Origin of the sequence: Vibrio sp. B172a, from assembly GCF_030248355.1 — a bacterium.
Lineage (GTDB): Bacteria > Pseudomonadota > Gammaproteobacteria > Enterobacterales > Vibrionaceae > Vibrio > Vibrio owensii.
The window spans coordinates 1-57671 of record NZ_JAHGAC010000013.1; the positions used below are offsets into that span (position 1 = coordinate 1).

Genomic DNA, 57671 nt, shown 5'->3' on the forward strand with positions numbered 1-57671 from the left:
TAACAGGGGCTTTTTATTATGCGAAAAAACCTCTAAGAGTTTAATCTTAATGCTGCGACGATGCTTTCTGCCGCCGATTGTACGGAGAAATCATTTTCAAGTAGCAAATATGCCGCACTTCCAATATCTCGCCTCAAATTTCTACTCTCATACAATGCAATCGCATTTCTAAGCAGTTTGTCATCATCACCATTAACAGAAATTAGCCCTGCTTTTGCATCATTGACTATATCCATTAGGTCATTTCCGGAATTTACACTTCCTAGAATTGGGATAGATTGAACCATATAACCTAATAACTTCCCGGGGAAATTATGAGCAGTATGTTGTGAAGATAGAGAGAAAAGACCTACATCGACTTCAGCAAGGAGCGCTTTAAACTCATCCTGATTAACAGAGGGGAGATAAGTAAAGTTTTCAAGTTGCCACTCTTGAGCTAGTTCATTGATTAAATCAACTTCATCACCAGAACCTACATATAAGAAGTGTGCATCTTTATACAAACTCATTTCTTTTGTTAAGCGCATCAAATTGGCCATGTCTTGCGCATGACCAATATTCCCACCATAAAAGAAAACAATCTTATCCTCTAAACCAAGTTGTTTCCTAAAACCTCCAGTCTTATCGTCTGCTTTGACATAAGGAGTTAGTTCCGCCCAGTTTCTTAAGATCTCTGTCGAGTATGCATCTGCAGTCATCTCATTGAACATGTCCCTATTTTTCTCAGACATCAAACCTATCATGTTTGCCTGTTGATATGATCGCTTTTCAAAATAACGAAAATACGTTTCTATCAACGAACCTTTCTTGATCATACCTGCATCTATTACCCATTGAGGGAAAATATCACGCAATACTAAATATGAGGGACAGTGACAACGCGTCTTAATTTTGGCAACTAACCCGCCAAAGAAGATAGAAGGCGAATAGTAAACAACCCCATCAAATGTGCTTTCTTTAACACATGAAGAAATTGCAGACCAAGCTCTCTTTGAGAGCAAAGATTCGTTTATCGCTCTTTTTATTTTTGGCGTGTCTTTAATTGCACCACTAGAAAAACGCCAAATATTTACACCATTGAGACTGGACTGAACTAACGATTCCTTTTGACCTTCAGATGGAGTTATGACCGTAACATCATGACCGTTTTCAACTAAGTACCTAGCCAGTTCATGATACATTTTGGCTGCCACACGCGTACTTTGAGGTAAATAGTCATCAATGATTAAAGCTAAGCGCATCAATATTCTTTCCAGACTACTCGACGAACATAGTCCGTGTATGAGTGAACAATACGAACAACCTTATCGGACACATTTGGCATGCTGTAATCTTCCACTCTTCTTAGTAAACGGCTCTCGCCACTTGGCTGACTTTCCAGTATCTGCAAGCCCTGCATGATGCGCTCAACTTCTAGACCCACCATCATCACCGCGGCTTCTTCCATTCCCTCTGGGCGCTCGTGCGCTTCTCGCAAGTTCAACGCCGGGAAATTCATAATCGATGACTCTTCATTGATTGTGCCACTGTCTGAAAGCACCGCTTTCGCGTTTTTCTGAAGATGGTTGTAGTCATGAAAACCTAACGGCTTCAGAAGCTGAATGTTGGCATGAAACTTAATACCTTGTGCTTCTATACGGTTTCGTGTGCGAGGGTGAGTCGATACGATAACTGGGTGTCCATACTTCGCCGCTACTGCATTCAAGCTCTCCGCCAATTTAGCAAGCTGCTTTGGTGAATCGACATTCTCTTCTCGGTGAGCACTCACCACAAAGAACTCACCTTTCACCAAGCCAAGACGCTCAAGAACGTCTGAGTTATCGATTTGAGGCATGTAGTGGTTCAGCACCTCAAACATTGGACTGCCCGTTTTAATAACGCGGTCAGCTGGAAGCCCTTCCGCTAACAAGTAATCACGAGCAATCGTGCTGTAAGTAAGGTTAATGTCTGCGGTATGATCGACAATACGGCGATTGGTCTCTTCAGGAACTCGTTGGTCGAAACAGCGATTGCCCGCCTCCATATGAAAGATAGGCACCTTACGACGTTTCGCTGGAATGGCAGAAATGCAAGAGTTGGTATCACCTAGGACCAGCATAGCTTCCGGCTTTATCTCTTCCAGCACTTCATCTACTTTGATGATGACCTGACCAATAGTCTCAGCCGCGTTCTTGCCTGCTGCATTAAGAAAGTAATCCGGCTTACGGACCCCTAAGTCGTTAAAGAAGACTTCGTTAAGCTCGAAGTCATAGTTCTGACCGGTGTGCACTAGAATATGCTCACAATGTTCATCCAATTTTGCCAACACACGGGACAGACGAATAATCTCAGGACGCGTGCCAACCACCGACATGACTTTTAATTTCTTCATTTTTGTTTTCTCTTCCAAGTTTACAGTGGGAACGCAAAGGTATCTGGCGCTTCTCGGTCAAAAATCTCATTTGCCCAAAGCATAACGACCATCTCTTCATCGCCAATATTCGTGATGTCATGTGACCAACCTGGCACAGTCTCGACGATTTGAGGAGCGCAGCCTTCTGTCTCCAGTTCATAGCACTCCCCCGTCCCAATGTGTTCAAACTTAAAGCGAGCTTTACCCTTTAAGACAAGGAACTTTTCATTCTTGCTATGATGATAGTGCCCACCTCGAGTTATCCCTGGATGCGCGGTAAAGAAAGAAAATTGGCCTGCTTGCTTTGTTTTTAGCATCTCGCTAAACACACCACGCTCATCACCATAACTAGGGATGCTATAGCTAAATTGCTCAGGTGACATATAGCTTAAGTAAGTCGAGTACAATGCACGAACCAATCCTGTACCCACATCTTCCGTAACTAAGTTATCTCGACTCTCTTTAAACGCTCGCAATAAATCCGCAACCTCACCAACTGTGGTTGGGTACTCCGGTGAAACGGCTTTGGCTCCACTCGGCTCAGTACCATCAAGTAAAGCAATTAAGCTACGACAAACGTCATCGATATAAACAAGCGTTACCGGAGCTTTAGGGTCGTTGATAGTAATATCTAGGTCATTGAGTGTGTTGTAACAGAAAGTGGCAACAAATGAGTTGTAGTTTGGGCGACACCATTTCCCAAACACGTTAGGAAAACGATAGATATAAAATGGCGCACCGCTTTCTTGCCCATATTGCTCAACACTCTGCTCGGCAGAGCGCTTGCTCTGTCCATATGCGTTGTCTTGAAGAGCTTGAGTGGAAGAACTCACCACAAGGGGAGTCTTTCGACCACTAGCTTTAAGCTGTTCGACAACGAAATCAGTAAAATCGGCGTTGCCCTCTTGGAATTCCGCTTCTGTTTGTGGACGATTAATTCCAGCTAAGTGATAAACAAAGTCAGCCTCAGCTAACGCATGAATCGTTTGCTCACTTGTGGTATCACGGTCAATTTCAACAAGGTCTTCATAGCCATGCTCACGAAGCATGACACAGAGGTTTTTTCCAATGAAACCTTTTGCTCCTGTTACAACAATCTTCATCTATACGCCCTCAGGTACAACCAAGCTTCCCGCTTCAATATCGACAATGAAATCAAGCTTACGTAATAGCTCAACCATACCCTCGACATCCAAACGCTCAGTATTATGAGAGTTGTAATCTTCGATAAGGGATAGGTCTTTCTCGCCTTCTTCATTGTATTTTGAGTAGTTAAGATCTCGATTGTCTGATGGGATGCGGTAGTAGTTGCCTTGGTCCTCTGCTACAAACATTTCTTCACGGCTACACAGTGCTTCATACAACTTCTCGCCGTGACGAGTACCAATAACGTTAACTTGGTGCTCATCCTTATGAGTAATGCGTAATAGTGCTTGAACTAATACATCAATAGTCGCTGCAGGCGCTTTTTGTACGAAGATATCGCCATTGGTTCCGTTAACAAAAGCATGCAACACAAGGTCAACCGCGTCGTTGAGGGTCATCATGAAACGAGTCATGTTCGGATCAGTGATAGTGATTGGCTGGCCGTTGATGATTTGACGTAAAAACAGTGGAATCACTGAGCCGCGAGAAGCCATCACGTTACCGTAACGAGTGGCACAAATAGTTGTGTTGGTGTGTTCTAGATTACGGCTCTTAGCAACAATGACTTTTTCCATCATCGCTTTTGAAATGCCCATCGCGTTGATAGGGTAAACCGCTTTATCGGTACTCAGGCAAACCACGCGTTCCACATTATTTGCAATCGCCGCTTCGAGTACGTTCTCAGTGCCCAATACGTTAGTTTTTACTGCTTCTAGAGGGTAAAACTCGCAAGAAGGTACTTGTTTTAACGCTGCCGCATGGTAAATGTAATCCACACCGCGAGTGGCATTAAGAACACTTTGATAGTCGCGCACATCACCAATATAAAACTTGAGTTTATCGTTGTTGTATTTCTTACGCATATCATCCTGTTTTTTCTCATCACGAGAAAAAATTCGGATTTCTTTGATATCAGTATCAAGGAATCGGTCTAGGACAGCATTACCGAACGAACCTGTACCACCGGTAATTAGGAGAATATTATCTTTAAACATTTCAGCCTTCTATTTTAGATAAGTATGTTTTAAGTAGATTAATGTAAGAATTTGTTCTGTCACGTGATGACGGGAGATCCTTTACTATCGCCTTGCCTATTTTCAACTTACGTTCTTTTTCAACATCATTATTAAAAGCTTCATATATTGACTTGGCAATTGAATCCGCAGATTGAGGATCAAAATAATATGCAGCATCCCCACAAATATCAGATACGAATTCGCGCCTTGAAGCTATAACTGGAACGTTCATGACCATAGATTCTACCGGAGATACAGAATAACATTCAAGTAGGCTTGGAAAGATAAATGCATCTAATTTTCTATAAAAATTAGGGCACTGTTCTAACTGGATAGAACCTACAGTATAAAAATTATCTAGAGTGTTAAAACCTAATGCTTCCATTTCTGATTTCGTGAGTGTAAATAAGAAGTTGCACCTAAATTCATATTTGATCGTTAATATCTCAGCAACTTCATGTAGTATAGCTAGGTTTTTATGTGGATATGCTCGACCTACAAAGCCAATAGTTGGGATATTTGATTGCATTTTAACATCTGGAACCTCCCGCCATAAACTAGGAATGCTATATATAGAAGAAATGCTGTTATTAATTATTGATATATCAGTTTCTTTAAAACCAATGCGACAAAGCGCTGATTTTACGTGAGGTAATTCCACAACCAAGTGGTCATACTTTTTAAAGTAATACTTTTGAATAAAAAACTTTATTCTAGCCTTAAATTGAGATGCCTTACTCAAGACTGAATATGCTTCGTTTTTAGGATAAGCAATCCAAGCTTGTGCGAAACCGCAGATATGATATTTAACAGGAATATCATGGTAGATTGGGCCAAAAATAGAAAAACAAACATCGTAATCGTTACGTATATTATCTATCTCTTCTGATGGTAATTGTCGAAAACCAAAAGAATCAATGATCTTAAAGCTTCCAAACTTAGTTACGTCTACAATGTTTTTCAAATTCTCATGAACGACTGTAGAACAAATAATATTCAAGTCGTGTGAAAAGTCCATTTTAGACAAATCGACAATAAAAGAAGTCGCGACCTGTACTCCACCGCCAACATGCAAATTTGATGCGTTAATCAGTAAACGTTTCATATCTTATCACTATATTTCAAATCTTGATTTATCTGGAAACTTATGCATTAATGATCGGTTAATCTCATTTCTTATAAGTTCAAAGTCATTCATCTTTCCATCATTTATTGCAATTATTTTACCTCTAGAACTAGAAATATAGTCTACAACATCAAGATAGTTTTTATCATCAACTTGAAAAAAGCATCCTAACCAGTTTAAATTTTGTGCATGAAATTTATTTTCTACCAATTGGAAGTAGCGAAATAAAAAATGATTTACATCACTAGCCAACCTAAAGCGAGAGCGACATGTTTGTAAAAGTTCTTTTTCGTGTAACTCCCAAACTCGATTAAAAGTGGACTTTAAATAAGCTTGCGGCAAGTGAGGCTCATAAAAACCAGTAAATCGTGGCCAAGGGGTTAGAAATATATTCCTAAATAAGCCACTGCGATACTTGATATTAAACCAACTGAAAAAGTTTTTTTTCATAACCTCCCTTTTATTAAAAGTAGAGTTTATCAACGTCAAGTTATTCATCAGAACATTTGATATTCCTTCACCAGAGTGTGCATTCATAATAGCATTATCACATGGTAAATCATTAACGAAAAAATCCTGTGGCTGTGTGGGTGATATTACAAAAAAGTCATCATTAAACAATATAAAATGCTCGGATAAACCGTCTATATTCTTCAAATTTAACTCAATAACTCTAGAGTTAAAAGTAGGAAGATACTCTTGTCGGATGTAATCACTATGTTTTACGAGGTTCAATTTAGGATGTTCTACATTCAGCCAATTAGGTATAGTTCCGTTAGTTACTAAATGTACCTTTCTAATCCAAGGCATATTTCTCTCGATACCTCTGAACCAATAATGAAAGTTATCCCAATCCCTAAATCTAGGCAGTGAACTATCACCATCATGGCTGCCGTCTTTGTATTTCTTAAAATCTTTCTGCCATTTTAAGCAACTAGAGTCCAACCAAGTAACTACTACATCAATATCCACAACATTACTCTCTATTACTTCCATCGGAGTTTCGATATTCCAATACACCTTGATAATTATAATCTAGTGAGCGTTCAAATACATTATCTGACATCGCCTCAGACATGATTATCGTAGGAATAAACCTATAATAATCGGCAAACCTGGGGAATGAAAGAAAAATTAAAACGCACACATACAGGGTTTTAATTGCAATGTGAAAGTTCGTTTTTTCACATTTTAAAATATAAAATAAAAAAGGAACAAACAATATCCAAAGATACATAACGCGAAATGAGAGAGCGCTAAACGGCAGAGTGATGAACATGATCATAGAGAGATTAATCATAGCTAGAAGGTACTTGTTTCTTAAGATACTTTTTAGCTTATAGGATGTATAAAAACTCAATATTACTTTGATAAAGTTCATTAAAAACAGTATATATTCATAAATTCTAATGTACTTTGACCACGGTCCAAATAGATATGAATAAACCTTACCTAATATAATGTCTAAAATTAGAACACCACTAACACCGCCACTAAAGTTTAAATAATAAAACGCTATTGCAACAATTAGAGCATAAACAACAAATATCAAAGAAACACTAGTAAAAAAGAGAGGCACTAGAAATGGAAAAACTGCAAATACTGTTGCCACGTGAAAAGTAGCAGAAAATATAAAGAGAAAAATTGCGCGTTTTATACGTCCTTCGAATATATAACTATATGCGAGTATGGATACTCCGAAAGCTACAAGGTTTTCGTAAGCTAGTATATCTACCGGGCTTAACATTGAAACAAGAATCGTAGCCCAATACCAAACTCCTCCAACTCCAAGCAAAATTGAAAACCTATACATTGCAAAAAGAAGGCTAAAGCTCAATAAAAATGTACAATAAAGACTATACCATTGAATTGGAATAGATAATGTAGAATATAAATATTGAAAAATAAGGCGTTGAAATTTCAATGAAAGGTATGACTCCTCTCCTCCCTCCAGAATAAATCTATAATAACTAGAAATATCAGCAGTTGGAAAGTCTTGCACGCTAATATATAGAGAAACAAAACCATATAGAATAGAAAAAATAAATATCCGACACAAAGGATGGACATTTAAATACATAGATAAAAGTAGAATTAAACAGAGAGAGAACACTGGATAATAAAAAAAAATGACGATGGCAGAGAGAAAAACAATGCTCTCTTTTACAGGGTTAATATTATATCTTCCCATTTTTTTCTAATAACCTTTGATGAGTGTCTTTGAGAAAGCCTTTTAGCCTGATAAGAATACGCTTGGTAATTTAAATCAACTTCTTTTATTGCTCTAGCAAACTCCTCTCCACTCCAAGCCTTGTCAAGAATAACGCCATTCCCTTTTATTATGTCAGGTACTGACGGAAATGTGTTACGTATGATAATAGGTACGCTAGCCTCCATAGCTTCTATACATGACATTGGATAACCTTCATAGTCACTAGAACAGACTAAGATTACGGGTTCGGAAAAAACACTTTTAACATCAGTTACCCAAGAGTGAAAAACCACATTTTTCAACCCTTTCGCTTTTTCTTTTAAATACTTCTCGTCTGGACCAGAACCATAGATATGTAACTCATAATTTTTAGCGAGCTTCATACCCTCAATAACCAAATCAATGCGCTTTACTTTATTATCTAATCGAGTAAGCATAACTAACTTTTTGTTGAAAATTGATTCTTTATTTTCAAATTCAACATCATCACCTGGATTTCGAATAACTGAAATTCGATTATCATCAATTTTCATTTTGGAAGTGATAATTTCTTTTTCGAAATCAGAAAGGCTAACTATCCAGCATTTATCTTTAACTATATTTAGTAATGTATTGTTTTTATCAAAAAACTTACTGCTTTCCCACCATCGCTTATACGTTGAGTGTTGAACTAGTACTATGTTTTTTATATTGTCAGGTAAATAATATATATCTTGAGGTGCATTTATTATTGCTATGTCAATCTTTTCATTCTTGAGTTTGTTTTTCATTATAAATTTAAAAAAATGCCCCAGACTTAACTTATTAATTACTTTGAAAATAATATTTTCTGAAATAGCATGATCACAAATTATCTTACCTGATGAAGGGAAAAGCGTATAATAACTAAGGTTGGGGATTACATTGTTCAACTTCTTAGCGAATGACTGAATGCCTCCACTACCATTTGGGTTTGTACCTATTACAGCTATGCGCTTCATCTTAACTTTCCATTTCTTTGATAAATACAGCCGGATTTCCTGCATAAATACCAGATTTGGTACAATCTTTGGTCACAATAGAACCTGCACCAATTACGATATTATCGCTAACAGTCACTCCTGGTAATATCGTAACTCTTGAACCAATCCAAACATTATTCCCAATAGTAACATCAGAATAGGTTGATCCTTGCTTTCTCATTAGCTCTTCTCTTGAAGTACCATGCCTCGCGGTGTGTATTATTAGTTCTTGACCAATCATAACATCATTTCCAATTGTAATACGCCCTTGGGCATGGAAAGAAGAGTTGATTCCGATGCCTGAATTATCCCCTATCTGAATATTCTTTAATGCCCCTCTAATTCTGACTCCACTTTGAATGTTACATTCGGTTCCAATGCGTTGAAAAATTTTTGAAGCAAATTTGACCCTCAACCTAACAACTTTAGAATCCGGCGTATTCTTTGATGGGATAAGTGAAAAGACATTGTAGAGAAATTTATAAATTGAATTCATTATTAAACCTAGCTTTGACTCTATTAAAAACTGGGAAATGTAATATAATGCAGAAAATAGCCACAATAAAATTGACAAAAACATTTAAAAACAGACTATCCAACTCAAAGAAACTTGATAGAGTGTAATAAAAAAGACAAAGATAAGTGGAAAAAGACAGTATATATAATATGTTAATCAACAAATTATTTATAGAACATAGAAACACATATCTATACATAATATAGTATGTCTGTATAGCATTTACATTGAATGCAATTACTATTGCATATGCGACATTTGTCAACTCACCAGATTTGACTGATACTATAATAGAAAATATAGTTACGAATGAAGACATTGCCGAAGAAATTAAGACGAACTTTGGTTTTTGAGCCGATATAATAAAAGGAGAGGATGAAGATAATACAACCTGAACAGGTATAGCCAAACATAATATTTTTATAATATCAGCCGCATCTCCCCACTGATCACCAAATAATATTAGAACAATTGAACTAGCATTAGCCCAAATAAAGAAGCTTGTTATAATAGCGATAAAAAATGTAATCGAAAAAAACTTTCTATGTAATACCTCGATTTCTTTTAAATCTAAATCAGACTTCTTTATTGCAGGCTGCAAGGCCGGCATTATAGAGAATGTTAATATTATGATTGGATACTTCATTAGTTGATATGCTTTATCATAAATACCAACAGAGTATGCACCAAAGCTTTTTGCGACCAAAAACGTATCTAAATTCCTAGACAAATAGTTAACAAACGTTGAAGCAAACTGATATTTCCCAAATTTAAAAAGATGCATTACATATGAAAGATTTCCTCCAACCTTTGGCATACCAAGATCAGTAAAATAACTAAATGTATATAATAATATGCATCTTAAGATTGCATAGGCTAAATATTTTAAAGCCAAACAGACTTCAGGATTAAAGTTTAACTTAAAATAACAAACCCAAACTAAAGCAAAGGATATTAATTCTGACAGAATTTCGCCTATATTTATTAGAGAGAATTTGCAATCTTTATTTAAGCTAGCTAATGGCACAACTGTTAGACTATAAAACAAAATTATCGGAGCCATCAATTGGACTATTTCCGATATTTCTTTGTTATCATAATAATTAGAAATGTCATCCGATAGAAAGGTCAAAATAACAAACAGAAGTAAACCTATGAGCGAACATGAAGTAAAAACGCCATCTCTTTCACGGCTACTAATTTTTTTCTGCTCAATAATTGCAACAGACATACCGCCTTCTAACACTAATTGAAAGAAGGATATAATGACCACAACGGATGTAATTAAGCCAAAGATCTCAGGGGAAAAAACCCTAGCGTACACACTCAATAAAAGAAATTGAATAATTAAGGCTAAGGTTCTCCAGATGAAACTTTTCTTAAGAAGTGAAAAAACTGTCATATATTAATATACTTTCTTACAAAGAGAGTCATATACTTATCTAGCTTGAGTATAATGTATGATATTAATGAAACAAGCATAAATACAAGCACAGGTACAATATAGTCTATAAATGAATAAGGAGAGAACTTTATAATCATTGATGTTATAGACACGGACAAATTTTCATGTATTAGATATAGTGGATAACTAATCATACCTACGAAAACTATCCATTTCATTTCCAATACCTTCTTAAGCAAAGTGTCGGAAAATGAAAACAAAAACAAAGCTATTGTTAATAGTGCAACGATCTTGTTACTATCGGTTATAGCCACGGTGATCACAGCTAAAACTATCAATAGAAAACTTTTTGAACATCCTTTGTAGCTTTCATAAAATAACATACCTATGAAAAACCACACATAGTAAATTAAGCCTAGTTTTCTAATAATAAATGCAATCTGATTGAAGTAACTAAAGTCCTGAAAAACATGTATGAACCCATAGCTCAGAAAAAATAGGGCTGCTATTACGAACTTTAAGACTTCTCGTCCAAAAGAAAAGTAAACTATTGCAGAAATAATATAATATACAACCTCAATATATAGAGTCCAAAACACTCCCTCAATAGACTTTAAGTTCGTGTTAAATATTATATTCAATATGTCATGATCAACAAAAATCATTCCAGGAATAATATCAAAGATTGTTACATCGCCGACAGGCCTATTCGTAAGCACTAATGAAGTAATATAGATAAATAGACTACCAATAAACATCGTTGGAAAAAGTCTAATCCATCTTTTCTTTAAAAAAATAGAGGCATTATCACTATAGTCTAAAGACATAAATATGACAAAACCAGAAATCATGAAAAATAGATTTACACCATAGTACCCAAACTCCATGATTGGAAAAGAATGGAATTTTGATGTGAAATATATATAATCAGGCCATCTTACATATAGATGAAAAATGAAAACACCTATAATCGCCAACCCTCTCAATCCATCTAAGTGTTTAATTCTTGGATTCACGCGTCTTTTTCTTCTCTAATCTTTGTAGACTCAATAAAGACATACAACAACCAAATAGAAAGCCTATCATTGTTCCAGCAATGCAAATTAAAGACCTTTTAGGTTCTGACTTTAATTCTGGGATGACTGCGGGGTCTACCACTTTAAATACAAACTCCTCTTGGACTTCAGCGAGCATTAAACGTTTAGTTTGCTCTTCTATTAGCTTATAAAATGTACTTTGCATATCAGCAACGGCAGTTTTACTGAGTTGAGTATTTAAGTAGGCTAAATTTTGAGAAGTTTCGGCAATTGTACGCTCACGCATCACTTTATTAATATCTTCGATAAGCCAATTAACCCATTGCTCTGCAAGATAAGGGGAGTAGTGCTTTGCTGATATTATATATAAACCTGTTTCTTTGTTTTTCTCTATTGTGAATACTTCTTTTATAAATACCTCAAACGCTTCTTGTTCACTAGGTTCGGCACCACGAAGCCCTTGTGGTTTACGAAGCCATTTATTCTCATCTTCATTATAAAGTTCTTCATTCAATATAAGTTTATTGTTGGCCAAGTCCCAATCTTTTGCCGCCATCAGAGGGACAAGTAGATTGTGTTTATTGACAAAAGAACTTATGAATTCACGAGACTTCATCACCTGTACTGCTAAGTCTGTTTGTGAAGATTCAGCCCCTCCAAAATTCACTCCCGCGAGCGCAGCTAAACCACCTAGTTGTCCCGCCATTTCTGTTAGGCCACCACCATTTGAACTTTCTGCAGGGGCCAACAAGGCATCAGCTCTGTAGATATTAGGAAGGCTTAATGAATAAAACACAGAGCTGATAGCAAATATAAATGTGGTAGCGATTATTATCCATTTCCCCCTCCATAACGCTTTAAAAAGTTGACTTAAGTTGATTTCATCGTCTGTGGATTGTGTTATACGAGGTAGGTAATTTGGATGTGGTTCTTTTTGTGGTTCCATGGAGATTCTAGGTCCTAAGATCCTAAGTTCTAGATTCTAGATCCGATATTGAATCTAGAGCTAGGGTTAGGATCATTGAATAGTTAATAGGTTTTGAGTACTAGGTATTAGCTCCTAGATTATTTATTCATATTTTGGCGAGAGTTCTGATACTGAACTTCTCCTCCGCCGCCGCATTAGCGCAACTAGCATCGTTGATATTTATTTGACTTAGTTGGTAAGTATGAGTGTTTTTCGATAATGCTTATCTCCATACCAATATAAAGTTCAGTAATTATTTCGGTACCAGAACCTTGCGCAACGTAAAAAGCTCACCCATTCGTGATTTTCGGCGACATTTATAAACAATTGAAAGTGCAGTTTTTTGACTCTAACTCCTAAATCCAAGTTTTTGCAATTACCCTACTCTTTGTAAACTTCGCGAAACATATGACAAATTGTTTTCCAAACATCTAATTTTGCAAACCCAATACCGTATGAATGATCTTTCTCAACTTTAAGCTCCTAAGAATTAGTTCCCTAGGAGCTTGTCACTTTCTTTTACTTCAGTGCATTGATCGCTACACCTGTTTGATAAAGTATCTGTGTAGCAGCAGTCCAAGTGCTTAAGGCATCACGGTAGTCTGTATCAATTGGTACGACGATCGTATCACCTGCTTTTAGCTCTTCATGGTTGTTTCCGAACCAGTAACCAGACGTTGGTTTATATACTGAACCGTCTGCGCGCACAACAAAGATACGGTCTTCATCCGCTTGCTTCTTCGCACCACCAGCTTTGTTTAAGTAGTCATTCACGTCTAGCTTATTATCTAGCAAGTACGTAATCGGCACCTGCACTTCGCCCATGATTGAAACTGTATTGCGGAAGGTCGGTACGAACAAAAAGTCTCCATCTTCTAACATAAAGTCCGCAGAACGCTCGTCTTTAATAATTCTATTAAGCTGTACAACCATTCGGCCTAGCGCTTTACTCTTGCTCGCTTCTTCAACAAATTTCAATGTTTTATCTGGGTCAGAAATCACTGAGCTCATATTACTGTCAGCACGGAAGGTTTTCTTCGCGGTTTCGGCGCGCATATCCGCGGCGTATTGGTTTAATAGCTTCTGCTCTTGTAGGCGAAGTGCTTCACGCGTGAAGATCGCACCTTGAGGATGAGCAAATTCTGTTAAGCCACCAGCACGTTCAAGTAACTCGCCTAAGGTCTCACCCTGACGAACTGTGTACGTACCTGGGAAGCGAACCTCACCCTGCAGTGTTACGGTACTTTGCAGTTTAACGTTCGGCTTTTCAAGGATGTTCAAACGATCACGGCCAACAAGGATTGCATCATCTGCTGTACCTCCTTGAATCGCTTTGCGTAAGTCAATGCGCTCTACATCGATAGATGCACGTTCGTCCTTGCTGTTAATCACAGTACGAGCCAACTCTGCATTAATGGTAAATGCATTGTAAGTTAGACCACCCGCCGCTTCGATTAGGGTAGATACCGACATGCGTGGTGTTAGAGGATAACGACCAGGATGTTTTACCTCACCGAATACTTCGGCGATTTGCGGCGCTAAACCTAAACGAGATTGTTGCTGGAGTTGCAAAAGAACCGGAGCAAGTAAAGTGCGACGGGTGTTTTGCTTTAACGCATCAAAATCTTCTTTAGTAATTTCTTTGCCACGGAATATGATTTTCGGCTGTTCTAATTCTTCAGCTGAAGATTGCCCCATCGACATATTGTCTGTTGCTGAAGAAATAGCAACAGAAGAGCTCATGACTTCTTGCTCTTTTTGTTGGTCTAGCTCGGCTTTAAATTGTGCTTGCTCAAGCGTTTTCGCTTTCGTCACCGTATCTTGATCCGCTAACGTATCCAGGTCCTCATTGTTGAAGCGGTTAAATACCAGTAATCGGTCACGTGAATTAAGCTTTAGGTTATCTTTGCTGTTCGGCGAAAGAATCGCATTGGCGAGGTTTACTTGATAAACTTCAATGTCACGTTGTGGGTTGATCTCACGAACAACAACAGCATAGTTAACATCTGCAGTGGAATTAAAAGACGTATCTACTGATTGGAATAAGTCAGCAACGCGCAAACCGCTCTTCCATTCGATAAAGCCCGGATGACGAACATCACCTTCAATTTGAACGTAACGTGTTAACTCTTCACTCTTTTTAAGTACATTAACGGCGTCGCCATCTTTGACTTTGATTTTTTGATCGTGTGACAGGCTGAAGTTAAGGGTTAACGCATCACGAGCTCCTTTCGCTGCGTAACGTTTGACTTCCACTTGATCGCTGTAAGCATTAGCAGTAAAACCACCAGCCATTTGGATAGCTTGTTTGTAGGTTTCACCTGATGTGACTTCATAAATGGCAGGACGGTTTACCTCGCCATCAATAGCAATGGTATTACCAACAGAGCCAATAAAAACCACATCGCCAGGTAACAGTCGAATATCGTTACGCGCATCGCCTTTTAGCAATAAGTCATACATATCAAGTTTGCGAATCAACTGACCATTACGCTTTAGCTGCACATTACGCAATGCACCACTCTCACCAAAACCACCACTGTAATAAATGGCTTGAGAAATTGTGGTTAGAGCACTGACAGTGTAAGCACCTGGCTTATAGGCATCACCCATTACAAATACTTGCATGGTGCGCATCTCACCTAGTGAGACGTCGCTACGCACACCAATCATTTGCTCTTTCACACGTTGGTTTAATGAATTACGAACATCAGAAAAGCTCATACCGGCTACTTGAACTGGGCCAAGTGAAGGAAAGTTGATAGTTCCTGCGCGATTTACTCGTAAACGGTGTGTCGTGTTCTCTTTACCAAATAGCTGGATAACAATTTCGTCACCAGCACCAACTGTGTAATCTGCAGGGACAGGTACATCGCCCACAGGGGCAAATGTTGTTGGCGAACCCGCAAATAGATCTAAACCGAAGCGCTTTAGCTCTTCACCTTCTTTTGTTAAATCAGCTTGGTTCGTTTGATTGGCGTTACTCACTTCTAGGCGAGGAGCTATCACTTGAGGGTTTTGATAGCTACTAGGCTGAGAAGAAGAGCCAGAAGGGAGTGTAATACCGTACTTACTTGCTAGCGCTTGTTGTTGGTCAGCAGGTAGGCTTTGGAACATTTGCATTTGTTCCGGGGTTGGAGTCTGCGCATAACTGAATGGCGCCAAAAGGCTTGCCAATACACAAGCAGCAATCGAGAAACATCCTTTAAACATGATAATTCGCTATTTAAATCGAGAGTTAAAAAATCCTAGTTGCTAAGACTAGGCACTAGGTCTTTTAATTAAAATCGGTGCTGAAAGCCGAGAGTTAGGGCATTCAGGCGAACTTGATCTTCTGATGTACTGTCAACAAACTCGAAAACAACCGCATTGTGCTTGTCTAAAGCGTAATGCATACCTAGGCCAAAACTAAAGCCTTGGTCTTTATCCGAACCGACGTTCTGTTGATCGATCTGAACACTGGAGTAACCTGCTAGTCCGTAAAGTGCGAAACGTTCAGAAACCGGCATGTTCAACTTAACAAATCCACTCGCCAAACTGTCTACCGCGAGTCCGCTCTCGCGCTGTACAGATGTACCGTAACGAGCCTCTAAAGCGATATAATCATTAAAGAAGTACCCCATCTGTGCTTGAAGAAGGAATGGATTACCTTCAGTTACGGAAGAAGTAGAAGAATGGTGGTATTCGGCATTAGAGTAGCTCACTAACGCACCTGCATAAAAATCCGCTGAGGCCGAAAATGAGCAAAAGCCTAAGCTGATTGCACTCAATACCCCTAGCCATGGTCGTTTGTTCATCACGTAAGTGTTCCTTGGGTGTTGACTTACCCTGCACATGAATGACATACGCAGTGAATGTCTGTTAACTGGTTGTCTGTTTTGCTTGTGCCGTTTTCACGCTACCGCCCTGCGGCATTGCGCGTTAGCCACTGTTCGCTAATTACCGATCTGCTCGGTTTATTGATATAAGTACTCTCTTTGAGTACTGCTTTTGTGACAAACAAATCGAAAAATAATACTTGAAAAGCACAGCATAAAAGCTGGCAAATTATGCATGGATTAGCTTGAAACGGCAAGGGGGCCTACTCTAAGGATTAAGAATGGACTTTCTTGTTTTTGAGAGTCACAACACACTAGGCGCTATTCATTTAAGTGTTACAAAGCGTAACGTTAACCTAATCTTGAATATCAACTCGCAACTTATGTCGATATTGAAGAGTTAATGTTATTTAACGCCAAGTTGTCCTTTGCTACGTCCATGATCTCTAAAGAAAGGGGCTAAAAACACCAGCAAATTAATTGTCTTTCCCATGAGACGCTTTCTTTAGAAGTTAGTAAAATTCCATAGGAAACTATTTACATGCTGATTGTTTTTTAACTAAAATGACAGATGGTATGTTCTAAACAGACCAAACATCGATGTTTTAAAATCTGAAATACAAGGATTAATAATGAAGAACACAGCTCTAGCTATTCTTATGGCTCTAAGCGCATCAACTGCATTTGCAGCTGAAGAAGCAGGTTCTGCTGGTGCAGCATCTGCATCAGCGACTGGTACAACAGCAGTTGCAGTAGGTGCAGCAGCAGCAGTAACTGTAGTAGCAGTTGCAGCGTCAGACAGCGATTCAACTTCAACGTCTACTTCTACTTCTACTTCTACTTCTACGAACTAATTCGTTTAAGTTGAACTAGATAAATCGCCCTGAACTGTTTCAGGGCGATTTTATTTGTACGAGGGAAAAATGAATACCTTTCTATCGCAAAAATGGATCCGCTTACTTGTTGTTTTACCTGTATTAAGCCTCACCTTTGGATGCACTCAGAAGTTCAATGATGTCTCGGCGACCGTTCAAGAAGCTTATGGCAACTACATCGATGTTGAATTGACACCAGAAGAAATTGAAGCAGTCCCTTATGCCAGTGCTTACCTGAAAATCGGCAATCAGAAGCAAGTCTTTGTTGTTCTTGCCTTTGCAGAGCCGAACCCGTTAACAGGCCAGACGCAGCTCAAATGGGTTAGTGCCGATAAAGCGATGGTGGTAACAGAGAATGGCCATATTGTTAAAACTATTGGCTTGCAAACCACTAACCTAGCTGGTGTCTATGGTGATGTGCCTGCTTACTCAAGCTCATCCATGCAATATAACCTTTCTTACGATTGGTCTGAGCAATACCGCTACGGTTTTCAAGCTCAGGTCGAACGCTCACACCAAGGCAAAGAGGCGGTAATCACTCCTGTATCATCGACAGAAACCGACGTTTACACCGAGCTCGTCACTTTTCCAAGCCTAGAAGAAAGCGTAGAGAACACCTATTGGGTAGACAATGATGGGCAAGTGGTGAGAACACGTCAGCACTTGGGCCCTAACATGGTGCCTGTTGAATTAACAATTTTGAAAGGGTACAGCAAATCATGAGTATGCGACTACTCTCGTTACTAAGCTTGGTGGGTATTGTCGGTATTACCGCCGTACCTGCTTTAGCCCAGAACCAAAGTTTGCCACCATTACAAGTTGAATTAGTGGGTACTGGAAAAGCCTTACAATTTGAACAGCCTTCTCGTTTAGACAACATTCTGAAACTCGCACAAGAGCAGAACCTTGTCTTGCAATATCCTCTTGCCATTAGTTTGTTTGATAATTCAAAACAGGCTCAACAAGAAAGTCTGGCGTTAAAAAACGCCGTGTTAAACCAAATGATTCAATACAACCTCGTTGGCCATCCATTTTACAAATTTATCCAACAAAGTCAGTTTGCGCCTCGCGTTCTTTCCGCCGTTGATGTTGATCAAATTCGCTTAGACAAATTTGATAACCCGCTTTTAGAAGGCCAGTTTGCCTTAAGTGCACCTCAGCGAGCAGAAAAAGTGTTGTATGTGGGCAATGTGGACAAGGTTTATGCAATCAAAAATCTAGCTGGTATCCCTCTGCATGAACAGGTCGATAGCCTAAAAAGCAGTGAGGTTGGTGAACTGACTCAGCCACCTATTTTAATCTATCCAAATGGTGAGGTGATTACCCCTCATCATGGCGGGTGGTTAACCAAGCAATATTATTTACCGCCCTTGACCATAGTTTACATTCCATTTGACGATTTTGGACAATCATCAATGGATCAAGACATCGTCAAACTGCTGTCACAACGTAAACCAACCTCATCGAAGAATTAAATATGAACCTGATAAGAACCAGTTTATCGCTTTCTTTAATGGGTCCAGCGTTGGTTTGGGCTCAAGATATGCCTTTTGAGGCTCCACCACTGCAACCTTCACAGATGGACTTTGGTGGCGTAGGCTTAATGCAAATGCCAACGGGCCGCATGGCACCTGAAGGCGAGTTTAACTTTGCGATCACTGGCAGCGATGAGTACCTATTTTACAATGTGACCTTGCAAGTGATGCCTTGGCTAGAAACAACGATTCGCTACACCATGGTGAACGATCTATTCTACAGTAGCGATCCGAGCTTCTCTGGTGATACCAAGTACACCGATAAAGGCATCGATTTTAAAGTTCGCTTACTAGAAGAATCCGAGTACTTGCCAGAACTTTCTGTTGGTATTCGTGACTTTGCGGGCACAGGCCTTTTTGATGGTGAGTTTGTTGCAGCTACAAAACGCTACTCTAACCCAAAGCTAGGGACTTTTGATTTTACTCTTGGTTTGGGATGGGGATACTTGGGTACCCGAGACAACATTTCCAACCCAGCCTGTAAAGTATCTGACAGATATTGTGAACGCCCGTCCGATTTTAAAAACAAAGGAGGTAGCGTAGAATTTGAGCGTTGGTTTAAAGGCCCAACAGCACTATTTGGCGGTGTGGAATATCAAACTCTACATGCTCCACTACGTTTTAAGCTTGAGTACGACAGTAATGATTACAGCGAAGATTTTCCTGTGGTGCGTGGTGGTGTTGATATGACACCTCACACCCCCTGGAACTTTGGGGTGCTTTACCGTTTAGGTCACATGGCAGATCTGCGTTTGAGTTATGAGCGCGGCGACACGTTGGTTGCTGGCGTGAGTCTGTACACTAACTTCAACGAGATGCCGTCTTTCTGGCGTGACACACCAACACCAGAAGTGGAAGATAAACAACCAGAGCAACTGTCTGACGTAGATTGGGAACGTGTCACTGAAGAGCTGGATAAAGTGGCAGGCTACCAAAACACGCAGCTTTATGTTGAGAACAATACCGTATCTATTGTTGGTGAACAGAAGAAGTACCGTGATCGCAACGAGGCTCACGAAAAAGCGGCGGCGGTTCTATACAACGAGATGCCTGAGAGCATTGATACTTTCACCATTAATGAACGCAGCCGTGGCTTGCTCGGCGATCAAACGGTGATCTCTAAAGATAAATATCGTGACTTTGCTGAAGTCAATTACATCGACCCGAACATTGAAGATGCGACAGCTACATCAAACAATAAGCCTCAGGGCAAACCTGCTTACGATGGGTTTGAGCGTTTTGATTGGGGGTTTGCACCAAAGCTTGCTCAAACCTTGGGTAATGCGGAAGATTTCTACCTGTTTAGTGTTGGATTAAGCGGTAGTGCATCTTACTGGTTAACTGACAATTTAGAAATCGGCGGTTCGTTGTACTGGGATTGGTACAATAACTACGACAAGTTTAACTATGTAACACCACCAGACGGCACAAGTGTTCCTCGTGTACGCACTATGTTCCGTGCTTATCAGAATGAACACACGGTTACCATGTCTAACCTGCAGTTAACTTGGTTCCAAGAGTACTCAGATACTATGGACCAACAATTCTACGCTGGCTATCTAGAAAGTATGTTTGCGGGTGTGGGTACCGAGTTCTTGTACCGACCGAAAGACGCAAACTGGGCGCTCGGTGCAGATGTTAACTTGATCTCTCAACGTGACCCGCAAAGCTACTTCGGTGTATATGATGAAGAATGGCAAAACGTTCCAGAGTACGGTCGTCCATTCCGAGTTATTGACAAAGGCTTTACTGGTTTTGTATCAGGTTATTACTACCCACAATGGGACTTCCTACAAAACTTGATGATTCAAGTTGATGTTGGCCAGTTCTTAGCTGGTGATGTTGGAACTCAAGTGAATGTATCTAAGCAGTTCAAGAGTGGCGTGATCGCTGGTGCGTTTGCATCGATTACTGACTTGTCTGCAGATGAGTTTGGCGAAGGTAGCTTTACGAAAGGTTTCTACATTTCGATTCCATTCGACATCATGACAGTGAAGCCAAGCAACAACCGTGCGAACTTTAGCTGGCAGCCATTGACTCGCGATGGGGGTCAGAAGCTAGGTCGTAAATACAGCTTGATTGAGCTGACGGATGAGCGTAATCCTTGGTATCAACGCCCAAATACATCTGACGAAAAGTAATCTAATCACTAATTGGATTACCTAACAAATACAAAGGAAGCTTCGGCTTCCTTTTTCTTTCTCTAACGCCAACACCTTCCCTCTAACACCTAAAGCCTTAACTCTGCTAAACTTCCTGAGAAAATTTTAATCTATGGTGGAAGTCTTATGATCATCGTAACTGGTGGTGCTGGCATGATCGGCAGCAACATTGTTAAAGCTCTGAACGAAGCAGGTATTAACGATATTCTGGTTGTCGACAACCTAAAAAATGGCAAGAAGTTTAAAAACTTAGTTGATCTTGATATCACAGATTACATGGATCGTGATGACTTCCTTACGCAAATCATGGCGGGTGATGACTTCGGCCCTATCGAAGCGATCTTCCATGAAGGTGCTTGTTCTGCAACAACTGAGTGGGACGGCAAGTACATGATGCTAAACAACTATGAGTACTCGAAAGAGTTGCTTCATTACTGTCTAGATCGTGAAATTCCGTTCTTGTACGCATCATCGGCAGCGACATACGGTGATACGGATACGTTCGTTGAAGAGCGTGAATACGAAGGCGCACTAAACGTATACGGTTATTCAAAACAGCAGTTTGATAACTATGTACGCCGTCTATGGCAAGACGCTGAAGAACATGGTGAACAGCTTTCTCAGATCACTGGCTTCCGTTATTTCAATGTATATGGCCCACGCGAAGACCATAAAGGCAGCATGGCTTCAGTAGCGTTTCATTTGAACAACCAGATCAACGCTGGCGAAAACCCTAAATTATTTGCTGGTAGTGAGTCTTTCAAGCGTGACTTTATCTACGTTGGTGACGTGAGCAAAGTGAACCTATGGTTCTTAGAAAGCGGTGTTTCAGGCATTTTTAACTGTGGCACCGGCAATGCAGAATCATTCGAAGAAGTGGCAAAAGCAGTGATCAAGCATCACAACAAAGGGGAAATCCAAACCATTCCATTCCCTGAACACCTAAAGGGCGCTTACCAAGAATTCACTCAAGCTGACCTTACTAAGCTTCGTGCTGCTGGCTGCGATGTAGAATTCAAGACGGTAGCTGAGGGTGTTGCTGAATACCTTGCGATTCAGAATCGTTAATACCTGTCAAAGGTGGTAGTGAAGCCTCTACCACCTTTACTCTGATACGTTTACGAGTATCATTTCTAAACATCTCCAGTTCTCTCTTCCGAAAATAGGTGCTTAAAACTTCATGACTGTTCAACGTGATGATTTCGATCCAAAAGCTTATAACCCTGAATTTGAGCGTCACTTTCTTGCGCCTAAATATTGGGGAACTTGGCTCGGCGCCCTACTATCGATGCCGTTGGCGCTTCTTCCGCTAGGAGTGCAAAAATGGCTAGCCAAAGCTATTGCCAAAAAATTGGCTAAATCACGCAAAGGCCCTGCCCACAGAGCTCGCGTTAACTTTGAGCTGTGTTTCCCAGACAAAACCTTTGAAGAGCGTGAAGCACTCATCGAACAAACACTTTACACTGCCGCTTTATTCTTTTTCCGCTTTAGCCTACTTACCTTACGTTCTCCAAAGTGGTTGCAGCAACGCTGCCAAATTCGCGGTTTAGATATTTTGCAGAAGCATATCGAAAATGATGAAAAAGTCATTTTGATGGTACCGCACTCATGGGCGATCGACATTCCAGCTATTTTGTTAGCCTCTATGGGAATGCCGGTTTCTGCAATGGCTAAAAAGCAGAAAAATGAAGTCGGCGATTGGTTGATGCACAAACAACGAGTTCAGTATGGCGGTCGAGTTTATGAACGCTCTGGTGGTATCAAGCCTTTCCTAAAGTCTATTCGAGATGGCTATATTGGTTACTACTTACCAGACCAAGACCACGGTCCAGAGCACAGTGTGTTCGTGGACTTTTTCGCCACCCGAAAAGCAACCCTTCCTGGTCTTGGAAAAATTGCAAAGCTATCACGCTCCAAAGTGCTCCCTATGTTTGCTTCTATGAATACAGAAGACGGGTCGTTCGATATCGAAATTTTGCCAGCCTTTGAGCTAGACAAAGGCGAAGAGCAAGACGCACGTACTTCGAATAAAGCGATTGAGTACTTTGTTTCCACTAAGCCTGAGCAATATATGTGGGTGTTACAGCTATTACACTCTCAAGAAGATGGCAATAACTATTACAATCTCTTCAAGCCGAGATATGACACTGACTGGCAAGTAGAAAAATGAAAAAAATCTTAATTATCGGCCCATCTTGGGTTGGCGATATGGTGATGTCACAATCACTGTATATCGTTTTGAAGCAGCAACACCCAGAGAGCCAAATCGATGTGATTGCTCCAGGCTGGTGTAAACCGATCCTCGAGCGTATGCCTGAAATCCACCAAGCAATTGAGATGCCTCTTGGCCATGGTGAGTTCAATCTCCTTGGCCGAAGAGAGATTGGTAAGTCACTGCGTGAAAAGCAATACGATCATGCTTACGTACTGCCAAACTCAGCTAAGTCTGCTTTGATACCTTGGTTTGCAAACATCCCACAGCGTACGGGCTGGAAAGGAGAAATGCGTTATGGGCTACTCAATGATCTTCGCCCTAACAAAAAGTCTTTTCAATACATGGTAGAGCGTTATGTCGCTTTAGCCTACCCTAAGGTTGAAATGTTGGATTCGTCCTCCTTGGGAGGCTTAGAAACACTTCCTAGACCTAGCTTGTCTATCGATAAAAAGACTCAGCAAGGGACGCTTAACAAATTCTCTCTCGACCAAACGCTCCCAGTAATAGGCCTGTGTCCAGGTGCCGAATTTGGCCCTGCTAAAAAGTGGCCAGAAACACATTATGCCGAGATCGCTACTCAAATGGCGACGATCGGCCATCAAGTATGGCTGTTTGGTTCTCAGAAGGACCTTGATACCTGTAATAACATTAAGCAGCTCGTGCCGGCTGAACTTCAACAGAGAATTCACGTTCTCGCTGGGCAAACCAGCTTGATTGAAGCAGTAGATCTGCTGGCCGCCTGCCAAACTGTCGTAGCCAATGACTCTGGTCTTATGCACGTAGCGGCAGCTGTTGGCTGCAATGTTGTTGCAGTCTACGGTTCAACCTCACCAAAATACACACCACCGCTTGCGGAAAAGGTAGAAATTGTTCACACCGATATTGACTGCCGCCCTTGCTTTAAACGTGAATGTCAATTTAAGCACCTCAAGTGTTTAACTGAACTATCCCCAAAGCAAGTGCTAGACAGTATTCAAAAACTTGAAGCAATCACTGTAAGCTCATGCTAATTCGTATTCTTTATACTTTATTACTCGCTCTTGTCTCTCCTTTCCTATTGTTTGGTTTGTATAAAAGCAAACCAAACAAGCCCAAGTTTGGTCAACGATGGAGAGAGCATTTTGGTATTACACCAAAGCTAGAGGCAACTGAGCGCCCCATTTGGATTCATGCGGTTTCAGTAGGCGAAAGCATCGCCGCTACCCCCCTAATTAAAGAATTGAAAAAGCAAAACCCAGCTCTACCTATTTTGGTCACCACCACAACCAGCACTGGTGCGGAACAAATTGCTAAGTTGGGCGAGTTAGTTGAACACCGCTATATGCCTATCGATTTCGGTTTTGCAGTAAAAGGCTTTCTAAAAGCAACACGCCCAAAGCAAATGTTAATAATCGAAACTGAGCTTTGGCCGAACACTCTTCGTGCTGTCCATGACTCTAAAATACCGATTACTGTTGTTAACGCTCGCCTTTCTGAAAAGTCATGTAAGAACTACGCAAAAGTGCAGCCTCTATTTAACCTATTAGCTCCTTGCTTGGATAAAGTACTTTGTCAGACGGAGTCTGATGCAGAACGCTTCGAGCGCTTAGGTGTAGAAAAAAACAAACTTTTTGTTACTGGCTCGATAAAGTTTGATATTCAGATATCCGAGGAAGTAAAAGAGAAAGGAAAAGCGCTACGGACTGAGCTTGGGATAAAGCGACCAATTTGGATAGCTGCCAGTACTCATAAAGGTGAAGATGAGCAAGTGTTAGAAGCTCATAAGAAAATCTTAGAATCTCACCCGAACGCACTTTTAGTCCTTGTTCCTCGCCATCCGGAGCGATTTGATAATGTATTTGAGCTGTGCCAAAAGCTAGGTTTTGAAGCCGCTCGACGCACAAGTCGAACAGAAGTACCGGAGTCGACCCAAGTTTACCTTGGAGACACCATGGGTGAGATGTTGGTCTTGATGGGCGCTGCGGATATCTGCTTTATGGGCGGTAGCTTAGTTGGCGATAAAGTTGGTGGGCACAATGTGTTAGAACCAGCGGCTTTGGGTGTTCCAACCATTACTGGTCCGAGCTACTTTAACTTTAAAGAAATCGTCGATTCATTTGTTAAAGAGTGTGGATTAATCATTGTCGAAGACAGTTCAACTCTCGCTAAAGCCATCATTCAGTTAATTGAGAGCCCTGAGAAACGTATTGCCTACCATACAGCAGGCAGTAAAATCGTTAATATGAATCAGGGCGCCCTAAAAAATACTATCTTAGAAGTGCTTAATTAAAAAAGCGGCCAAAGGCCGCTTTTTGCTAATGAGCTATAAACTTTGCAGCTTATTCATTGTTGCAAGCAAAATACGACTCTATTGCTCCAACAACTGCATCGACTTTGTGCTCTTCCATTCCATACCAAAGTGGTAATCGAATAATTTTTTCACTCTCTTGCGTCGTGAAATTGTCTTCTCCTGAGAAACGACTAAATCGCTCACCAGCAGGTGCACTGTGCAATGGAACATAATGGAACACACTAATAATCTCCTTTTGTTTCAGGAAATTAATAAGGTCTGTTCTTTCTTCAATGTCCGCTACTTTTATATAGAACATATGAGCGTTGTGTTGGCATCCCTCAGGCATACTTGGTAGTGCAATTTTGCCTTGTTGAGAAAGCTCAGAAAGCAGTTTGTAGTATCGATTCCAAGAGGCCAATCGGTTTTCATTGATTTTTTCAGCGACTTCCATCTGCCCCCATAAGTAAGCAGCTTGTAGTTCACTTGGTAGCAGGCTACTGCCGAGATCGATCCAAGTATACTTATCAACCATTCCACGCTTAAACTTACTACGGTCAGTCCCTTTTTCGCGTAAGATCTCAGAACGTTCAACAAATTTAGGATTATTAACGACGAGCAAGCCACCTTCCCCGCCACTTGTATAGTTTTTCGTATCGTGAAAACTGAATGCGCCAATATCACCAATCGTACCAAGAGGGCGCCCTTTGTAGCTGGACATAACGCCTTGAGCCGCATCTTCAATAACAAACAATTGATGCTTTTGCGCAATTGCCATGATCGTATCCATTTCACAAGCCACACCAGCATAATGCACAGGTACAATCGCAACCGTCTTGTCAGTAATTGCTTGCTCTATCAGCGTTTCATCGATATTCATTGTGTCTGGACGAATATCAACAAATACAATTTTTGCCCCTCTTAGAACAAATGCGTTTGCTGTACTCACGAAGGTATAGCTTGGCATGATGACTTCATCACCCGGCTTAACATCAATAAGCAAAGCGGCCAACTCTAGAGCATGTGTACAAGAAGGAGTCAAAAGACTGCGCTCACAACCTAGGTGATTCTGAAACCACTCATGGCACTTTTTCGTAAACTCTCCATCACCACAAATGGAGTGTTTTTGCATCACTTCTTGAATGTACTGGTCTTCGTTACCAGTGTATGGCTTGCGATTAAACTCAATCATTTAACTTTCTCTAATAAACACTCTAATGAATGCACAGTTGGCTTTTCAGACAAGAGACTGTAGTTTTCCTTGATCGTCTCTATCGGCCAGTTCCACCATTCAATGTTCAATAATAACTCAATTACTTCTTTGGAAAATCGATACTTAATGATTCTGGCCGGAGAACCAACGACAATAGCGTATGGTGGAACGTCCTTAGTCACAACAGCATTAGCTGCTACAACCGCCCCATGCCCAATCGTGACACCACGTGTAATCACTACGCCAGTAGCAATCCACACATCACTTCCCAGCACCACCTTTTTCTCAAAACGCTCATAAGGGCACACAACACCATTGGGTCTAATTCCATCATGCTCATTATATAAAAACGAATGCTGTGTCATCCTCGTGTAGTCATGCTCTGCACCACCTATAGAAACATTCCAAGAAACTGAACAGAATGCACCTACTTCAGCACACATGATTACTGTCCCCATCCCTGTGTAACTGTATCTGCCAAGCTTACTGGAGTATATCTGGTTATTTCTATCAACCCTGACAAAATCTCCTAATGCTGAATAATCAACTCGACTAAAATTGCCAACACTGCAGCGCTCACCAAGTTGAGACTCTTTTACTCTCGCGCCTTGGTATACAACACATGAATCTGGGATAGAGCTAATCTTTTGCTGTATTTTCATACATCAGCTTCTTCATAAAAGTTTGTATAAATATCGTGCGCAGCGTCTTGCAATGAAAACGTTGGCGACCAATTGAATTCACGATAAAACTTCTCAGATGACATTAAAGACAAGCTATTAATAACTCTTCGATTGCTATCAACCTGAAGTAGTTCATTATTATCAAATGCATTTACAATAACTTCGCCTATGGTTCTAACACTAGCTAGCTCTCCACTACCCAGATTAAACACGCCGGAAGTCTTATTGCTTTGAACAACTTGGTGTAACGCACTGATCACGTCTTTAATATATATATATTCTCTAGACAACCCTTTCACTGATACTGATAAGGGGTATCCCAATGAAGCGTTCTGGAAGAATGTACTCAGTAGCCCGCCTTCATATTCGTCGTGAGTGAACACTTGAGCTAAGCGAATTACTTTTATTTTTAAACCTGCTTTTTCATTGAAGAACTTAGCCATCATTTCCGATGCTGCTTTGGAAAGTGCGTATTCCGTATCTGGGATAACCTCATCAGACTCTAACCAAGGAGCATTCATTCGCCCATAAACGGAGCAAGAAGAGAGGTAAGTAATATTCTTTAACTGAGCTTCAGCGGCTGCCTTAAATATTGCTCGATCAAGAGTAACATTGTCTAAGTAGCAGTCTCCTTTAGCATAAGGTCTCATGGAAGCTAAATGTAATACCGCATCAGCATTTGAGAAGATATCGACTAATGAAACTACACTATAATCCGTAGACTGCCAGACAACTTCTCTTGACTCATCACTCGGCAAGCTCTTGCTCCTCGTTAGCGCAAGGATCTCGTACTTATCTGCATAAGCTTCCAAAAAGCGCTTACCTATAAGACCATTAGCTCCAGTAATTACAAGTTTCATCGACATACTACCTACCCTGTATTACTAAACTAGAGGAAAGATACAATAGCCGCACTTTTCCATTTTACCATTCATCCTTTTTACCGCGTCGCCGGCACCATAGTAGAGCTCTCGATAAACCTCTTTCCCTTTTATATCAGGCACTTCGAACTTCTCAGTGGGTGGTTGGCAGTAAAACTCTAGGCACATATTTTTCGTTTCATACGTTGTAGGGATGGTTACATCACCTTCTAGCAAATGCTCCAAAGCAATATTTAATAGGTTAACGCCGCAAGACTCATTTATCAGCCTCCACATATGGCAACCATCGAGTCGCGGTGTTACCTCAATCAAATAAGGCGTCTCTTCTTCCATTTTTATTTGAAAATAGACTGGACCATTGGTGATCTGAAGTGCTTGAACAGTATCTAAAACCAATGTTTTCACATTTTCATTAGCTAAAGTAGAGAGCGCTGACGGAAGTATATGCTTGTGAATAATACCGCCATCAAACATAGCCCAAGAAACACGTCCAGACGGCAAGAAGAATTTCAATTCACCGTCCACTACATAAGCGTTTACCGAGATTTCTTCCCCTTCAATTTTCTTTTCAGCAATGACTTTACCTGCTCTTGAGTATTGAATTGCATTATGAAATGACGCTTTTAATTCTTCTTCATTACGTGCAGTTGTCACTCCTCTCTGCCCCTGGCTATCAACAGGTTTCACGAATAGAGGAAATGAGAGATCGACGCTGGTACTCTCATTTTCCATGACAATAAAAGGAACTGACCCCACACAATGCTTCAACTTTTCTCGGAAGAGATCTTTGTTATTACAACTTAATGCTGTTTCGTAAGACACAAAATGAGGAAGTCCTAATTGCTCACTAACATAAGCAACGGTTGGCATTGCCACATCTGATCCGACAGAGTATACAATGTCAATGGCCTTATCCTGACAGTACTTCTTAACTTTCTCTTTATCAGTGATATCGACTAAAGCGAACTGATCTGCATACTTTAAGCCCCGCCCATCATCCGAGTAGCTCAGAGCATGCACCTCGTAGTTACCGCTGTCATGTAGCGATTTCAAGATATCAACTTGTGCATTGCCAATACCTAAGATCACAATTTTTTTCATTATCAATTCACCAAGTTAGCTAAAAATAACATTGAGATTATTTACAAGATTCTGTTTCGAGTAATACTCTTTAATCGCTGAAGCACTTTCAATACCGCTCGTTTCGTTCATCTCTAGGCTGAAATCATCAATGTTAGATACCCTCGCCCCTAGAGCTTCAAGAGTTTCAAACGATGAGGTTTCTTTTCTTAAATAAACCGTCTTACCCATACCAAGCAACACACGAGTGGTACTCATAGCTTGCTGGCGATTGTGGTTGAAAACTGCAATATCAATCGTAGTGAGTAGCGACATATATTCATCGTACTTGATGTAATCGAGGATAGGCTCAAATGAACTGCCAAACATCTTATTCCCAAGCTCCACCATGGCACTTGCATGCTTCTTAGAGCCGTAGTTCAAAGGGCAGATAACACGTACATTTTCATTTACAAATGGGGCAATTTTGGCAAACGCCTCTTCATGATTATTGGTTGGATCTGCGGAGTTACCAACAAGAATGTTGAGCTTGTTATCTTTTTTATCCGCGATAGGGATATCGTGATACAGGCTCGCAGGATACATAAAATAAGGTAAGTGAGGCGCTTTCGTCCCATACCATTTCACAACATTTTCATAATCACCTTTAATGCTGGTAATGATATATCCCATGTCTTTTATCACTTTTTTTCGGAAAAATTCTTTGTATCGACCGCGGCGAGTTAACAAGTTCTCATCTCGGCTGTACAAATCCCCTCCCCAAACCGCCCAGTAACATTTTGGTAGTAGAAATCTCAGCACCCATAAAATTTGGGTTATCTTGATTTTAAATAGACCATGAATGATGATCTTCTCTGCCTTGATACTATGCTGGATCAAGTTTTTTAGAAACGCCAAGTAGTCTAAGTAATTGTGCTTCTTTTTATCATAAGAAAAGATGTTACTCCTCTCTTTGATAGGGAATTTGTCATGAGTTTTAAACACGAAAAAGACCTGCTCGCTCATGTCCAAATTATCTTCAACAAAGTCTATATAGTCGGCTGTAAACTTATCGTCATTGATGATATTTACAAACTTCATTTAGCTCACCAACGCTTTTAAGTATTGGCCGTAAGAGTTTTTCTCTAACCCTCTTGCTAGGTCTAGTAGTTGTTCTCTAGTCAACCAACCATTATTGAAAGCGATCTCTTCTAAACAAGCTACTTTTAAGCCCTGAACATTTTCAATGGTTTCGACAAATGATGACGCTTCAAGCAAACTTGCATAAGTGCCAGTATCCAACCAAGCAAAGCCACGACCGAAGACCTTAACGTTTAAACGACCTCTATCGAGATACATCTGATTCAGAGTCGAAATTTCTAGTTCACCTCTTGCTGAAGGCTTAACCTGTTTGGCCAACTCGATCACATCGTTATCATAGAAATAAAGCCCCGTAACGGCATAATTGGATTTCGGCTGTTCTGGTTTCTCTTCAATTGACACAGCTCGCATCTGTTCATCAAACTCTACAACGCCAAAACGCTCTGGATCTTTTACTTTGTACCCGAAAACGGTTGCCCCTTCTCCAGCATCAACCGATTTTGCTGCCTTCTGAAGAATTGGTGTAAAACCTTGGCCGTAAAAGATGTTGTCACCCAAAACCAAGCAAACCGAATCATTTCCGATAAACTCTTCGCCGATGATAAATGCTTGTGCTAATCCCTCTGGTTTTTCTTGAACTGCATAGGTCAAAGCAATACCAAAATCAGATCCATCACCAAGTAAACGCATAAATCCTTCTTGGTCTTCAGGAGTCGTGATGATTAATATTTCTCTAATTCCCGATAACATTAAAACTGATAGCGGGTAATAAATCATTGGTTTGTCATAGACCGGAAGCAGTTGCTTTGAGACACCACGAGTAATGGGATATAGACGTGTCCCAGAGCCACCAGCAAGGATAATGCCTTTCATTTTCTTACCTTATTCTAAAATTATTGACCAAGACGCTCTAAGCTATAAGAACCGTCTAGAACACGTTGCCACCATTCTTTATTCGTCAAATACCATTCAACGGTCTTACGTAAGCCTGTCTCAAAGGTTTCTTCTGGTGTCCAGCCCAATTCACGTTCGATTTTAGAAGCATCAATAGCATATCGAACATCATGCCCTGGACGGTCTTTTACATAAGTAATTAAATCTTGGTAACGCGCAGCGCCCTCTGGTTTGTTTGGTACTAGTTCTTCTAGAATTTCACAAATTGACTTAACAACATCGATGTTTGCTTTTTCATTGTGACCACCAATATTGTACGTCTCCCCAATAACGCCCTCTGTCACAACTTTGTAGAGCGCTTTAGCGTGATCTTCTACAAATAACCAATCTCGGATCTGCATACCATCACCATATACTGGCAGTGGTGAACCTTTTAATGCATTTAAGATCATTAAAGGAATCAGTTTTTCAGGAAAGTGATATGGTCCATAATTATTGGAACAGTTAGTCACAATGGTCGGAAAACCATAAGTTCTTAGCCAAGCGCGAACAAGGTGATCGCTCGACGCTTTCGAGGCAGAGTATGGTGAAGATGGTGCATACGAGGTTTCCTCTGTAAACAAATCATCTGTTCCCTCTAAGTCGCCATATACCTCATCTGTTGAGATATGGTGGAAACGAAAGGCCAGTTTGTTAGTGTCATCAAGCTGATTCCAATATCCACGAGCTACTTCTAATAAGGTATAAGTACCGACAATGTTGGTCTCAATGAAAGCAGCAGGGCCATCAATAGAACGATCGACGTGAGATTCTGCCGCTAAATGCATAACTGCATCAGGCTGGTGTTCTGAAAACACACGTTCTAGTGCGGTACGATCACAAATATCCACTTGTTCAAAAGCATAGCGCGCGTGACTGGACACCTCGCTAAGAGATTCAAGGTTACCTGCGTAGGTTAGTTTGTCTAAGTTAATCACCGAGTCTTGCGTCTGATTAATAATATGGCGCACAACAGCAGAGCCAATAAACCCTGCACCACCTGTCACTAAGATTTTCATTTTAAATTTATATCCACATTTACGGGCTACTTGGCATCGGTACTAATTGCACGCGAGCACAGCAGAATATTTTAAGCCGAAGTAACATCTTCATTAAACTGAGTGACTACGACAAATTTACCTTAGCCCTTTTTGTTTCACTTAAGACTGATTGTAACCTAACATCAGAGATTCAAAGTCACCTTCAGACCAATGAATCTCACGTTTAGCGAGTTCTTTTCTAAATGAGCGAAGCAGACGATCTAAGTTTCGTTCTTTCCATTGATTCCCAGATTGCTGCTTACACTTGTCAAAATCGATAATCCAGACCTTGCCTTCACTATCAAGCAGGATGTTATGAATATTCAGATCGGTATGATTAACACCAACATCGTGCATTTTACGGACTTCTACACCAATTTTTTGGTAGTCATCACTGGATAAGCGCTCTACCTGTAATTTATCAACGAGATCGCTTGCTCCAGATATTTTCTCACTCAATAAATCTGCTCGATATAAGAAGCCGGTCTGCTCTACTTTAGCGGCAACAGGACGAGGAACATTAACGCCAGCGCTACGTAATTTTTGAAGCAGAGAGAACTCGGCGTAACTGCGAGTTCTCTCTAAGCTTAGGAACAAGTATTGGTCCCGGACGATCTTTCCGAACAAGCCACCTCGGTGGTAGTGTCGTAGCGCTGCAATCGTACTTTGAAGCTTGATAAACCACGTAGTGCCTCGCCCACTAGCACTGCCAACAATGGCATTACAACTGCGCCAGTAGTTGATATCAAACAAACTCTCAATGGGCTCAGTGATCAAGCTTTCGTCGTACCATACATGCGTATTGTTTTCTTGATAGTGCTTCATCACGCCCCTCAGAAAAAGAGAATATAAGACCATGTAAAGGCAGCAAATAGTAATGCTACAAAAACAGCAGCAGAACCAATATCTTTTGCTCGACCGCTTAATTCGTGTTTTTCCACACCAATCCTATCCACAACCGCCTCAATCGCAGAATTAATCAGTTCAACAATCAACACCAAAACAACAGTACCGAGCATCACGATACGTTGTATTTGCGAAACGTCTAACCAGCAGAGCAGCAACACAGCGGCCATCAGCAAAGCTAATTCTTGTCGAACCGCGGCTTCATGTTTCACTGCAGCCTTCAAACCTTGAAGTGAATAGACGCTGGCTTTTAAGATCCTTTGAATGCCCGTATTTCCAGGCTTTCCTGAAACGGTTTCTGTTTTCTTCTTGTCCTTATTCACTTGAATTTCTCGTGCTTACATCATAGCGCCATTTTACATTGTTCTATTGGGGGAACAATCCAGTAAGGAGCTTTTGCTGCTCTTCGTCGGTGCAAGACCTCGTCAACTGACTTCTTTCAGAAAATGAAGGCTTCAAGTAACATAACAACCAATACCAAACGAATTACTGGATTACTTATGAAGATTGCATTGGTCCATTTAAGACACGCATACTCTGGCGGAGTTGAGCTGTACCTCAATCAAATGGCGAGATACATGGCAGAGAAAGGGGAAGAAGTCACCATTATCTGCCGCTCTCATGCCGATACACCTCCTCACCCTGACGTTAAGTTTGTGAAGCTGCGCGGCTTTAGTATCGGTAAAAGCCATCGCCTTTGGAAATTTGCGAAAGCAGTAGAAAAGCACGTCAATGAATCTGACTATGATCTGGTGTACGGCTTAGCTCACGCGTGGACACACGATGTCTTAAGAATTGGAGCAGGTACAAGCCTTCATATGGCACGCTCCTTAAATAAGCCAATGCGAATTAAAGATAGAGTGACACATCTGATTGAGCAAAAAGCAATGGCCCCCGGAGCCTACTACCATGTCATTAGTAATTCACATAAGAGTGCTCAGGAGATCCAAGAAGCTCATCACGTGCCTAAAGAAAAAATCACGGTAATCCACAACTTTGTCGATACGAACCGCTTTGATGCACAGCGAATCGAAAAAGAGGCTTTAGAGCTTAAGCAACAAATGGAGCTTGATCCCAACAAGCCGATCTTCTTATTTTTAGGTACTGGCTACGAGAGGAAAGGGCTAAAGCAAACCCTCACTGCATTTTCCAAACTGAACATTGATGCTCAATTGGTGATAGTTGGTCGAGAGACTCACGAGGGCGAATACGTTAAATTTGCGGAAAACCTTGGGATACAAGACAAATGTAAGTTTATGGGAGAAGACAAACGACCAGAGCTCTACTTTACGCTAGCTGATTGCTACGTGCTACCAACTCTCTATGAACCTTTTGGCTTTACGGTGATCGAATCTCTCGCATGTGGCACACCGTCTATTACCACTGAAAACTGTGGTGCGAAGGAGGTCCTCAATCCAGAAGTGTCGAGCATCATTGGAGCCGACGTGAACCCAGATGAACTAGCAAAAGCTATGGCGTTCTGGGCTGATAAAAAACGTACGACCAATGTGAGTGAACAATGCAGAGCATTGGCCTTAACAATGGATGTCGACACTGTATTGGAGAAAAACTATCAACAGCTGTTGGCGGTATACAAAATGAAGCAGCAGTCAGCGAACACCTAATTTAGGGTTTAGCTGACGCACCTGTAAAATCGTATTACTCTCTTAGCCTATTATTGTTGGCTAAGAGAGATTCTCTAACATCTTATCGAGCTTTTCTTGCACCTGCTCAACGGTAATTGCAGCCATTAAGTTATCCCCTTTCGCACGCGTGCCCCACGTGAGTGAGTCTACGGACTGGCCTTTTTGTTCTTCAACGTGTTGTTGGTAAACACTTACGACGTTCTCTAAATCGTTATAAGGCCCAGTGCGTCTCGGATCACTATGCGCATATAAACCAATCACAGGTGTCATTTGAGTCGTTGCCAAGTGAGCAGGACCAGAATCAGGGCTAATGACAACCGTGGCTTCACGCAATACAGCTGTCAGTTGCTTTAAGCTTGTGTCTCCGACAATATTAGTGACCGGTTGCTCACATAGTGATTCAATCTTATGTGCTAATTGCTTTTCTCTTTCCGCAGGTGAGCCACATAGGATCACATGAAGTCCCAAAGACGATGCGTAATCGGCGATGGCCGCATATCGCTCCACTAGCCAGTTACGAGAGTCCTTGCTCGCTGCAGCAGAAATCACAATACACTTTCTACCTTGGGTAATGCTTTTCGCGTAATCGACTGATTCACTCGGTAATGGGATATTCCACGCTGGGTGGCTGAATGGAACACCAATGTACTTAGCAAATTCAGCCATGTTATCTAACACGTGCATTGCAGCAGTGTTGGGTAAGTGACGATTAGTGAACCACCACTGCCCTTCTCTCGTCCTATTCTTGCTAAAACCCACTTTATATTTTGCTTTGATCCCTAAAGACAAAACACTCGACCTCAAGGCTGCCTGCATGTGCAGCAAAACATCAAACTTAGAGCCTTTTAGTTGCTTCCACACGGCCTTCATACCTTTAAAGCCTTTTGACTTATCAAAAACAATCACGTCAATATTGGGCAGATCACCAATCAGTTGCGCCTCTATTTTGCCTGTAATCCAGGTTATCTTGGTTTGCGGCCAATGCTTTTGAATCGCCTGAACCACTGAGATCGCATGGCAAACATCGCCAATAGCCGACAAACGCAATACACACAAATGAGACGGAGGTGAAGTGAATAAACTCATGATAATTTAGGCTTTTGGTTTAAGAGCGTTACTGACATAGCTTGAAGTACTTCTCGAGCGTCTTGATACAAATTAAGCTTTCCAATTGTTCATCCTGAAATTGGGCCACATGTCGATGCGCATTTTCAATCATAGCTTCAGCTTTATCAGGGTTTTCAAGGTAATAATTAATTTTCTCGTCAAAGTCTGACCAATCGTCTTTCACTTCAACATAATGAACTCCTGGTTGTAATGTGCCTTCCATAAACCACGTTTCAAAACGCATCTTAGGCGTCACTACGACAGAATTCGAAGACATTGCCCACTTTAAATTGGTTGCAACATCGTTACCTTCAAGGCAAATGATAAACTTGTACTTCAATTGTTCTTGAATGGACATAAAGTCTTTTTGCCATTCTGGGTGCTCTTGAGAAGGGTTGGATTGACCAGCATCCATCATAGGATTTTCAAACATTGCTTCCATAAATCGAATACGATGAACCCGTTTCACAAAACCACGGAAAACCGCCATATCTTTCTTATCGTGAAAGTCTAATGCGTCGTTTACAAACTGGAAGTGTCTACGCTTATTGAGTTTGAACAGAACCGAATTGTCGTTGTTACCCTCAATCGGCCTAGCCTTATAAAGCGTTGGGCAATCTTCTACGGCGACTTCATCCCCAAAGTAATAACAAAACGGATTAGTACCAGGGAAGTAACGGAGGAACTCTTTAAGATCATACGTATATGCACTTTGCCCTTTGTGTGAGAAACGACTCAAACTGGTCGATTTACTGGAATCCAGCTCGCTCGGAGTATTTACCTTACAATAGTAATCCACTCGTTCTTGAACCAACTCCGTTTGACCTTGAAACTTCTTTTCTAGTTTGTTTTTGTTGCAAGCAAAATACGCTCGTGGAGCAATGGTCAACAGCAGGTTTTTTATATAGTAAAAAAGTTTCATTAAAACGTTATGCCCTTATCAAACCTATGTTTGTAGGTGTTATCTATTCTCGATTCGATGATGTATCATATTACTACTTTTAAGCGTTTTTTGACACTTTTGACAAACACAACGAGCTGCATATGAAACAACAAGGTCATAGTGCCACACACGTCATTTATCCGGGAACCTTCGACCCTATCACAAACGGCCACCTTAACCTCATAGAGCGAGCAGCCCAAATGTTCGACTCTATTACTATTGGTGTTGCCGCTAGCCCTTCAAAAAAGACGATGTTCACACTGGAAGAACGAGTACAGCTGGTAGAGTGCTCTATTAGCCACCTTTCAAATGTCAATGTAGAGGGCTTCACTGGCCTACTTGTCGATTTTGCAAAAGTGCAAAACGCGAACATTTTAATTCGAGGCCTGAGAACTACTGTAGACTTCGAATATGAGTTTGGCTTAACCAGTATGTATAGAAAACTGCTACCTGGCCTAGAAAGTGTCTTTCTCACTCCGGATGACGAATACGCATTCTTATCCTCAACTATCGTGAGAGAAGTTGCTTTACATGGTGGTGAGATTAGCCGATTTGTTCCAGCTCCTGTTGAACTCGCACTTGCTCAAAAAACAAAGAAATAATTACTCGAATAAGAGAAAAGAATTGTTATGAACGTCTTAATTGTGTGCAAAGGCACGCTACCACCAGTGACATATGGCGGCACAGAGCGTGTTGTTTGGAGCCTTATCAAAGCGCTTCACCAACAAGGACATGGAGTTTTTATTCTTAACCCTGAACCTGTTGAATGCCCGTGGGCAACATGCATTACTCAACAGCCAAACCTGTCTATTGATGAACAAATTCCTGATGAAGTGGATATCGTTCACTTCCATGTTGGTGGTAGCTGCACTAAAAAGCCTTATGTTATTACCCGCCATGGTAATAACACTGTTACCAAGAAAAACGATCCCAACTCAATTTTCGTTTCTCAAAAACATGCCCTAAACCATGGTTGTGAGGCTTTTGTATATAACGGCTTAGATTGGAGTGATTATCGCCAACCAAACCTAGATCCTAACAAGCGAATCAACCGTTATCATTTTCTAGGTAAAGCAGCGTGGCGCTTAAAAAACGTTCAGGGAGCGATAGACATTACGAGAAAAGCCAATGTCGCTTTAGATGTGCTAGGCGGACATCGCTTGAATTTCAAAATGGGCTTTCGTCTCACATTAGATCGCCATGTTAAATTTCACGGCATGGTAAATAACGAAGATAAATGTGACGTATTAGAAAAGTCTAAAGGGCTTGTGTTCCCTGTCACTTGGGAGGAGCCATTTGGGCTAGCCGTTACTGAAAGTCTGTTTATGGGGACACCCGTTTTTGCTACACCGTATGGTTCACTCTCAGAGTTAATTAGTACACCTGATTTTGGCTCCCTATCAAATATTGAAGATGAACTTGCAGACGCTATCCAACATGGTGATTACAATCCAACATTGTGTCACGAATATGCTCGAGATACTTTTGATCATATTTCTATGGCCAAGGCTTACATAGAGAAGTACGAAAAAGTACTCAATGGAGAGGCTCTAAATAAGTTTCTTTCTAAGCCAGCAAAACAAGTTAAAAAGTTACCGTACTTTAGATAGCACACCAATTTTGAGTCACCATGAAAGCATTTTGTATCACTTTAAAAGGCTGTGAAGACAGGCAAGAAACAACATTAAACACCCTAAAGAGAATCGGTTTAGACTGTGAAGTTTTCTATGGTGTCGATGCACGCAAAGACACTCACCCATTGTTGGATCACTTAGATCGACGTCAATTTGAATTCAACATGGGACGCCCATGTATCATCGGTGAAGCGGGCTGTTATGCAAGCCATTATCTACTATGGCAAAAATGCGTTGAATTAAACGAACCTATTATCATTTTCGAAGATGATCTAAGCATTGAAGACGAGTTATTCCTAAACACATTAAAGATCGTTAAAGAGAATATAGAAAATTGTGGTTATATTCGCACCGAAAACACCAGTAGTCGCGGTATGTTCTACAATACAAAACAATACAGCTCCCAACGCTTGGTTAAGTACCTGAAAGTACCACAATGTACAACCTCTTATGCCATAAGCCCTGAGGCGGCCCAAGCGTTTATCGAAGCAAGTAAGTCGTTCCAATTCCCTGTTGACGTATTTTTACGCAATACTTGGCTGCATAAGCAAGCGATGTTTGGAGTAAGACAAGCAGGCTTACGTGGAGGTAATAAACCATCTGTCATTGGTAATAGAAAACGCCAAGGCGATAAAGACTACCTAGTTGCTACAATGAAGCTGCTTAATAAAGCGAAAAGTATGACTCTAAATCTAGTGATGAATGGTTATCACCTCATAAAAATGGGCCGAGAGTACGGCCCAAAGAAATTTAATAGTTAACACATTCTATCTCTGACATTCCCGGCAGAAGAAGGTATTGCGTTGGCCTATCTTTTGTTCTTGGAGAGCTTCGCCGCATTCTGGGCATGGCTCTCCGGCTTTTCCGTAAACTAATAACTCTTGTGCGAAGTAGCCCGGTTTGCCATCAGCTTGGGCGAAGTCTTTAAGTGTGGTTCCGCCTTGCTGGATAGCGATCTCTAGCGTGGCTTTAATGTTCTCCACCAGCAATTGCCACTCTTGCTTGGTTAGCTTACCTGCAGGGCGAGTGGGATGAATGCGTGATTTAAACAAAGATTCGTTGGCGTAGATATTTCCGACTCCGACGACGATTTTGTTGTCCATGATGAACTGCTTAACCGCAACACGCTTACCTTTGGCTTTCTCCGCCACGTAGTCGGCGTTGAACTCTTCAGTTAAAGGCTCTGGTCCCATATGACCTAAAACGGAATGTGGCTCATTGGGCGCGCTCCACAACCATGCGCCAAAGCGGCGTGGATCGTTGTAGCGCAGCACTTTGCCATTACTCAGTTTGAGATCCACATGATCGTGCTTTGCTGGAGGAAAATCTGCATCAAGCACACGCAGTGAACCCGACATGCCTAAGTGAACAATCGCAGTCCCCTCGTCCGTTTCTATCAACAGATACTTAGCGCGGCGACTGATACTGCGAATCACCTGCCCTTCTAGCTTTTTAAGCTCTTGAGGAATGTCCCAACGCAGCTTCGGGGTTCTAAATACAAATGCCTTGATCGTTTGGCCAATCATATGTGGACTGATGCCCATTCGGCTTACTTCAACTTCAGGTAATTCAGGCATTTGATTCTCCTTACAACGCTAAGAACTTTGATACTGGGTGGCTAGCATAATCGAAAAAAGCTAAGACAAATACTGGTGACGCAAAGGGTTATTGGCAATAACGTTACTTGGGCATTATGTAGTTGCCATCGACAGAAATCGCAATCCATTTCCCTTGCCAGTTTTTAAACAACCAGAAATCGTCAAGGCGATAGAACGTCACTCGCTGTGGCTCCTCGAGCCCTTGATACCAAATTTCGATGCTTTCCGGTGATGATAAACGCGGCTTTAACTGCTCGTATTGCTCTGATGTCAGCTCAGTACCTTCCAATGACTGCCAGCGAGTCACAAGCTCTTGTACGGGAATATTGGCTTTAATGTTCGATTGCCATTGGCCATTCTGCTTATCTAGTTCCCAACCTGCATAGTAGATAGCACTGACGTCATGATCGGAGCGCAGCAAGTTTGGATAAGGATCCGCTGGTTCTTCAATAAGATAAGATTTGATCCATGTTGGTGCATTGAGGATCAGCATAAATACGATGATACCTAGGATAAGAATGTTGTTCCAACGGCGGCGGCGAGCCGGACTTACACGCATAGTGGTTCCTAATCTCAAGTAGTTAGAGACAAACTATCAAAGCTCATCAATCTTGACTAGAACATCTGTATGCAAACGTGGTGAGGATGGAAATGAAGGGGAGATGGAGGAATTTGAGGTAATAAAAAACCCAACTCGAAAGCTGGGTTTTTCAAATCATCAAAGATGATAAAACCAATTATTTGATTTTAGCTTCTTTGTACATAACGTGCTGGCGTACAACTGGATCAAATTTCTTGATCTCAAATTTGCCTGGCATGTTACGCTTGTTCTTATCAGTTGTGTAGAAGTGGCCTGTACCTGCTGAAGATACTAGACGGATTTTCTCACGAACGCCTTTCTTTGCCATTGCCTATTTCCTCTTAAACGTTTTCGCCACGTGCACGCATATCAGCAAGAACAGTATCAATACCCTTCTTGTCGATGATACGCATACCTTTTGCAGATAGGCGTAGTTTAACAAAACGTTTTTCGCTCTCTACCCAGAAACGATGAGTTTGTAGGTTCGGCAGAAAACGACGCTTAGTAGCATTTCGTGCGTGTGAACGGTTGTTACCCGTTACTGGACGCTTACCAGTTACTTGGCATACTCGTGACATGAATGTCTTCTCCAAAATCGTTTCAGCTCGATATCAACCTTGGTGGCCGAACCTCTCTATTTCTTGGAAAGAAGTTAGAGGTTAAGAACCGCTATGGAAAATCCATACAAGGCTATCAAAGGTCGCGCATTATACTAACTTGATATGCATTGCTCAAGACCCGAACAGATCCTTTTTACAGGTTTTCGTGATCTTTTTTTAGACAGCAGGTTTTTTCTAGCAGTCCAAGCTGAATTCAGTTAAAAATTTAGTGGCGAGGATGATAGCAGATTTTTAGCAACTAACAACCTAAAAAACGCACAGTTATATCCAACCTCTTTCGGCAAAAGAGACGCTTTCCCCATCTCCGATAACGAAATGGTCCAAAATTCGAATATCCACCAGCGCTAAAGCGTCGATTAAACGCCTGGTAATCCTTCTATCTGCTTGGCTAGGTTCCGCCACACCTGACGGGTGATTGTGAGCCAAAATCAATGCAGCGGCGTTGTGGTGCAAGGCGCGTTTGACGACTTCTCTCGGATAAACCGATGCAGCATCGAGTGTTCCTTCGAATAAAATCTCATCTTTTATTACTCGATGTTGGTTATCTAAGAAAAGAATGTAAAAAGCCTCTCTTTGTCGGTCTCTTAATATAGAAGAAAGATAAAGTTTGGTTTGTTCTGGGCTGGTTAACGCATCACCACGCTTTAATGTCTCGGCTAAATAGCGTTGCGTCATTTCCAAAACGGCTTGTAACTGCACGTATTTCGCTTGCCCTAACCCTTTATGTTGGCAAAACTCTTTCTCTGAAGCAGAAAACAACTGGCGAAGCGATCCAAAGTCTTGGAGCAGAAAGTCCGCTAATTCGATGACGTTCATACCTTGCGTGCCAGTACGCAGAAAAATAGCCAGTAATTCAGCATCCGACAACGCTTGTGGTCCACGTTTAAGTAATTTCTCTCTGGGCATGGACTCGTTGGGCAAGGTTTTCAGTGTCATTAGGCGGTTCTCTCTATAAGTGAGCGCCTATTGCACAAAATAAAAAGCGAAAGTCGAACCTGACTTTCGCTTTTTTCGTTAACCACTGCTTTTCTATGTAATCGAGCGATCCATCAAAGCTTGAAGTTTCCAACCAGATCGTGAATTTCAGATCCTGACTGCGACAACTGAGCACTGATGCCTTCCGCATGCTGAAGCGTGTCATTAATGCGATTCACGATTTGCTGAATCGCCACTAGATTCTGGTTGATATCCTCAGCGACCGCACTCTGCTCTTCTGCTGCAGAAGCGGTTTGAATACCCATATCTCGAATAGTTCCGATAGAATGATGCACGCCAGACAGCGATTGCTGAATCATAGAGGACTCTTCGACCGTCTTAGCTCCACGCTCTTGGCTCGCCGCCATGGTAGTGACAGCTCTTGATACGCCTGTTTGTAGCTGCTTGAGCATATCGCCAATCTCATGAGTACTGTTCTGCGTTCGACTTGCTAGCGAGCGAACCTCATCAGCCACCACGGCAAAACCACGACCTTGTTCACCGGCACGCGCAGCTTCTATCGCTGCATTCAATGCGAGTAAGTTGGTCTGCTCGGCAATTTCTCCAATCACATCGAGTACCTTGGTAATTTGCTCGGTTTGTTGACTCAGTTCTGCAATCGCTTCAGAGGTGCTGTTCACTTCATCGACTAACTTGCTAATGCCATCAATCGCTTGATCGACTTCGCGCTGCGCTTCAGTAACTTGTCCGTTCGCATCATCAATCGCCTGCGCGGTAGCATTGGTATTACTCGCGACTTCTTTTGCCGTCATGCTCATTTGTGTTACGGCCGTCACCACCTTATCGGTTTCCAGACAATGGTTTTGCATTTGAGCACTGGCTTGAGAGGTTTGCTGATCCAATTGTCCAGAGACGCTTTGGACTGTATTGGCAGAACGCTGGATGTCCTGCATAAGCGGATGCAGCTTATCCATGAACTCATTAAATGCCGAGGCCACCTCACCGACTTCATCTTTACTTTCGATTTTCAAACGAGCCCTCAGATCACCGCCCCCCGCAGCCACATCTTGTAAAGAAGCGGCAATGTGCTGTAGTGGTTGAATGCCTTTAGACACGATAATACTGGTAAGCACGCTAGTGATAATAAGACCAATGACCGAGATGGTGACCGCAGAGAGCGTATGTTCATTCAACTCCTGTGTGCGCAGTTCACGCTGCATCGCCACTTGCTGATCAATATCATCAATATAGATGCCCGTACCCAGCACCCAGTCCCACTTAGACAAGTACTCGGCATAACCTAATTTTGGTGCTTGCGCATCGATGGTTGGTTTATGCCAAGAGAAATAAAGGAAGCCATCGCCGTTCTTAGATGCATCAATCAGCCCGCCAATCACTGCTACGCCATTTTCATCTTTCAAACCGATAAGGTTTTTACCTTCTAGGGACGGCTTAATCGCATGCAGCGTGTTGACCCCTTTCGAATCATAAGCAAAGAAATAACCGTCGCTTTCAAAACGCATCGCTTTGAGAATTTCTTTTGCCGCTTGTTTGTTATTGCCGTTTACGTCCGTATCGTAAAGCGGCTTTATCGCTGTCACCCCCATCATCATGTAGGCTTGAAGCTCTTTTTTGCGTGTATCAATTAACTCTTGTCTATCCCGAGCCAATTCCGCTTCTAAGCTATTACTGCCGTTGATGTAATAGACCACCGAGATCAATGTGGTGATCAACAACAAAGGGATCAGAGTCACCAGCAGCAATTTACTTCGACTTTTCAGCACCATCTTATTCCACTACCTCATTATTGTTATTTTTCCTCTTCTATCTTGCAGAGCAGGCAAAGATTGTCTGTGAAGTAAGCAAAAGTTTTATATAAGGCTCAGCAATTAATATTCTGTAGTTTGATATGGATTAGCTTCTCATCAGATTTGCTTGGGCGATGAGAGATTCAGTTGTGCTAAACTCGTCGCCAGAAAAATTGGAGATCTCACATGCAAACACTAGCAGGAAAGAAAATTCTACTCGGCATCAGTGGCGGTATTGCCGCGTATAAATGTGCGGAGCTAACCCGTCGCCTAATAGAAAGAGGCGCGCAAGTTCAAGTAGTGATGACCAAAGCGGCGAAGGAGTTCATTACTCCCTTAACCATGCAGGCAGTCTCTGGGCGTCCGGTGTCGGATAGCTTGCTAGACCCAGCAGCAGAAGCGTCGATGGGTCACATTGAACTAGCAAAATGGGCAGACTTGGTTCTTCTTGCACCTGCAACCGCAGATTTGATTGCACGTATGTCGGCAGGCATGGGTAATGATTTGCTCACCACGTTAGTACTTGCGACAGATTCACCAGTAGCGGTATCTCCAGCAATGAATCAACAGATGTACCGCAATGTCGCAACTCAAGAAAACATCGCGACACTGGCACGCCGTGGTATGCACATTTGGGGCCCTGCGGCCGGTGAGCAGGCATGTGGCGATGTTGGCCCAGGTCGAATGTTAGAGCCAATGCAACTTGTCGGCTTATGTGAGCAGTTCTTCCAACCGAAACTGTTGGCAGGAAAATCGGTACTGATCACCGCAGGTCCAACTCGTGAAGCGATTGACCCTGTTCGTTACATTTCTAACCACAGCTCAGGAAAGATGGGCTTTGCACTAGCAAATGCATCAGCACAACTAGGTGCGAAGGTCACGCTAGTCTGTGGACCTGTCAGCTTGAATACGCCAGCGGGTGTTGAGCGAATCAATGTTGCGAGTGCACAAGAGATGCATGATGCTGTAATGGCTCACGCGCCTAGCCACGATGCTTTCATTAGCTGCGCCGCCGTAGCCGATTACCGTCCAGAAAATGTGGCGTCTCAAAAGTTGAAAAAGACCGAAAACAACGATCAGATGACCATCAACATGGTCAAGAATCCTGATATCGTAGCGACCGTCGCCAATATGACTGAGCAACGTCCATTCACAGTTGGTTTTGCCGCAGAGACCAACGACGTAGAAACCTACGCTCGCGGTAAACTGGTAAAGAAAAACCTCGATATGATTTGTGCGAACGATGTTTCTGTTGAAGGCCAAGGTTTTAACAGTAACGACAACGCCATCACTTTATTCTGGCCAGAAGGCGAGCAGGCGTTGGCACTAGAATCCAAAGAAGCGCTAAGTTTCAGAATTTTGGAAAAAATGCACGAATTGATGTAATTGCCATTCGCTTTTCATAGAAAACTGGCACAAATTTGGTACAAACATGACAAGTGAGGGTGTTAAAGCTCCCATTACCTCCTCACTGGTCTAGTTTGATGCCAAAGAGCGTCTTATAATCCCCTCCGCTCAACTTTGTATTTTGAAAGGAAGTAACTAAATGGCCGGCAGTAAAAAATCCAATCGTCGTGAAGAAATCTTGCAAGCTCTCGCGCAGATGCTTGAATCTACAGAAGGTGCTTCACGCATTACTACGGCAAAATTGGCGAAACAGGTCGGTGTTTCAGAAGCGGCACTTTACCGCCACTTCCCAAGTAAAGCTCGCATGTTTGAAGGCTTGATTGAGTTCATCGAAGAAGCGCTCATGACTCGCATCAACCGTATTTTGGATGATGAGAAAGACACGCTGGAGCGCATTCGTATGGTAATGCACCTTATTCTAGCATTCTCAGAACGTAACCCAGGTTTGACACGCATTCTTTCTGGCCATGCTCTAATGTTTGAAAATGAGCGCCTACGCGATCGCATCAACCAACTGTTTGAACGTATCGAAACACAGCTTCGTCAGATCCTTCGTGAACGTAAGATCCGTGAAGGCAAATCGTTCCCAGTGGAAGAGCGCATTTTGGCGGCTCAAATCCTAGGGCAAGTTGAAGGCAGCTTGAACCGCTTTGTTCGTAGTGATTTCAAATACCAACCAACCGCGAACTTTGACGAGTATTGGGCACTTCTTAGCGCACAAATTAAGTAGAGATTATGAGTAAAGACAAATTCACTAAGCCGGAGTTTTCTCTTTCCCTTCTCCACCCTCGTAACTGGGGTGTTTGGCTCGGCTTTGGCTTTTTGGCTATCGTGGTCAATATCCTTCCATACCGCATGTTGCTGTCGTTAGGTCGCACGCTTGGCCATATTGGCATGCGTTACGGCAAAGGTCGTGTCCATGTTGCGACACGTAACCTTGAGCTGGCTTTTCCAGATAAAACGCCTGAAGAGATCCAACACATCGTTGAAGAGAACTTCAAGAACACCGGTATGGCGCTGATCGAGACCGGCATCACTTGGTTCTGGCCAACGTGGCGTTTCAAAACTCTGATTGTCGAGAAAGACCTAGGCGCTCTGCATGAGAAAAATGCAGAAGGCAAAGGCGTACTGCTGTGCTGCGTACACGCACTTAATCTTGAAATCACGGCGCGTGCCTTTGCAGTACTTGGCGTGGCGGGTTACGGCGCATTTCGTCCGCACAACAACCCTGCGTACAACTTCATTCAGTACTGGGGGCGCACACACAACGGCAACAAGCTGATTGATCGTAAAGACGTTAAACAGATGATTCGCGTTCTACGTAGCGGTGAGCGTTTGTTCTACTTACCGGACCACGATTACGGTCGTAACAAGTCGGTATTCGTGCCTTTCTTTGCGGTTGAAGATGCCTGTACCACAACTGGCACCAGCATTCTGGCTTACACGTCTAAGTGCTCGATTATTCCGGGTTCTGGCTTCCGTAATGAAGATGGCAAGTATGAAATCATCGCTGATAAGTGCATTGAGGCCGACTACCCGAAAAAAGACGAAGTTGCGGCAGCGGCTTACATGAACACTTTTGTGGAAGAAGTGATTCTGCGCGCACCAGAGCAGTGGATGTGGCTGCACAAACGCTACAAGACCATGGCTGATGAAAATGCGCCAAAAAGCATTCGCTATAAGTAAGTGATAAAGACAAAAGAAAGGGGCTGATGGATATCCACGAGCCCCTTTTTCTTTAATGATGAAAGAACAATTAAATGCCGTATTCCGCGCGGTACGCTTTGACTGCTTCTAGGTGCTCTTTGTCTGTACCTTTCTCTTCAAGGAAAGTCACAAGGTCAGTCAGGCTTACGATTGAGATAATTGCACAACCGAAATCACGCTCAACTTCTTGAATAGCAGACAACTCACCTTTACCTTTTTCTTGACGGTCAATCGCAACCAACACACCAGCTAGGTCCGCACCGTTTGCTTGGATGATTTCCATTGATTCGCGAATCGCGGTACCAGCTGTGATTACGTCATCTACTAGCATGATACGACCTTCAAGCGCCGAGCCTACAAGGTTACCGCCTTCGCCGTGGTCTTTTGCTTCTTTACGGTTGAAGCAGTAAGGCGTGTCGATGTCATGGTGATCCGCTAGCGCTACTGCAGTTGTCGTCGCGATTGGGATACCTTTGTACGCAGGGCCAAACAGTACATCAAACTCAATGCCTGAATCCGCTAGCGCTGCTGCGTAAAAACGACCAAGACGCGCTAGGTCACGACCAGTATTGAAAAGACCAGCGTTAAAGAAGTACGGGCTTTTACGGCCAGATTTCAAAGTAAACTCACCAAACTTAAGAACTTCTTTCTCAAGTGCAAACTCAATAAATTCACGCTGGTATGCTTTCATTATTTTCTCTCTAAATACGGGCTTGGTATCCATATTCCCAAGCAGTTAATAAACACTAATGCGTTATCTCCTAAGTAGATGGATTTACAGCTAGGCAGCAAGTTTTTCTATCCCTATGAGCATAGTCTTCTATGTAATTAGGGTAGAAAAGCGCAGCGAACAACGCTGTAGATTCATATACGACGGAGATAAAAAAATAGCCCCCATAATGGGAGCTATCTAAATCAATTGGCTAACGCCGCCTTCTGCGCTGCGACAATTTCTGTAATGCCGACTTTCGCCGACTCTAGCAGAGCCATCAGCTGCTCGTGACTGAACGGTTCACCTTCTGCGGTGCCCTGAATTTCAATCATCTTGCCTTCTTCTGTCATCACAACGTTCATGTCTGTGTCTGCCGCTGAATCTTCAACGTACTCAAGGTCACACAGAACATCATCACCTAGCAAACCAACTGAAACTGCCGCTACGTGGCCTTTCATTGGGTTTGCTTTTAGCTTGCCGCTATCGACTAGGTGTTGGAATGCATCTGCCATTGCAACGCTTGCGCCGCTGATAGATGCAGTGCGAGTGCCGCCGTCTGCTTGGATAACATCACAGTCAACTGTGATCATGAACTCACCCATCGCTTGTAGATCAACTACAGCGCGTAGGCTACGTGCGATCAAGCGTTGGATTTCCATTGTACGGCCGCCTTGCTTACCGTTCGCTGCTTCGCGACGAGTACGCGAGTGAGTTGCACGAGGTAGCATGCCGTATTCAGCCGTTACCCAGCCTTTACCTTGACCTTTTAGCCAACGAGGCACAGATTCTTCAACGGTCGCATTACACAACACTTTGGTGTTACCAAATTCAACTAACACTGAGCCTTCAGCGTAAGCTGTGTAGTTACGAGTAATTTTGATTGGGCGAACTTGATCCGCCTTGCGATCGTTTGGACGCATGGGCATCTACCTTAAGTAATGAGGAGAAGACGATTTGGTTGGGCGCAGATTATAACGGAATCGATTAAATAAAGCTATCTGGACAATCTCGACTCAGAATAGCAAAGCCACTGCCATCTTGCTGTGCTACTATTGCGGGGTAATTTTCAGCAAATTAGAAGACAGGAAAATTCAATGATTTACAGTATGACAGCGTACGCGCGTAAAGAAGTGAAAGGCGATTGGGGTAGCGCAGTGTGGGAAATCCGCAGTGTAAACCAACGCTACCTAGAAACTTACTTCCGTATGCCTGAGCAGTTCCGTGCTCTTGAACCAGTACTGCGTGAGCGTTTTCGTAAGCGCCTAGCACGCGGCAAAGTAGAATGTAGCCTGCGTTTTGAAGCGAACCCAGCAGCAAAAGCTGAACTAAGCATCAATGAAACACTGGCAAACCAAGTGATCAAAGCCGCAGAGCAAGTGATGCACATGACTGGCGAACTGAGCCGCATCAACCCATTCCAAGTAATGCAATGGCCTGGTGTAATGGAAACGCCAGAGCAAAACATGGATGAAGTAAACAAAGAACTGCTTGCTGCTTTTGACGAAGCAATCAGCGAGTTCATCGAAGCGCGTGGTCGTGAAGGCGACAACATGAAAGCGCTTATCGAGCAACGCCTAGAAGCGATCACATCAGAAGTGGTGAAAGTGCGCGCACGCATGCCAGAAATTCTTGAGTGGCAACGTGAGCGTCTGTTCTCGAAGTTTGAAGATGCGAAAGTAGAGCTAGACCCATCTCGCGTTGAGCAAGAGCTTATCCTTCTGGCACAGAAATCAGACGTAGCAGAAGAGCTAGATCGTCTTGATTCTCACGTGAAAGAGACCACAAACATCCTGAAGAAAGGTGGCGCAGTCGGCCGTCGTCTAGATTTCATGATGCAGGAGTTCAACCGTGAATCGAACACGCTAGCGTCAAAATCAATCAGCACAGACATCACCGCATCAGGTGTTGAACTGAAAGTTCTGATTGAGCAAATGCGTGAACAGATCCAGAACATCGAATAATAAAAGACCTCGATGAGATATCTAAAGAGCCTCGCACTGCGGGGCTTTTTATTTGCTGATGCTTCACTTGCTTCCTATATATAAAACCAATAGTCTTGTGTGGTTACTTCTAAACCATTGAATCGCTATGACTCGCTCGCATTGCTTCATCCTGCAACATGACTCCCCTATTTCTTTCTATGCTGATAAAAATCAGTTGATACTTGATGGTGAGGAGATTCATTTAGAGCCATTGCAAGCAAGACTGCTCAGCTACTTTATCGAGAACCGTGGGAAAGTACTGAGTCCCCAGCAAATCGCCGATGATGTCTGGCAAAGGACGCAAGTTTCCGACAACTTGGTGAGACAAGTCGTTAGTCTACTGCGCAGTCAGCTTCAGGACAAAACGCGTCCGTATCGCATCATTCAGACCATTCCTAAGCAAGGTTACTTATTTGATATCGAAGTGACTGAGCCAAGCATAACGCACACTCCAATCCCTGGAGAATCTACTCCTCTTACTCGTACCGCCAAGCCTAAAAACAAGCGTATGGTTTTAGCTGTAGCGGCAATCCTGACGGTTGGACTTGTTGTGGCTTGGGCAGAACAAAATGGTGACACCATTGATGACACCACGGTAATCACAGCACAACAAAGTGACGTAGTGCCCGTTTATATTCATGATATTACGCTTGATTCCACCAGCGACTTTGAAATGGCAGAAAGCGTATATAACTATCTCTTCTATGGGCTAAATTCAGCCAAAAACCTATCCGGTTATCACTATTCTCAGTTATCCCAACAAAGTAAGCAGTCTCTTGCCAACCACGGTGTTGAGCTCAAAAGCTGGATTAAGAAAGTAGATGGCAATTATGTGCTTAGCGTCTTGGTGCAAAACAACCATCAACCCAACCAGAGCCAAAAGGTAGAGAAGACGTTTAACCAAGATAACTTCTTCGATGCTATCGGTGATGTGATTTTAGAAATCAAAGCCATCATTGCACCAATGAGTTCCGATTACGAAGTGGCTAGCCATCGCGTGACGTCCATCAGTAACTATGACGATTGGAAAGTGATCTCTGAAGGGATTTCTCTTTTCTACCAAGGTAAGGGAGGTCCCGCTTTTTCGCATATTGCTCAACAGCTTAATGCGATTCAACAGCAAGGGCGAGACAGCTATTTGGTCAGCGCTTTGTTGTCTTACTCTGAAGCTTTAGCTTACTTACGCGAGCACAAACAAGAAGACCGAGAACAAGCACTTCACTCAGCTAAGCAGGCGTTCGAACTGAACCCACGTTGTGATATTGCCAACCTCACTTTGGGGCTCGCTTTGCTTATCAACCAGCACCCTAATCAAGCCTTCCCGTACTTGTTTTACGCAGCAGAAAGCACGCCAAGCCCAATCAGTTTTTACTTACTCAGCGTGGCTGACAAACTCGCAGATAACCCGAAAGGCTCGCAATACAATTACCAACGCTATACTGAGATGAAAAAAGAGCATAACGGCCAACTGTTTGATCTTATTGAATCTTCACAAAAAGCAAACCTATTCCAAACAGCCAAATAGCCTCAAATAAAGCGGAGTGAAAAAATCGCTGCTCTCGCCTATTGTTAAGTCAGCCTCCCCAATGCTGATGGGTATTCTGGATGTTTGATTTTTGTTTGGAGTTCAACTCGCTTGCCTTGCATCAAGCGTAAAAAACGCGCCTTCCACATACTTGTAAACCAAATCATTCATTTCTTGGGATACACACATGTTGAAGAAGTTTGCCTTTCAGATCATTCCAATCCAGATCTTTCTGTTCGTCTTTTGGTTCAAAAATGGCTTTATCGATAAAGTGATGGGGGTGCTACTTGGCATCATTACGCCTGATACCGCCTATGCAGGTGATACTTGGGCTGGCTGGAAAGGTTATATCGTTGGAACGTGGGATAAGAGCCAAGTCGGTCATGCACTGCTGAGCCCAACGTTTGACTTTATGTTCCCGATTCTCATTGCTTTGCAGTGCTTACCGTTTTTATTGGTGATTCGCTCGGTGCTGGCAGGCGAGTTTATGGCTGGTAAAGAACGTCCGTGGCTACTCTATGCGGCTTTTGCATCTCTGTTCGTAACGGGTTGTATGGCTTTCACCCAAACCATTACAGGTGCAAGTGATGGACAATATCTATGGCAATTTATTGGCTTTAGCATGGTTGCCATCATGTATCTGCGTAACGAGCAAGGTAAATAGCATTACCTCAAAAGCCCCAATCAAATGGGGCTTTTTCATGGTGTTTAGTCTGTGTTAAGCATTGATGTTCTTCATACAATGCTCACATAGCACAGGCTTTTGCTCTGCAGACTTCAAGCGAAAACGCTGCCAGAAAGCAGGCTCAGCTTTAGTCACAAAAATACCACCCAGTAATGGCAGTAGTAGAGCGACAGAAACCAACGACAAACTGTTACCCGCAATCCATGTTGAAAGGCTAAGCGCAATCAACGGGAAAAACAGAAAACAGATCGAGGCGGTAAACGGCGTCGACACTTGCCCAAGCTTAAAGTACGCCACAATGCCACCGACGCTGGCAAACATACCGAGATAAATCACAGCGGTAATCGAATCCATCGAGAACTGAGAAAGATCCGGCTGTTCGACGATCAGTGAGGTGATAAAAAGCAACGCTGAGGCAACAAAGCTTGGAAAGGCGTTGTAAGTCAGCACTGGAATGCCTTTACAGAACTTTTCAACAAACACGTACATCACCGAATGAATCGCGACCGCCCCACCTAAAGCGAGAAAGCCCAGCAGGTAATCCTCTCCACCCAAACTCATCTCTTTCGCTAGAATCAAAACTAAGCTCAACACCGCGACTAAAAGACCAGCAATCTGAGATTTACGTAACCTAAGTCCAAGGAACAGGCTCGATGTCACCATCACCGCAATCGGCATGTTGGCGAAGATGATCGAAGCAAGACCCGATGAAATGTATTGCTCACCAAAAATCATCAAGGTAAATGGAATCGCGAAATAGAAAAGCGCAACGACGAACATCCAGAACACTTTGCCTTTCGGGAAGAACAGAGGTTGTTTGAGGTGTTTCGCCAACATGATTAATAGCGGCGCAGCTATCAGGAAGCGCAGACCGGTCGCAAAGATAGGCGGAATAGTTTGCACCGCCACTTCCATCGCAAACCACGTGGTGCCCCAAATCAAGCACACAGACACAAACAAGATAATTGGCAGATGCTTATACGTCATGGCGACCTCCCGCTTGTCGGTTGATAACAAGGTTTGGTAGGCATGCAGCAAGGTGCTCGGTACGAGCAATTAGATTGGTTTTCATTTTTCATTCCCATAACAGGATTGTGCAAATAGAGAGCTATTTACACGCATAACAAATTCGCACGGCAATTCGTGCAGTAACATTGTTGGCAGCGAAACGCTGCAAGATAGGAATTAAGCTATCGGAGGACGATAGTGAGAGTGCATGTCTGCACTGGTGTAGACCGCGGCTTTGCTTACCGCCAACTCATCTCGAAATGGAGCTTCGTAAGATCTTGGCTGGGTCTCAACAACAGCCGTACCCGATGCGTGACCATGGGAACAACACTGCTTCTCAAAGCATGTTCCGCCCGGCTCGCAACACCCCGGCTCACTCTTTTCTGCCGGGCTAAAGGTCAAACCACAATAACTGAGATGCAAAGACTCTGTTGCTGATGCCATGTGATTTGCTGCGATTGATGGCATTTCTGCACGAGCAATACCACTTGAAAGCGCAAATGCAATCAAGACACTCAGCAGAAAATACATTGTCGATGTGCGTTTCGCTAGCATCACAATCTCTCATCAAGGCAGTTAGAAAAGGTTAGCGTGAAGATACTCATCAACAAGGTAAGAAACAAGATGGCTTGAGATGACTTTACACTTTTTTACCCCCAAGCTATTGGGATGTGATTTCCCTTCACACAAAAACAAAGCCTCGCATTGGGCGAGGCTTCACGTTATTCGTCTTTTTCAGCGGTTTGATTATCTATATACGGCCAATAATGATGTCCGACTCGAATAACCAAGGTTGCCGCCGCCAAGATAAACGCGGCTAAGGAGAGCCATACAATCATCACCGAATCGAGCTCTTTCATACCAAGCGTGATGTAGCGAGCAATCGCCATCATGGCAATGTAGATCGGGTATCGAACCGGTATCTTACCGTTCATCACGAACTGCCCAACCATCGCGAGCACTTCCAGATAGATGAACATTAATAGGATGTCATCGAGTGCAACACGCTTCTGGACGTAAATGTGGACAAACTCTTCCACCATCGCCCACACAGTTGCCAGAGTAATGGCGACTAAAAGCACAGCTTCGAGCAGATGAAAGACTTTCAGAAAGGGACGACTGAATGATTTAGGTAAATGCGACGGCATGGCCAACTATCCAAACAAATCAAAGGAATAAGTTTGCAGTGTAGCACGCTATTTTAAAGAAGCAGAAGACAGAAAATCATCGGAAATAAAAACGCTCCAACCAAGTGGAGCACTTTTATCTTTTAAGTTGGTTTTATTTGGATGGTGGCTTTACGCCACTTGCTGCTTTTTTTCTGCCAAGCGCTTTTTCTTACGATACTTAGGATGCGTGATTGGAATCGCCGACAACAGCTTCTTGGTGTAATCGTTCTGAGGGTTCGCGTAAATTTCTTTCGCGTTACCCGCTTCCACGACTTTGCCAAAGTACATCACCGCAACCTTATCAGATACATGCTTCACAACCGACAGGTCATGCGAGATAAAGATAATCGCAAGGTTCATCTCTTGTTGCAGTTGCAATAGCAGATTTAGGATTTGCGCCTGAACCGATACGTCCAACGCGGATACCGACTCATCACAGATCAACAATTTAGGCTTAAGAGCAATCGCACGAGCAATACCAATACGTTGGCGCTGACCACCGGAGAACTCATGCGGATAGCGGTTTACCGCGGTTTCTGGCAAGCCAACTTTAACAAGTAACTCTTTCACCCATTGTTTGCGCTCTGCCGACGTACCAATGTTGTGAATCACGTACGGCTCTTCGAGAATCATGCCGATAGTATGGCGTTGGTTTAGCGATTCCATTGGGTCTTGGAAAACAATCTGCATGTCTTTACGCAATGAGCGCATTTGCTTCACAGACAATTTGGTGATGTCTTTGCCTTCAAAAAAAATTTTACCTTCAGTTGGCTCGTACAATTTCAAAATAGTACGACCTAGGGTACTTTTACCACAGCCTGACTCACCTACTAGGCCAAGAGTTTCCCCTTCACCTACTGATAGCGACACACCATCAACGGCTTTAATGGTGTAGCCTTTCTTAAACAGTCCCTTACCAGATACAAAGTGCTGCTTAAGATCTTCAATTCTTAATACTTCTTTTGCCATAACATCCTCTTTTATGACTTGTTCACTTTGCACCGGTTAGCTAGCAAACATACTGGCATCGATCGGTTTAATGTCGATCATCTGCTTAGGCTCATTATCTAAGCTTGGCATCAAGCCCATCAAACGCTCTGTATATGGGTGCTGTGGGTTATCGAATAGCTCGAAAATCTCGGCCTTTTCAACAATACGGCCACCATACATCACAGCTACGTCATCACACACTTCCGCAACCACACCAAGATCGTGAGTGATGAAGATCATCGCCATACCCGTCTCTTCTTGAAGCTCGTTCATTAGTTCAAGAATAGACGCCTGAACCGTTACATCCAGTGCAGTGGTTGGCTCATCACAAATCAAAATGTCAGGTTTACACGCCAATGCCATCGCAATCATCACACGCTGACGCATGCCGCCGGATAGATTATGCGGGTACTCGTTCAAGCGTTTCTCCGGCATCGGAATTTTTACTTTCGCCAGCATTTCAACAGCGTAAGATTCGCGCGCTTTTTTATCCAACTCAGGACGGTGCAGCTCTAGCACTTCGCAAAGCTGACGACCAATAGAATGCACTGGGTTCAGCGCCGTCATTGGGTCTTGGAAGATAATTGAAATGCGGTCACCGCGCATGGCGTACATTTCTTCCGCTGGTAGCGTGACCAAGTTCGTGCCACGGTAATCTATCTCACCATTGACGATATTACCGTAAGGTTTCGGTAGCAAACCCATGATAGACATGGAGGTAACACTCTTACCACTGCCGGATTCGCCTACAAGACCAAGGGTACGTCCAGCGCGAACATCAAAGTTCACGCCATGCAGCACTTTTACCGGACCATCGTCCGTGGTGAACTCAACTTCTAGATCTTTAACACTCAGGATTACATCGTTTTCCATAACACATCCTTACAACTTGTACGTGTCATCAACGACAACAACCGGTTCAAAAGTCTTACCCGACTTCATTGCCTTCTGGGTTTCTTTCTTGATGTCTTTATCAATCCAGTACGTACCATCACCAATAATGCCGCCACTAAATAGTGCTTCGGTCATACGATTCATTGGTTTCTCTGGCAATTTCAACCAACGCCAATGGCCGTAACGAACGTAAGGCACCATGTAACCCGGAACAATCACATGTGCATCAATGATGTCACGTTGGATTTCATGACCTAGTTGGATCTTCTTATCCATGTCCATGTTGAAACGGTACTCAATGATTTTCTCATCAAGCTCTGGTGTGCTGTAGTTCGTGAAAGAGTTAGTTTGTGGCTTATTGGCATTCACTGAGTGGAAGTATTCCCAATACGTTGGAATCTCAGAAGTGCCCATATCTAGGAACGCTAAATCGTGCTTTTTCTCACGTACGTATTTAAACATTGATGAGCCATCGATCAGCTTAAGCTCAATGTCCAAACCGGCCAACTTAGCTTGTTCACGCACAAATGCGATACGAGGCGTGTGCACTGGCGTTGCGTAGGTCAGCTCGAAGCTCAAACGCTGGCCTTTGTCGTTAACACGGATACCATCGGAACCAATCTTATCGAAACCTGCTTCTGCAAACGCCGCAGCCGCTTTTTCTGGATCAAACTTTGGTGCTTTCGCATCTGGCAGGGTGTACTTACCATGCCCGTAGCCTGTTGGGTTTGGCTTACGGCTGTAGTCACCACGCATGATGTTTTCGATCATGCCATCAAAGTCGATTGCGTAAGTGATGCCTTTACGGATGTTTAAGTCATCCAATAATGGCATTGCGGTATTCATCCAAACGCCGCCAGCACCTACAGGGTATTGGTTGTAGCCCCAAAACTTCTGAATGTAACCCTTTTGGTAAGGCGCAGTATCAGACTTATCGTGCCAAAGGTTTGGTAAAACCAAGCCAAATGAATCTAGACTGCCTTTTTCAAAGTGCTTTTTGGCAATGTCGTTGTCACGAATAACCGTGATACGAATCTTGTCGACGTTATAACGGTTCTCATAGTACTTATTGCTGTATCCCCACCAATCTTCGCCAACATGCTTAAAGGTAACACTCTTACCTTTTTTGATATCAGCTAGATAGTAAGCGCTAGTGGTTGGCTCACTTTTGAAGTTGTAGTAACGAACGAAGTCATCATGAATACCATCGC

The 57671-nt window shown here is 42.4% G+C and carries 57 protein-coding genes (1 of these 57 running past the window's edge); 18 read left to right on the forward strand and 39 right to left on the reverse strand.

The features are described from left to right. Positions 1–32: 32 nt before the first annotated feature. The 14 genes from KIT90_RS13890 to KIT90_RS13950 all read right to left on the reverse strand — a co-directional run bounded on the left by KIT90_RS13890 (position 33) and on the right by KIT90_RS13950 (position 16616). A complete protein-coding gene (locus KIT90_RS13890) occupies positions 33–1241 on the reverse strand; it encodes a glycosyltransferase family 4 protein (RefSeq protein WP_285377142.1) in 1209 nt (402 codons plus the stop codon). Beyond that, the gene (wecB, locus tag KIT90_RS13895; RefSeq protein ID WP_285377144.1) at positions 1241–2371 is read right to left on the reverse strand and encodes a non-hydrolyzing UDP-N-acetylglucosamine 2-epimerase; all 1131 of its coding nucleotides are present in this window, start codon (positions 2369–2371) and stop codon (positions 1241–1243) included. Before wecB ends, KIT90_RS13890 begins: the two co-directional genes overlap by 1 nt. Positions 2372–2391: 20 nt before the next feature. Then, a complete protein-coding gene (locus KIT90_RS13900; RefSeq protein WP_285377145.1) occupies positions 2392–3495 on the reverse strand; it encodes a capsular polysaccharide biosynthesis protein CapF in 1104 nt (367 codons plus the stop codon). Continuing rightward, complete coding sequence (locus KIT90_RS13905; protein WP_285377147.1) at positions 3496–4533, reverse strand: polysaccharide biosynthesis protein; 1038 nt, start codon at positions 4531–4533, stop codon at positions 3496–3498. A gap of 1 nt (position 4534) precedes the next feature. After that, positions 4535–5659 carry a glycosyltransferase gene (locus KIT90_RS13910; protein ID WP_285377149.1) on the reverse strand — a complete coding sequence of 375 codons (1125 nt, stop codon included), beginning with the start codon at positions 5657–5659 and terminating at the stop codon, positions 4535–4537. 9 nt (positions 5660–5668) lie between these two features. Further along, positions 5669–6652, reverse strand: a complete 984-nt coding sequence (locus KIT90_RS13915; protein ID WP_285377150.1) for a hypothetical protein — start codon at positions 6650–6652, stop codon at positions 5669–5671. 4 nt (positions 6653–6656) lie between these two features. After that, positions 6657–7871 carry an EpsG family protein gene (locus KIT90_RS13920; protein WP_285377152.1) on the reverse strand — a complete coding sequence of 405 codons (1215 nt, stop codon included), beginning with the start codon at positions 7869–7871 and terminating at the stop codon, positions 6657–6659. Next, complete coding sequence (locus tag KIT90_RS13925; protein WP_285377154.1) at positions 7844–8872, reverse strand: glycosyltransferase; 1029 nt, start codon at positions 8870–8872, stop codon at positions 7844–7846. The genes KIT90_RS13920 and KIT90_RS13925 overlap by 28 nt, the downstream gene beginning before the upstream one ends. A gap of 1 nt (position 8873) precedes the next feature. After that, the gene (locus KIT90_RS13930) at positions 8874–9389 is read right to left on the reverse strand and encodes a DapH/DapD/GlmU-related protein (protein WP_285377155.1); all 516 of its coding nucleotides are present in this window, start codon (positions 9387–9389) and stop codon (positions 8874–8876) included. Then, positions 9373–10812 carry an oligosaccharide flippase family protein gene (locus tag KIT90_RS13935; RefSeq protein WP_285377158.1) on the reverse strand — a complete coding sequence of 480 codons (1440 nt, stop codon included), beginning with the start codon at positions 10810–10812 and terminating at the stop codon, positions 9373–9375. Before KIT90_RS13935 ends, KIT90_RS13930 begins: the two co-directional genes overlap by 17 nt. Next, positions 10809–11831: an acyltransferase family protein gene (locus tag KIT90_RS27930; RefSeq protein ID WP_373417688.1), complete on the reverse strand. Its 1023-nt coding sequence runs from the start codon at positions 11829–11831 to the stop codon at positions 10809–10811. Before KIT90_RS27930 ends, KIT90_RS13935 begins: the two co-directional genes overlap by 4 nt. Beyond that, positions 11815–12798, reverse strand: a complete 984-nt coding sequence (locus KIT90_RS13940) for a Wzz/FepE/Etk N-terminal domain-containing protein (RefSeq protein WP_285377160.1) — start codon at positions 12796–12798, stop codon at positions 11815–11817. The genes KIT90_RS27930 and KIT90_RS13940 overlap by 17 nt, the downstream gene beginning before the upstream one ends. A gap of 540 nt (positions 12799–13338) precedes the next feature. After that, a complete protein-coding gene (locus KIT90_RS13945) occupies positions 13339–16032 on the reverse strand; it encodes an SLBB domain-containing protein (RefSeq protein WP_285377162.1) in 2694 nt (897 codons plus the stop codon). Between the two features lie 68 nt (positions 16033–16100). Next, entirely contained in the window at positions 16101–16616 is a 516-nt protein-coding gene (locus tag KIT90_RS13950) for a porin family protein (RefSeq protein WP_285377289.1), read from the reverse strand. Positions 16617–17269: 653 nt separating this feature from the next. On the opposite strand from KIT90_RS13950, the gene KIT90_RS13955 reads away from it, so the two are divergent. The 8 genes from KIT90_RS13955 to waaA all read left to right on the forward strand — a co-directional run bounded on the left by KIT90_RS13955 (position 17270) and on the right by waaA (position 25693). After that, entirely contained in the window at positions 17270–17491 is a 222-nt protein-coding gene (locus KIT90_RS13955) for a hypothetical protein (protein ID WP_005535462.1), read from the forward strand. Between the two features lie 69 nt (positions 17492–17560). Next, positions 17561–18235, forward strand: coding sequence for a YjbF family lipoprotein (locus KIT90_RS13960; protein WP_285377163.1), 675 nt, complete (start codon positions 17561–17563; stop codon positions 18233–18235). Further along, positions 18232–18987 (forward strand): capsule biosynthesis GfcC family protein, encoded by a 756-nt coding sequence (locus KIT90_RS13965; RefSeq protein ID WP_285377165.1) that lies wholly within the window; start codon positions 18232–18234, stop codon positions 18985–18987. The genes KIT90_RS13960 and KIT90_RS13965 overlap by 4 nt, the downstream gene beginning before the upstream one ends. 2 nt (positions 18988–18989) lie before the next feature. Further along, a complete protein-coding gene (locus KIT90_RS13970) occupies positions 18990–21188 on the forward strand; it encodes a YjbH domain-containing protein (protein WP_285377166.1) in 2199 nt (732 codons plus the stop codon). Between the two features lie 147 nt (positions 21189–21335). Continuing rightward, entirely contained in the window at positions 21336–22277 is a 942-nt protein-coding gene (gene rfaD, locus KIT90_RS13975; RefSeq protein ID WP_285377168.1) for an ADP-glyceromanno-heptose 6-epimerase, read from the forward strand. Positions 22278–22389: 112 nt separating this feature from the next. Then, entirely contained in the window at positions 22390–23379 is a 990-nt protein-coding gene (gene lpxM, locus KIT90_RS13980; RefSeq protein WP_285377170.1) for a lauroyl-Kdo(2)-lipid IV(A) myristoyltransferase, read from the forward strand. Next, positions 23376–24434, forward strand: a complete 1059-nt coding sequence (waaF, locus tag KIT90_RS13985) for a lipopolysaccharide heptosyltransferase II (protein ID WP_045415460.1) — start codon at positions 23376–23378, stop codon at positions 24432–24434. The genes lpxM and waaF overlap by 4 nt, the downstream gene beginning before the upstream one ends. Next, on the forward strand, positions 24428–25693 hold the full coding sequence (waaA, locus tag KIT90_RS13990; protein WP_285377173.1) for a lipid IV(A) 3-deoxy-D-manno-octulosonic acid transferase: 1266 nt from the start codon (positions 24428–24430) through the stop codon (positions 25691–25693). Before waaF ends, waaA begins: the two co-directional genes overlap by 7 nt. 49 nt (positions 25694–25742) lie before the next feature. On the opposite strand, the gene rffA is transcribed toward waaA, so the two are convergent. From rffA to KIT90_RS14035, 9 genes are all read right to left on the reverse strand, one after another. Beyond that, positions 25743–26885: a dTDP-4-amino-4,6-dideoxygalactose transaminase gene (gene rffA, locus KIT90_RS13995; RefSeq protein ID WP_285377175.1), complete on the reverse strand. Its 1143-nt coding sequence runs from the start codon at positions 26883–26885 to the stop codon at positions 25743–25745. Next, the gene (locus KIT90_RS14000; protein ID WP_285377177.1) at positions 26882–27568 is read right to left on the reverse strand and encodes a CatB-related O-acetyltransferase; all 687 of its coding nucleotides are present in this window, start codon (positions 27566–27568) and stop codon (positions 26882–26884) included. The genes rffA and KIT90_RS14000 overlap by 4 nt, the downstream gene beginning before the upstream one ends. Next, on the reverse strand, positions 27565–28455 hold the full coding sequence (locus tag KIT90_RS14005) for an NAD(P)-dependent oxidoreductase (RefSeq protein ID WP_285377178.1): 891 nt from the start codon (positions 28453–28455) through the stop codon (positions 27565–27567). The genes KIT90_RS14000 and KIT90_RS14005 overlap by 4 nt, the downstream gene beginning before the upstream one ends. 18 nt (positions 28456–28473) lie before the next feature. Then, positions 28474–29571 carry an ATP-grasp domain-containing protein gene (locus tag KIT90_RS14010; RefSeq protein WP_285377180.1) on the reverse strand — a complete coding sequence of 366 codons (1098 nt, stop codon included), beginning with the start codon at positions 29569–29571 and terminating at the stop codon, positions 28474–28476. A 15-nt stretch (positions 29572–29586) separates the two neighbouring features. Continuing rightward, positions 29587–30630, reverse strand: coding sequence for a TDP-N-acetylfucosamine:lipid II N-acetylfucosaminyltransferase (locus KIT90_RS14015; protein WP_285377181.1), 1044 nt, complete (start codon positions 30628–30630; stop codon positions 29587–29589). Next, entirely contained in the window at positions 30631–31503 is an 873-nt protein-coding gene (gene rfbA / locus KIT90_RS14020) for a glucose-1-phosphate thymidylyltransferase RfbA (protein WP_285377183.1), read from the reverse strand. It lies immediately after the preceding gene. 20 nt (positions 31504–31523) lie between these two features. Continuing rightward, positions 31524–32582 carry a dTDP-glucose 4,6-dehydratase gene (rfbB, locus tag KIT90_RS14025; protein ID WP_045415472.1) on the reverse strand — a complete coding sequence of 353 codons (1059 nt, stop codon included), beginning with the start codon at positions 32580–32582 and terminating at the stop codon, positions 31524–31526. A 141-nt stretch (positions 32583–32723) separates the two neighbouring features. Next, the gene (locus KIT90_RS14030) at positions 32724–33428 is read right to left on the reverse strand and encodes a 3-deoxy-D-manno-octulosonic acid kinase (protein WP_285377186.1); all 705 of its coding nucleotides are present in this window, start codon (positions 33426–33428) and stop codon (positions 32724–32726) included. Between the two features lie 8 nt (positions 33429–33436). After that, positions 33437–33832 carry a diacylglycerol kinase gene (locus KIT90_RS14035; RefSeq protein ID WP_061007867.1) on the reverse strand — a complete coding sequence of 132 codons (396 nt, stop codon included), beginning with the start codon at positions 33830–33832 and terminating at the stop codon, positions 33437–33439. Between the two features lie 177 nt (positions 33833–34009). Between KIT90_RS14035 and KIT90_RS14040 the strand changes: the two genes are divergently transcribed. Further along, a complete protein-coding gene (locus KIT90_RS14040; RefSeq protein ID WP_285377188.1) occupies positions 34010–35134 on the forward strand; it encodes a glycosyltransferase family 4 protein in 1125 nt (374 codons plus the stop codon). A 60-nt stretch (positions 35135–35194) separates the two neighbouring features. On the opposite strand, the gene KIT90_RS14045 is transcribed toward KIT90_RS14040, so the two are convergent. Together KIT90_RS14045 and KIT90_RS14050 are read right to left on the reverse strand one after the other, a co-directional pair. Continuing rightward, entirely contained in the window at positions 35195–36241 is a 1047-nt protein-coding gene (locus KIT90_RS14045; protein WP_285377189.1) for a glycosyltransferase family 9 protein, read from the reverse strand. Between the two features lie 28 nt (positions 36242–36269). Continuing rightward, the gene (locus tag KIT90_RS14050; protein WP_285377191.1) at positions 36270–37184 is read right to left on the reverse strand and encodes a glycosyl transferase family 90; all 915 of its coding nucleotides are present in this window, start codon (positions 37182–37184) and stop codon (positions 36270–36272) included. 122 nt (positions 37185–37306) lie between these two features. Between KIT90_RS14050 and coaD the strand changes: the two genes are divergently transcribed. Genes coaD through KIT90_RS14065 form a run of 3 tightly spaced genes read left to right on the forward strand, consistent with a single transcriptional unit; the run spans position 37307 to position 39600 of the window. Continuing rightward, the gene (gene coaD / locus KIT90_RS14055) at positions 37307–37807 is read left to right on the forward strand and encodes a pantetheine-phosphate adenylyltransferase (RefSeq protein WP_045415483.1); all 501 of its coding nucleotides are present in this window, start codon (positions 37307–37309) and stop codon (positions 37805–37807) included. 27 nt (positions 37808–37834) lie between these two features. After that, positions 37835–38815, forward strand: a complete 981-nt coding sequence (locus tag KIT90_RS14060; protein ID WP_285377192.1) for a glycosyltransferase — start codon at positions 37835–37837, stop codon at positions 38813–38815. A 20-nt stretch (positions 38816–38835) separates the two neighbouring features. Then, positions 38836–39600: a glycosyltransferase family 25 protein gene (locus KIT90_RS14065; protein ID WP_285377193.1), complete on the forward strand. Its 765-nt coding sequence runs from the start codon at positions 38836–38838 to the stop codon at positions 39598–39600. Between the two features lie 6 nt (positions 39601–39606). Here the strand turns inward: KIT90_RS14065 and mutM are convergent, their stop codons facing one another. The 6 genes from mutM to KIT90_RS14095 all read right to left on the reverse strand — a co-directional run bounded on the left by mutM (position 39607) and on the right by KIT90_RS14095 (position 44360). After that, positions 39607–40416 carry a bifunctional DNA-formamidopyrimidine glycosylase/DNA-(apurinic or apyrimidinic site) lyase gene (mutM, locus tag KIT90_RS14070; RefSeq protein WP_285377195.1) on the reverse strand — a complete coding sequence of 270 codons (810 nt, stop codon included), beginning with the start codon at positions 40414–40416 and terminating at the stop codon, positions 39607–39609. A gap of 103 nt (positions 40417–40519) precedes the next feature. After that, positions 40520–40996 carry a hypothetical protein gene (locus KIT90_RS14075; RefSeq protein ID WP_039841302.1) on the reverse strand — a complete coding sequence of 159 codons (477 nt, stop codon included), beginning with the start codon at positions 40994–40996 and terminating at the stop codon, positions 40520–40522. A 178-nt stretch (positions 40997–41174) separates the two neighbouring features. Next, positions 41175–41345, reverse strand: coding sequence for a 50S ribosomal protein L33 (gene rpmG, locus KIT90_RS14080; protein WP_004410866.1), 171 nt, complete (start codon positions 41343–41345; stop codon positions 41175–41177). A gap of 13 nt (positions 41346–41358) precedes the next feature. Beyond that, positions 41359–41595, reverse strand: coding sequence for a 50S ribosomal protein L28 (gene rpmB, locus KIT90_RS14085; protein ID WP_005384783.1), 237 nt, complete (start codon positions 41593–41595; stop codon positions 41359–41361). A gap of 303 nt (positions 41596–41898) precedes the next feature. Further along, complete coding sequence (gene radC / locus KIT90_RS14090; protein WP_038893810.1) at positions 41899–42573, reverse strand: DNA repair protein RadC; 675 nt, start codon at positions 42571–42573, stop codon at positions 41899–41901. 113 nt (positions 42574–42686) lie between these two features. Continuing rightward, complete coding sequence (locus KIT90_RS14095; protein WP_285377197.1) at positions 42687–44360, reverse strand: methyl-accepting chemotaxis protein; 1674 nt, start codon at positions 44358–44360, stop codon at positions 42687–42689. 207 nt (positions 44361–44567) lie between these two features. Here KIT90_RS14095 and coaBC point away from each other — a divergent pair, with 207 nt between their 5' ends. The 3 genes from coaBC (at position 44568) to KIT90_RS14110 (ending at position 47474) form a co-directional block, all read left to right on the forward strand. After that, positions 44568–45767 (forward strand): bifunctional phosphopantothenoylcysteine decarboxylase/phosphopantothenate--cysteine ligase CoaBC, encoded by a 1200-nt coding sequence (coaBC, locus tag KIT90_RS14100; RefSeq protein WP_285377199.1) that lies wholly within the window; start codon positions 44568–44570, stop codon positions 45765–45767. Between the two features lie 160 nt (positions 45768–45927). Continuing rightward, positions 45928–46518, forward strand: coding sequence for a nucleoid occlusion factor SlmA (slmA, locus tag KIT90_RS14105; protein WP_005434407.1), 591 nt, complete (start codon positions 45928–45930; stop codon positions 46516–46518). A 5-nt stretch (positions 46519–46523) separates the two neighbouring features. Beyond that, entirely contained in the window at positions 46524–47474 is a 951-nt protein-coding gene (locus KIT90_RS14110) for a Kdo(2)-lipid IV(A) acyltransferase (RefSeq protein WP_285377202.1), read from the forward strand. 70 nt (positions 47475–47544) lie between these two features. Here the strand turns inward: KIT90_RS14110 and pyrE are convergent, their stop codons facing one another. Together pyrE and rph are read right to left on the reverse strand one after the other, a co-directional pair. Continuing rightward, positions 47545–48186 carry an orotate phosphoribosyltransferase gene (gene pyrE, locus KIT90_RS14115; RefSeq protein ID WP_005379384.1) on the reverse strand — a complete coding sequence of 214 codons (642 nt, stop codon included), beginning with the start codon at positions 48184–48186 and terminating at the stop codon, positions 47545–47547. A 224-nt stretch (positions 48187–48410) separates the two neighbouring features. Continuing rightward, a complete protein-coding gene (gene rph, locus KIT90_RS14120) occupies positions 48411–49127 on the reverse strand; it encodes a ribonuclease PH (protein WP_005430192.1) in 717 nt (238 codons plus the stop codon). Positions 49128–49301: 174 nt separating this feature from the next. Between rph and KIT90_RS14125 the strand changes: the two genes are divergently transcribed. The 3 genes from KIT90_RS14125 (at position 49302) to KIT90_RS14135 (ending at position 52378) form a co-directional block, all read left to right on the forward strand. Then, a complete protein-coding gene (locus KIT90_RS14125; RefSeq protein ID WP_039841297.1) occupies positions 49302–50168 on the forward strand; it encodes a YicC/YloC family endoribonuclease in 867 nt (288 codons plus the stop codon). 127 nt (positions 50169–50295) lie between these two features. Beyond that, entirely contained in the window at positions 50296–51714 is a 1419-nt protein-coding gene (locus tag KIT90_RS14130; protein WP_285377206.1) for a winged helix-turn-helix domain-containing protein, read from the forward strand. A gap of 187 nt (positions 51715–51901) precedes the next feature. Beyond that, positions 51902–52378 carry a hypothetical protein gene (locus KIT90_RS14135; protein WP_009698961.1) on the forward strand — a complete coding sequence of 159 codons (477 nt, stop codon included), beginning with the start codon at positions 51902–51904 and terminating at the stop codon, positions 52376–52378. A gap of 54 nt (positions 52379–52432) precedes the next feature. Here the strand turns inward: KIT90_RS14135 and KIT90_RS14140 are convergent, their stop codons facing one another. The 6 genes from KIT90_RS14140 to KIT90_RS14165 form a co-directional block, all read right to left on the reverse strand. Next, positions 52433–53386 carry a DMT family transporter gene (locus KIT90_RS14140; protein WP_285377207.1) on the reverse strand — a complete coding sequence of 318 codons (954 nt, stop codon included), beginning with the start codon at positions 53384–53386 and terminating at the stop codon, positions 52433–52435. Positions 53387–53584: 198 nt separating this feature from the next. Then, the gene (locus tag KIT90_RS14145) at positions 53585–53962 is read right to left on the reverse strand and encodes a hypothetical protein (protein ID WP_285377209.1); all 378 of its coding nucleotides are present in this window, start codon (positions 53960–53962) and stop codon (positions 53585–53587) included. 167 nt (positions 53963–54129) lie between these two features. Next, positions 54130–54555 carry a phosphate-starvation-inducible protein PsiE gene (locus KIT90_RS14150; RefSeq protein WP_010650185.1) on the reverse strand — a complete coding sequence of 142 codons (426 nt, stop codon included), beginning with the start codon at positions 54553–54555 and terminating at the stop codon, positions 54130–54132. 150 nt (positions 54556–54705) lie between these two features. Beyond that, positions 54706–55545 (reverse strand): ABC transporter ATP-binding protein, encoded by an 840-nt coding sequence (locus KIT90_RS14155; protein ID WP_009707948.1) that lies wholly within the window; start codon positions 55543–55545, stop codon positions 54706–54708. A 36-nt stretch (positions 55546–55581) separates the two neighbouring features. Then, the gene (locus tag KIT90_RS14160; protein ID WP_009707949.1) at positions 55582–56439 is read right to left on the reverse strand and encodes an ABC transporter ATP-binding protein; all 858 of its coding nucleotides are present in this window, start codon (positions 56437–56439) and stop codon (positions 55582–55584) included. Between the two features lie 9 nt (positions 56440–56448). Next, positions 56449–57671 carry the 3' portion of an extracellular solute-binding protein gene (locus KIT90_RS14165; RefSeq protein ID WP_285377213.1) on the reverse strand. Its footprint extends 604 nt past the window's final position, so the window shows 1223 of its 1827 coding nt (coding positions 605–1827); its start codon lies off the right edge, out of view; it ends in the stop codon at positions 56449–56451.

What these genes read in the sequence shown, in the direction of transcription:
- KIT90_RS13940 (WP_285377160.1), bottom strand. Translation starts at nt 12,798, where the DNA reads ATGGAACCACAAAAAGAACCACATCCAAATTACCTACCTCGTATAACA.
- KIT90_RS13925 (WP_285377154.1), bottom strand. Translation starts at nt 8,872, where the DNA reads ATGAAGCGCATAGCTGTAATAGGTACAAACCCAAATGGTAGTGGAGGC.
- KIT90_RS14150 (WP_010650185.1), bottom strand. Translation starts at nt 54,555, where the DNA reads ATGCCGTCGCATTTACCTAAATCATTCAGTCGTCCCTTTCTGAAAGTC.
- KIT90_RS14095 (WP_285377197.1), bottom strand. Translation starts at nt 44,360, where the DNA reads ATGGTGCTGAAAAGTCGAAGTAAATTGCTGCTGGTGACTCTGATCCCT.
- coaBC (WP_285377199.1), top strand. Translation starts at nt 44,568, where the DNA reads ATGCAAACACTAGCAGGAAAGAAAATTCTACTCGGCATCAGTGGCGGT.
- KIT90_RS14145 (WP_285377209.1), bottom strand. Translation starts at nt 53,962, where the DNA reads ATGCTAGCGAAACGCACATCGACAATGTATTTTCTGCTGAGTGTCTTG.
- rph (WP_005430192.1), bottom strand. Translation starts at nt 49,127, where the DNA reads ATGCGTCCAAACGATCGCAAGGCGGATCAAGTTCGCCCAATCAAAATT.
- wecB (WP_285377144.1), bottom strand. Translation starts at nt 2,371, where the DNA reads ATGAAGAAATTAAAAGTCATGTCGGTGGTTGGCACGCGTCCTGAGATT.
- KIT90_RS13890 (WP_285377142.1), bottom strand. Translation starts at nt 1,241, where the DNA reads ATGCGCTTAGCTTTAATCATTGATGACTATTTACCTCAAAGTACGCGT.
- KIT90_RS13970 (WP_285377166.1), top strand. Translation starts at nt 18,990, where the DNA reads ATGAACCTGATAAGAACCAGTTTATCGCTTTCTTTAATGGGTCCAGCG.
- KIT90_RS14015 (WP_285377181.1), bottom strand. Translation starts at nt 30,630, where the DNA reads ATGAAGTTTGTAAATATCATCAATGACGATAAGTTTACAGCCGACTAT.
- radC (WP_038893810.1), bottom strand. Translation starts at nt 42,573, where the DNA reads ATGACACTGAAAACCTTGCCCAACGAGTCCATGCCCAGAGAGAAATTA.
- KIT90_RS13930 (WP_285377155.1), bottom strand. Translation starts at nt 9,389, where the DNA reads ATGAATTCAATTTATAAATTTCTCTACAATGTCTTTTCACTTATCCCA.
- KIT90_RS14030 (WP_285377186.1), bottom strand. Translation starts at nt 33,428, where the DNA reads ATGAAGCACTATCAAGAAAACAATACGCATGTATGGTACGACGAAAGC.
- KIT90_RS13955 (WP_005535462.1), top strand. Translation starts at nt 17,270, where the DNA reads ATGAAGAACACAGCTCTAGCTATTCTTATGGCTCTAAGCGCATCAACT.
- waaA (WP_285377173.1), top strand. Translation starts at nt 24,428, where the DNA reads ATGCTAATTCGTATTCTTTATACTTTATTACTCGCTCTTGTCTCTCCT.
- KIT90_RS13945 (WP_285377162.1), bottom strand. Translation starts at nt 16,032, where the DNA reads ATGTTTAAAGGATGTTTCTCGATTGCTGCTTGTGTATTGGCAAGCCTT.
- KIT90_RS14075 (WP_039841302.1), bottom strand. Translation starts at nt 40,996, where the DNA reads ATGCGTGTAAGTCCGGCTCGCCGCCGCCGTTGGAACAACATTCTTATC.
- KIT90_RS14160 (WP_009707949.1), bottom strand. Translation starts at nt 56,439, where the DNA reads ATGGAAAACGATGTAATCCTGAGTGTTAAAGATCTAGAAGTTGAGTTC.
- rpmG (WP_004410866.1), bottom strand. Translation starts at nt 41,345, where the DNA reads ATGGCAAAGAAAGGCGTTCGTGAGAAAATCCGTCTAGTATCTTCAGCA.
- KIT90_RS14110 (WP_285377202.1), top strand. Translation starts at nt 46,524, where the DNA reads ATGAGTAAAGACAAATTCACTAAGCCGGAGTTTTCTCTTTCCCTTCTC.
- KIT90_RS13965 (WP_285377165.1), top strand. Translation starts at nt 18,232, where the DNA reads ATGAGTATGCGACTACTCTCGTTACTAAGCTTGGTGGGTATTGTCGGT.
- KIT90_RS14140 (WP_285377207.1), bottom strand. Translation starts at nt 53,386, where the DNA reads ATGACGTATAAGCATCTGCCAATTATCTTGTTTGTGTCTGTGTGCTTG.
- KIT90_RS13920 (WP_285377152.1), bottom strand. Translation starts at nt 7,871, where the DNA reads ATGGGAAGATATAATATTAACCCTGTAAAAGAGAGCATTGTTTTTCTC.
- KIT90_RS14125 (WP_039841297.1), top strand. Translation starts at nt 49,302, where the DNA reads ATGATTTACAGTATGACAGCGTACGCGCGTAAAGAAGTGAAAGGCGAT.
- KIT90_RS14060 (WP_285377192.1), top strand. Translation starts at nt 37,835, where the DNA reads ATGAACGTCTTAATTGTGTGCAAAGGCACGCTACCACCAGTGACATAT.
- rffA (WP_285377175.1), bottom strand. Translation starts at nt 26,885, where the DNA reads ATGATTGAGTTTAATCGCAAGCCATACACTGGTAACGAAGACCAGTAC.
- KIT90_RS13900 (WP_285377145.1), bottom strand. Translation starts at nt 3,495, where the DNA reads ATGAAGATTGTTGTAACAGGAGCAAAAGGTTTCATTGGAAAAAACCTC.
- rpmB (WP_005384783.1), bottom strand. Translation starts at nt 41,595, where the DNA reads ATGTCACGAGTATGCCAAGTAACTGGTAAGCGTCCAGTAACGGGTAAC.
- lpxM (WP_285377170.1), top strand. Translation starts at nt 22,390, where the DNA reads ATGACTGTTCAACGTGATGATTTCGATCCAAAAGCTTATAACCCTGAA.
- KIT90_RS14130 (WP_285377206.1), top strand. Translation starts at nt 50,296, where the DNA reads ATGACTCGCTCGCATTGCTTCATCCTGCAACATGACTCCCCTATTTCT.
- KIT90_RS14010 (WP_285377180.1), bottom strand. Translation starts at nt 29,571, where the DNA reads ATGAAAAAAATTGTGATCTTAGGTATTGGCAATGCACAAGTTGATATC.
- KIT90_RS14050 (WP_285377191.1), bottom strand. Translation starts at nt 37,184, where the DNA reads ATGAAACTTTTTTACTATATAAAAAACCTGCTGTTGACCATTGCTCCA.
- KIT90_RS14040 (WP_285377188.1), top strand. Translation starts at nt 34,010, where the DNA reads ATGAAGATTGCATTGGTCCATTTAAGACACGCATACTCTGGCGGAGTT.
- pyrE (WP_005379384.1), bottom strand. Translation starts at nt 48,186, where the DNA reads ATGAAAGCATACCAGCGTGAATTTATTGAGTTTGCACTTGAGAAAGAA.
- rfbB (WP_045415472.1), bottom strand. Translation starts at nt 32,582, where the DNA reads ATGAAAATCTTAGTGACAGGTGGTGCAGGGTTTATTGGCTCTGCTGTT.
- KIT90_RS13935 (WP_285377158.1), bottom strand. Translation starts at nt 10,812, where the DNA reads ATGACAGTTTTTTCACTTCTTAAGAAAAGTTTCATCTGGAGAACCTTA.
- waaF (WP_045415460.1), top strand. Translation starts at nt 23,376, where the DNA reads ATGAAAAAAATCTTAATTATCGGCCCATCTTGGGTTGGCGATATGGTG.
- KIT90_RS14135 (WP_009698961.1), top strand. Translation starts at nt 51,902, where the DNA reads ATGTTGAAGAAGTTTGCCTTTCAGATCATTCCAATCCAGATCTTTCTG.
- KIT90_RS13960 (WP_285377163.1), top strand. Translation starts at nt 17,561, where the DNA reads ATGAATACCTTTCTATCGCAAAAATGGATCCGCTTACTTGTTGTTTTA.
- coaD (WP_045415483.1), top strand. Translation starts at nt 37,307, where the DNA reads ATGAAACAACAAGGTCATAGTGCCACACACGTCATTTATCCGGGAACC.
- KIT90_RS14045 (WP_285377189.1), bottom strand. Translation starts at nt 36,241, where the DNA reads ATGAGTTTATTCACTTCACCTCCGTCTCATTTGTGTGTATTGCGTTTG.
- KIT90_RS14065 (WP_285377193.1), top strand. Translation starts at nt 38,836, where the DNA reads ATGAAAGCATTTTGTATCACTTTAAAAGGCTGTGAAGACAGGCAAGAA.
- KIT90_RS14000 (WP_285377177.1), bottom strand. Translation starts at nt 27,568, where the DNA reads ATGAAAATACAGCAAAAGATTAGCTCTATCCCAGATTCATGTGTTGTA.
- KIT90_RS13910 (WP_285377149.1), bottom strand. Translation starts at nt 5,659, where the DNA reads ATGAAACGTTTACTGATTAACGCATCAAATTTGCATGTTGGCGGTGGA.
- mutM (WP_285377195.1), bottom strand. Translation starts at nt 40,416, where the DNA reads ATGCCTGAATTACCTGAAGTTGAAGTAAGCCGAATGGGCATCAGTCCA.
- KIT90_RS13905 (WP_285377147.1), bottom strand. Translation starts at nt 4,533, where the DNA reads ATGTTTAAAGATAATATTCTCCTAATTACCGGTGGTACAGGTTCGTTC.
- KIT90_RS14005 (WP_285377178.1), bottom strand. Translation starts at nt 28,455, where the DNA reads ATGTCGATGAAACTTGTAATTACTGGAGCTAATGGTCTTATAGGTAAG.
- slmA (WP_005434407.1), top strand. Translation starts at nt 45,928, where the DNA reads ATGGCCGGCAGTAAAAAATCCAATCGTCGTGAAGAAATCTTGCAAGCT.
- KIT90_RS14155 (WP_009707948.1), bottom strand. Translation starts at nt 55,545, where the DNA reads ATGGCAAAAGAAGTATTAAGAATTGAAGATCTTAAGCAGCACTTTGTA.
- rfaD (WP_285377168.1), top strand. Translation starts at nt 21,336, where the DNA reads ATGATCATCGTAACTGGTGGTGCTGGCATGATCGGCAGCAACATTGTT.
- rfbA (WP_285377183.1), bottom strand. Translation starts at nt 31,503, where the DNA reads ATGAAAGGCATTATCCTTGCTGGTGGCTCTGGGACACGTCTATATCCC.
- KIT90_RS13950 (WP_285377289.1), bottom strand. Translation starts at nt 16,616, where the DNA reads ATGAACAAACGACCATGGCTAGGGGTATTGAGTGCAATCAGCTTAGGC.